Origin of the sequence: Pontivivens ytuae, from assembly GCF_015679265.1 — a bacterium.
GTDB lineage: Bacteria > Pseudomonadota > Alphaproteobacteria > Rhodobacterales > Rhodobacteraceae > Pontivivens > Pontivivens ytuae.
Genome location: NZ_CP064942.1, coordinates 224,890 through 278,461, shown reverse-complemented (window position 1 = coordinate 278,461; position 53,572 = coordinate 224,890). Strand labels below are relative to the sequence as shown.

62 protein-coding genes (2 of these 62 running past the window's edge) are annotated in these 53,572 nt (G+C 68.5%); 38 read left to right on the top strand and 24 right to left on the bottom strand.

Annotated elements, in window-relative coordinates:
* The 10 genes from I0K15_RS01210 to recO all read left to right on the top strand — a co-directional run.
* Window positions 1-41 carry the final stretch of a DUF2062 domain-containing protein gene (locus I0K15_RS01210; protein ID WP_196103640.1) on the top strand. Its footprint begins 628 nt before the window's first position, so 41 of the gene's 669 nt are visible here — the last part of the coding sequence; its start codon lies off the left edge, out of view; the stop codon is at window positions 39-41.
* On the top strand, window positions 41-790 hold the full coding sequence (locus I0K15_RS01205) for a pyridoxine 5'-phosphate synthase (protein WP_196103639.1): 750 nt from the start codon (window positions 41-43) through the stop codon (window positions 788-790). The genes I0K15_RS01210 and I0K15_RS01205 overlap by 1 nt, the downstream gene beginning before the upstream one ends.
* The gene (locus tag I0K15_RS01200) at window positions 787-1,407 is read left to right on the top strand and encodes a LysE family translocator (RefSeq protein WP_196103638.1); all 621 of its coding nucleotides are present in this window, start codon (window positions 787-789) and stop codon (window positions 1,405-1,407) included. The genes I0K15_RS01205 and I0K15_RS01200 overlap by 4 nt, the downstream gene beginning before the upstream one ends.
* Entirely contained in the window at window positions 1,404-1,838 is a 435-nt protein-coding gene (locus I0K15_RS01195) for a hypothetical protein (RefSeq protein WP_196103637.1), read from the top strand. Before I0K15_RS01200 ends, I0K15_RS01195 begins: the two co-directional genes overlap by 4 nt.
* A complete protein-coding gene (gene acpS / locus I0K15_RS01190; RefSeq protein WP_196103636.1) occupies window positions 1,835-2,278 on the top strand; it encodes a holo-ACP synthase in 444 nt (147 codons plus the stop codon). The genes I0K15_RS01195 and acpS overlap by 4 nt, the downstream gene beginning before the upstream one ends.
* Before the next feature lie 17 nt (window positions 2,279-2,295).
* Entirely contained in the window at window positions 2,296-3,126 is an 831-nt protein-coding gene (gene lepB / locus I0K15_RS01185; RefSeq protein ID WP_196103635.1) for a signal peptidase I, read from the top strand.
* Window positions 3,114-3,806 carry a ribonuclease III gene (gene rnc, locus I0K15_RS01180; RefSeq protein WP_230374223.1) on the top strand — a complete coding sequence of 231 codons (693 nt, stop codon included), beginning with the start codon at window positions 3,114-3,116 and terminating at the stop codon, window positions 3,804-3,806. The genes lepB and rnc overlap by 13 nt, the downstream gene beginning before the upstream one ends.
* Window positions 3,799-4,707 (top strand): GTPase Era, encoded by a 909-nt coding sequence (gene era, locus I0K15_RS01175; protein ID WP_196103634.1) that lies wholly within the window; start codon window positions 3,799-3,801, stop codon window positions 4,705-4,707. Before rnc ends, era begins: the two co-directional genes overlap by 8 nt.
* A gap of 342 nt (window positions 4,708-5,049) precedes the next feature.
* Complete coding sequence (locus tag I0K15_RS01170; protein WP_196103633.1) at window positions 5,050-5,382, top strand: DUF1491 family protein; 333 nt, start codon at window positions 5,050-5,052, stop codon at window positions 5,380-5,382.
* A 55-nt stretch (window positions 5,383-5,437) separates the two neighbouring features.
* Complete coding sequence (gene recO, locus I0K15_RS01165; RefSeq protein WP_196103632.1) at window positions 5,438-6,166, top strand: DNA repair protein RecO; 729 nt, start codon at window positions 5,438-5,440, stop codon at window positions 6,164-6,166.
* Here the strand turns inward: recO and I0K15_RS01160 are convergent.
* The gene (locus I0K15_RS01160) at window positions 6,138-6,830 is read right to left on the bottom strand and encodes an META domain-containing protein (RefSeq protein ID WP_196103631.1); all 693 of its coding nucleotides are present in this window, start codon (window positions 6,828-6,830) and stop codon (window positions 6,138-6,140) included. The genes recO and I0K15_RS01160 overlap by 29 nt on opposite strands.
* A gap of 159 nt (window positions 6,831-6,989) precedes the next feature.
* Here I0K15_RS01160 and I0K15_RS01155 point away from each other — a divergent pair, with 159 nt between their 5' ends.
* Window positions 6,990-7,247, top strand: coding sequence for a hypothetical protein (locus I0K15_RS01155; RefSeq protein ID WP_196103630.1), 258 nt, complete (start codon window positions 6,990-6,992; stop codon window positions 7,245-7,247).
* A 188-nt stretch (window positions 7,248-7,435) separates the two neighbouring features.
* Here I0K15_RS01155 and I0K15_RS01150 read toward each other — a convergent pair whose 3' ends face one another.
* Window positions 7,436-9,061, bottom strand: coding sequence for an acyl-CoA dehydrogenase family protein (locus I0K15_RS01150; protein ID WP_196103629.1), 1,626 nt, complete (start codon window positions 9,059-9,061; stop codon window positions 7,436-7,438).
* Window positions 9,062-9,234: 173 nt separating this feature from the next.
* On the opposite strand from I0K15_RS01150, the gene I0K15_RS01145 reads away from it, so the two are divergent.
* On the top strand, window positions 9,235-10,014 hold the full coding sequence (locus I0K15_RS01145) for a sulfite exporter TauE/SafE family protein (protein ID WP_196103628.1): 780 nt from the start codon (window positions 9,235-9,237) through the stop codon (window positions 10,012-10,014).
* Window positions 10,015-10,105: 91 nt separating this feature from the next.
* Here the strand turns inward: I0K15_RS01145 and I0K15_RS01140 are convergent, their stop codons facing one another.
* Complete coding sequence (locus I0K15_RS01140) at window positions 10,106-11,530, bottom strand: gamma-glutamyltransferase (RefSeq protein ID WP_196103627.1); 1,425 nt, start codon at window positions 11,528-11,530, stop codon at window positions 10,106-10,108.
* A 67-nt stretch (window positions 11,531-11,597) separates the two neighbouring features.
* Here I0K15_RS01140 and I0K15_RS01135 point away from each other — a divergent pair, with 67 nt between their 5' ends.
* Window positions 11,598-11,972 carry a VOC family protein gene (locus tag I0K15_RS01135; protein WP_196103626.1) on the top strand — a complete coding sequence of 125 codons (375 nt, stop codon included), beginning with the start codon at window positions 11,598-11,600 and terminating at the stop codon, window positions 11,970-11,972.
* Between the two features lie 88 nt (window positions 11,973-12,060).
* On the top strand, window positions 12,061-12,555 hold the full coding sequence (locus I0K15_RS01130; protein WP_230374420.1) for a GrpB family protein: 495 nt from the start codon (window positions 12,061-12,063) through the stop codon (window positions 12,553-12,555).
* Between the two features lie 123 nt (window positions 12,556-12,678).
* On the opposite strand, the gene I0K15_RS01125 is transcribed toward I0K15_RS01130, so the two are convergent.
* Window positions 12,679-14,280, bottom strand: coding sequence for a phosphoenolpyruvate carboxykinase (locus I0K15_RS01125; protein ID WP_196103624.1), 1,602 nt, complete (start codon window positions 14,278-14,280; stop codon window positions 12,679-12,681).
* A 292-nt stretch (window positions 14,281-14,572) separates the two neighbouring features.
* Here I0K15_RS01125 and I0K15_RS01120 point away from each other — a divergent pair, with 292 nt between their 5' ends.
* From I0K15_RS01120 to I0K15_RS01095, 6 genes are all read left to right on the top strand, one after another.
* Window positions 14,573-15,268, top strand: a complete 696-nt coding sequence (locus tag I0K15_RS01120) for a response regulator transcription factor (protein WP_196103623.1) — start codon at window positions 14,573-14,575, stop codon at window positions 15,266-15,268.
* 3 nt (window positions 15,269-15,271) lie between these two features.
* Window positions 15,272-16,993: an ATP-binding protein gene (locus I0K15_RS01115; RefSeq protein WP_196103622.1), complete on the top strand. Its 1,722-nt coding sequence runs from the start codon at window positions 15,272-15,274 to the stop codon at window positions 16,991-16,993.
* Between the two features lie 204 nt (window positions 16,994-17,197).
* A complete protein-coding gene (trhA, locus tag I0K15_RS01110) occupies window positions 17,198-17,869 on the top strand; it encodes a PAQR family membrane homeostasis protein TrhA (protein ID WP_196103621.1) in 672 nt (223 codons plus the stop codon).
* Between the two features lie 74 nt (window positions 17,870-17,943).
* Window positions 17,944-18,822 (top strand): RNase adapter RapZ, encoded by an 879-nt coding sequence (rapZ, locus tag I0K15_RS01105; RefSeq protein WP_196103620.1) that lies wholly within the window; start codon window positions 17,944-17,946, stop codon window positions 18,820-18,822.
* A gap of 36 nt (window positions 18,823-18,858) precedes the next feature.
* Window positions 18,859-19,284, top strand: a complete 426-nt coding sequence (locus I0K15_RS01100; RefSeq protein ID WP_196103619.1) for a PTS sugar transporter subunit IIA — start codon at window positions 18,859-18,861, stop codon at window positions 19,282-19,284.
* Complete coding sequence (locus I0K15_RS01095) at window positions 19,284-19,553, top strand: HPr family phosphocarrier protein (protein WP_196103618.1); 270 nt, start codon at window positions 19,284-19,286, stop codon at window positions 19,551-19,553. Before I0K15_RS01100 ends, I0K15_RS01095 begins: the two co-directional genes overlap by 1 nt.
* 247 nt (window positions 19,554-19,800) lie before the next feature.
* Here I0K15_RS01095 and I0K15_RS01090 read toward each other — a convergent pair whose 3' ends face one another.
* From I0K15_RS01090 to I0K15_RS01080, 3 genes are all read right to left on the bottom strand, one after another.
* The gene (locus I0K15_RS01090; RefSeq protein ID WP_196103617.1) at window positions 19,801-20,370 is read right to left on the bottom strand and encodes a cytochrome b; all 570 of its coding nucleotides are present in this window, start codon (window positions 20,368-20,370) and stop codon (window positions 19,801-19,803) included.
* Between the two features lie 52 nt (window positions 20,371-20,422).
* On the bottom strand, window positions 20,423-20,992 hold the full coding sequence (locus I0K15_RS01085; RefSeq protein ID WP_196103616.1) for a YceI family protein: 570 nt from the start codon (window positions 20,990-20,992) through the stop codon (window positions 20,423-20,425).
* Between the two features lie 123 nt (window positions 20,993-21,115).
* On the bottom strand, window positions 21,116-21,571 hold the full coding sequence (locus tag I0K15_RS01080) for a DUF4304 domain-containing protein (RefSeq protein ID WP_196103615.1): 456 nt from the start codon (window positions 21,569-21,571) through the stop codon (window positions 21,116-21,118).
* Between the two features lie 84 nt (window positions 21,572-21,655).
* Between I0K15_RS01080 and I0K15_RS21145 the strand changes: the two genes are divergently transcribed.
* Window positions 21,656-21,781 (top strand): hypothetical protein, encoded by a 126-nt coding sequence (locus tag I0K15_RS21145; protein ID WP_277882908.1) that lies wholly within the window; start codon window positions 21,656-21,658, stop codon window positions 21,779-21,781.
* Window positions 21,782-21,805: 24 nt separating this feature from the next.
* Here the strand turns inward: I0K15_RS21145 and I0K15_RS01075 are convergent, their stop codons facing one another.
* Both I0K15_RS01075 and I0K15_RS01070 read right to left on the bottom strand, forming a co-directional pair.
* Window positions 21,806-22,402, bottom strand: coding sequence for a hypothetical protein (locus I0K15_RS01075; protein ID WP_196103614.1), 597 nt, complete (start codon window positions 22,400-22,402; stop codon window positions 21,806-21,808).
* A gap of 109 nt (window positions 22,403-22,511) precedes the next feature.
* Window positions 22,512-23,171, bottom strand: a complete 660-nt coding sequence (locus I0K15_RS01070) for a J domain-containing protein (RefSeq protein ID WP_196103613.1) — start codon at window positions 23,169-23,171, stop codon at window positions 22,512-22,514.
* Between the two features lie 121 nt (window positions 23,172-23,292).
* Between I0K15_RS01070 and I0K15_RS01065 the strand changes: the two genes are divergently transcribed.
* The gene (locus I0K15_RS01065) at window positions 23,293-23,526 is read left to right on the top strand and encodes a BolA family protein (protein ID WP_196103612.1); all 234 of its coding nucleotides are present in this window, start codon (window positions 23,293-23,295) and stop codon (window positions 23,524-23,526) included.
* A gap of 2 nt (window positions 23,527-23,528) precedes the next feature.
* Entirely contained in the window at window positions 23,529-24,197 is a 669-nt protein-coding gene (locus I0K15_RS01060; RefSeq protein WP_196103611.1) for a DUF2461 domain-containing protein, read from the top strand.
* A gap of 125 nt (window positions 24,198-24,322) precedes the next feature.
* On the opposite strand, the gene I0K15_RS01055 is transcribed toward I0K15_RS01060, so the two are convergent.
* On the bottom strand, window positions 24,323-24,613 hold the full coding sequence (locus tag I0K15_RS01055; RefSeq protein ID WP_196103610.1) for a GIY-YIG nuclease family protein: 291 nt from the start codon (window positions 24,611-24,613) through the stop codon (window positions 24,323-24,325).
* Window positions 24,614-24,843: 230 nt separating this feature from the next.
* Window positions 24,844-26,004, bottom strand: coding sequence for an acetylornithine deacetylase (gene argE, locus I0K15_RS01050; protein ID WP_196103609.1), 1,161 nt, complete (start codon window positions 26,002-26,004; stop codon window positions 24,844-24,846).
* A gap of 503 nt (window positions 26,005-26,507) precedes the next feature.
* Here argE and I0K15_RS01045 point away from each other — a divergent pair.
* The 7 genes from I0K15_RS01045 (at window position 26,508) to I0K15_RS01015 (ending at window position 33,310) form a co-directional block, all read left to right on the top strand.
* Window positions 26,508-27,509: an ABC transporter ATP-binding protein gene (locus tag I0K15_RS01045; RefSeq protein WP_196103608.1), complete on the top strand. Its 1,002-nt coding sequence runs from the start codon at window positions 26,508-26,510 to the stop codon at window positions 27,507-27,509.
* Window positions 27,502-28,554: an ABC transporter ATP-binding protein gene (locus I0K15_RS01040; protein WP_196103607.1), complete on the top strand. Its 1,053-nt coding sequence runs from the start codon at window positions 27,502-27,504 to the stop codon at window positions 28,552-28,554. The genes I0K15_RS01045 and I0K15_RS01040 overlap by 8 nt, the downstream gene beginning before the upstream one ends.
* Window positions 28,551-30,245, top strand: a complete 1,695-nt coding sequence (locus I0K15_RS01035) for a peptide ABC transporter substrate-binding protein (RefSeq protein WP_196103606.1) — start codon at window positions 28,551-28,553, stop codon at window positions 30,243-30,245. The genes I0K15_RS01040 and I0K15_RS01035 overlap by 4 nt, the downstream gene beginning before the upstream one ends.
* A 144-nt stretch (window positions 30,246-30,389) precedes the next feature.
* Window positions 30,390-31,400, top strand: a complete 1,011-nt coding sequence (locus tag I0K15_RS01030) for an ABC transporter permease (protein ID WP_196103605.1) — start codon at window positions 30,390-30,392, stop codon at window positions 31,398-31,400.
* Entirely contained in the window at window positions 31,393-32,325 is a 933-nt protein-coding gene (locus I0K15_RS01025; RefSeq protein ID WP_422393999.1) for an ABC transporter permease, read from the top strand. The genes I0K15_RS01030 and I0K15_RS01025 overlap by 8 nt, the downstream gene beginning before the upstream one ends.
* Window positions 32,322-32,750 (top strand): copper chaperone PCu(A)C, encoded by a 429-nt coding sequence (locus I0K15_RS01020; RefSeq protein ID WP_196103604.1) that lies wholly within the window; start codon window positions 32,322-32,324, stop codon window positions 32,748-32,750. Before I0K15_RS01025 ends, I0K15_RS01020 begins: the two co-directional genes overlap by 4 nt.
* A 296-nt stretch (window positions 32,751-33,046) precedes the next feature.
* A complete protein-coding gene (locus tag I0K15_RS01015) occupies window positions 33,047-33,310 on the top strand; it encodes a hypothetical protein (RefSeq protein WP_196103603.1) in 264 nt (87 codons plus the stop codon).
* Window positions 33,311-33,388: 78 nt separating this feature from the next.
* On the opposite strand, the gene I0K15_RS01010 is transcribed toward I0K15_RS01015, so the two are convergent.
* The 4 genes from I0K15_RS01010 to I0K15_RS00995 all read right to left on the bottom strand — a co-directional run bounded on the left by I0K15_RS01010 (window position 33,389) and on the right by I0K15_RS00995 (window position 38,303).
* Window positions 33,389-35,491 (bottom strand): TRAP transporter permease, encoded by a 2,103-nt coding sequence (locus tag I0K15_RS01010; RefSeq protein WP_196103602.1) that lies wholly within the window; start codon window positions 35,489-35,491, stop codon window positions 33,389-33,391.
* Between the two features lie 211 nt (window positions 35,492-35,702).
* Window positions 35,703-36,305: an aspartyl/asparaginyl beta-hydroxylase domain-containing protein gene (locus tag I0K15_RS01005; protein ID WP_196103601.1), complete on the bottom strand. Its 603-nt coding sequence runs from the start codon at window positions 36,303-36,305 to the stop codon at window positions 35,703-35,705.
* A gap of 537 nt (window positions 36,306-36,842) precedes the next feature.
* The gene (locus I0K15_RS01000; protein WP_196103600.1) at window positions 36,843-37,850 is read right to left on the bottom strand and encodes a TAXI family TRAP transporter solute-binding subunit; all 1,008 of its coding nucleotides are present in this window, start codon (window positions 37,848-37,850) and stop codon (window positions 36,843-36,845) included.
* A 93-nt stretch (window positions 37,851-37,943) separates the two neighbouring features.
* Complete coding sequence (locus I0K15_RS00995) at window positions 37,944-38,303, bottom strand: hypothetical protein (protein ID WP_196103599.1); 360 nt, start codon at window positions 38,301-38,303, stop codon at window positions 37,944-37,946.
* A 47-nt stretch (window positions 38,304-38,350) separates the two neighbouring features.
* On the opposite strand from I0K15_RS00995, the gene I0K15_RS00990 reads away from it, so the two are divergent.
* On the top strand, window positions 38,351-38,908 hold the full coding sequence (locus tag I0K15_RS00990; protein WP_196103598.1) for a TetR/AcrR family transcriptional regulator: 558 nt from the start codon (window positions 38,351-38,353) through the stop codon (window positions 38,906-38,908).
* Here the strand turns inward: I0K15_RS00990 and I0K15_RS00985 are convergent.
* The 3 genes from I0K15_RS00985 to nadA are packed head-to-tail and all read right to left on the bottom strand — an operon-like array spanning window position 38,905 to window position 42,292.
* Window positions 38,905-40,473, bottom strand: a complete 1,569-nt coding sequence (locus I0K15_RS00985) for an L-aspartate oxidase (protein WP_196103597.1) — start codon at window positions 40,471-40,473, stop codon at window positions 38,905-38,907. The two genes, I0K15_RS00990 and I0K15_RS00985, sit on opposite strands and share 4 nt — an antisense overlap.
* A gap of 48 nt (window positions 40,474-40,521) precedes the next feature.
* A complete protein-coding gene (locus I0K15_RS00980; RefSeq protein WP_196103596.1) occupies window positions 40,522-41,190 on the bottom strand; it encodes a CAP domain-containing protein in 669 nt (222 codons plus the stop codon).
* A 46-nt stretch (window positions 41,191-41,236) separates the two neighbouring features.
* A complete protein-coding gene (gene nadA, locus I0K15_RS00975; RefSeq protein ID WP_196103595.1) occupies window positions 41,237-42,292 on the bottom strand; it encodes a quinolinate synthase NadA in 1,056 nt (351 codons plus the stop codon).
* Window positions 42,293-42,504: 212 nt separating this feature from the next.
* Here nadA and I0K15_RS00970 point away from each other — a divergent pair, with 212 nt between their 5' ends.
* Window positions 42,505-43,338, top strand: coding sequence for a dihydroneopterin aldolase (locus tag I0K15_RS00970; protein WP_196103594.1), 834 nt, complete (start codon window positions 42,505-42,507; stop codon window positions 43,336-43,338).
* Window positions 43,339-43,429: 91 nt separating this feature from the next.
* Here the strand turns inward: I0K15_RS00970 and I0K15_RS00965 are convergent, their stop codons facing one another.
* On the bottom strand, window positions 43,430-44,599 hold the full coding sequence (locus I0K15_RS00965; RefSeq protein WP_196103593.1) for an ABC transporter ATP-binding protein: 1,170 nt from the start codon (window positions 44,597-44,599) through the stop codon (window positions 43,430-43,432).
* A gap of 130 nt (window positions 44,600-44,729) precedes the next feature.
* On the opposite strand from I0K15_RS00965, the gene I0K15_RS00960 reads away from it, so the two are divergent.
* Window positions 44,730-45,833, top strand: a complete 1,104-nt coding sequence (locus I0K15_RS00960) for a glycine cleavage T C-terminal barrel domain-containing protein (protein WP_196103592.1) — start codon at window positions 44,730-44,732, stop codon at window positions 45,831-45,833.
* A gap of 211 nt (window positions 45,834-46,044) precedes the next feature.
* Here the strand turns inward: I0K15_RS00960 and I0K15_RS00955 are convergent, their stop codons facing one another.
* The 5 genes from I0K15_RS00955 to I0K15_RS00935 form a co-directional block, all read right to left on the bottom strand.
* Window positions 46,045-46,824 carry an SDR family oxidoreductase gene (locus I0K15_RS00955; RefSeq protein ID WP_196103591.1) on the bottom strand — a complete coding sequence of 260 codons (780 nt, stop codon included), beginning with the start codon at window positions 46,822-46,824 and terminating at the stop codon, window positions 46,045-46,047.
* A 332-nt stretch (window positions 46,825-47,156) separates the two neighbouring features.
* On the bottom strand, window positions 47,157-48,482 hold the full coding sequence (gene glmM / locus I0K15_RS00950; protein WP_196103590.1) for a phosphoglucosamine mutase: 1,326 nt from the start codon (window positions 48,480-48,482) through the stop codon (window positions 47,157-47,159).
* The gene (folP, locus tag I0K15_RS00945) at window positions 48,479-49,507 is read right to left on the bottom strand and encodes a dihydropteroate synthase (protein ID WP_196103589.1); all 1,029 of its coding nucleotides are present in this window, start codon (window positions 49,505-49,507) and stop codon (window positions 48,479-48,481) included. Before folP ends, glmM begins: the two co-directional genes overlap by 4 nt.
* On the bottom strand, window positions 49,504-50,163 hold the full coding sequence (locus I0K15_RS00940; RefSeq protein ID WP_196103588.1) for an HAD-IA family hydrolase: 660 nt from the start codon (window positions 50,161-50,163) through the stop codon (window positions 49,504-49,506). The genes folP and I0K15_RS00940 overlap by 4 nt, the downstream gene beginning before the upstream one ends.
* A complete protein-coding gene (locus I0K15_RS00935; protein WP_196103587.1) occupies window positions 50,160-50,717 on the bottom strand; it encodes a thioredoxin family protein in 558 nt (185 codons plus the stop codon). Before I0K15_RS00935 ends, I0K15_RS00940 begins: the two co-directional genes overlap by 4 nt.
* Window positions 50,718-51,001: 284 nt before the next feature.
* Between I0K15_RS00935 and tatA the strand changes: the two genes are divergently transcribed.
* The 5 genes from tatA to I0K15_RS00910 all read left to right on the top strand — a co-directional run.
* On the top strand, window positions 51,002-51,235 hold the full coding sequence (gene tatA, locus I0K15_RS00930) for a twin-arginine translocase TatA/TatE family subunit (protein WP_196103586.1): 234 nt from the start codon (window positions 51,002-51,004) through the stop codon (window positions 51,233-51,235).
* Window positions 51,236-51,256: 21 nt separating this feature from the next.
* The gene (gene tatB / locus I0K15_RS00925; protein WP_196103585.1) at window positions 51,257-51,688 is read left to right on the top strand and encodes a Sec-independent protein translocase protein TatB; all 432 of its coding nucleotides are present in this window, start codon (window positions 51,257-51,259) and stop codon (window positions 51,686-51,688) included.
* Between the two features lie 7 nt (window positions 51,689-51,695).
* Window positions 51,696-52,532, top strand: coding sequence for a twin-arginine translocase subunit TatC (gene tatC / locus I0K15_RS00920; protein ID WP_196103584.1), 837 nt, complete (start codon window positions 51,696-51,698; stop codon window positions 52,530-52,532).
* On the top strand, window positions 52,525-53,355 hold the full coding sequence (locus I0K15_RS00915) for an ATP-binding protein (protein WP_230374221.1): 831 nt from the start codon (window positions 52,525-52,527) through the stop codon (window positions 53,353-53,355). Before tatC ends, I0K15_RS00915 begins: the two co-directional genes overlap by 8 nt.
* A 71-nt stretch (window positions 53,356-53,426) precedes the next feature.
* A protein-coding gene (locus I0K15_RS00910) for a Hint domain-containing protein (RefSeq protein WP_196103582.1) crosses the window boundary here: on the top strand, window positions 53,427-53,572 show its beginning. The gene runs 910 nt beyond the window's last position; only the first 146 of its 1,056 coding nucleotides appear in the window; the start codon lies at window positions 53,427-53,429; the stop codon falls past the right edge of the window.

The following is a 53,572-nucleotide window of genomic DNA, read 5'->3' as shown; positions in this document are numbered from 1 at the left end:
CCGCGGCGGCGGAACGGCTGCACGAGGCAGGAGGCGGATGATGAGCGAGGACGAGAACCGGCTGCGGCTGGGGGTGAACATCGACCACGTAGCGACCGTGCGCAATGCGCGCGGCGGTTCGTGGCCCGATCCGGTGCGCGCGGCGAAGCTGGCCGAGCGGGCAGGGGCCGACGGCATCACCGCTCACCTGCGCGAGGATCGCCGCCACATCACCGACCCGGATATCGAGGCGCTGGCCGAAACGCTCACCGTGCCGCTCAACTTCGAGATGGCCGCCACCGACGAGATGCAGGCCATCGCCCTGCGCCACGTCCCCCACGCCGTCTGCATCGTGCCCGAGAAGCGGGAGGAGCGGACGACCGAGGGCGGGCTCGAAGTGGCGAAGGACGAGAACCGGCTCGCCCATTTCATCGCTCCGCTGCGCGATGCCGGGTGCCGCGTCTCCATCTTCATCGCCGCGGACCGCAAGCAGATCGAGGCGGCGCACCGCATCGGCGCACCCGTCATCGAGATCCACACCGGCGCCTATTGCGACGCCCATGCCGAAGGGCGCTTCGCCGACCGCGACGCGGAGCTGGAGCGCATCCGCGACATGGCCGCCTTCGCCGACAGCCTGGGGCTGGAGGTCCATGCGGGCCACGGCCTGGGCTTCGAGACGGTGGGCCCGATCGCGGCCATCCCGCAGGTCAAGGAGCTCAATATCGGGCACTTCCTGATCGGCGAGGCGATCTTCTCCGGCCTCGACAACGCCATCGCGCATATGCGCCGCCTGATGGACGCCGCCCGGTGAGCGGGGCGGAGCTCGCCGCGATCCTCGTCATCGCGCTGGTCGCGGCGGCGAGCCCCGGCCCCGCGACGCTCGCCATCTCGGCGACCTCGATGGCTCAGGGCCGGCGCGTGGGCCTCGCACTCGCGTCGGGCGTGCTGACCGGCTCGCTGATGTGGTCGAGCTCCGCCGCGCTGGGCCTCGCAGCGCTCATGGCCGCACATGGCTGGCTGATCGAGGCGTTCCGTTACGTGGCCGGCGCGTACCTGCTGTGGCTCGCCTGGCGCTCGGCCCGGTCGGCCATGCAGTCCCGCGCACCGCTGGCGGTCGAGACCCCGGCGGCGGTCAGGGCGGCCTATCTGCGCGGCCTCGGCCTGCACCTGACCAACCCGAAGGCGATCTTCTTCTTCGGAGCGCTCTACACGGTCGGCCTGCCGGTGGGTGCGACGGCGGCGGATGTGCTGACCATCTTCCTGTCCATCGCGTGCCTCAGCGCGACGGTCTTCCTCGGTTACGCCGTCCTCTTCTCCCTCGCGCCCGCCCGCCGGGTCTATGCCCGTGCGCGCCGCCTGTTCGAGGCGGTGGCCGCGACTCTCTTCGGCGTGGCGGGCCTCTCCCTCCTGCTGCGGAGAACGGCATGATCCGGGCCCTGGCGCTCGCCGCCCTGCTGCCTGCCACGGCGCAGGCGCAGGCGGTCGTGACGGCCTGCGATGTGGAGTGGGCCTCCGCCGCCAATGTCGCCGATCCGGTGGAATCGAGCTTTGCCTACTTCGCCAATGGCGAGGTGCGGCTGCTGCTCCTCGACACCATCGAGCCGGCGCTGGGCTACAACCACATCCTCTTGCAATGGCCCGACGACACGCTGCCGGGCGGGCGGTGCCGCGTGATCTCGGCCGTGGAGGGCGGCGGCGGTTTTGCCGGGGTCGATTTCGCGGCGCTCAGCGCACGCTACGACCCGCTGGTCGGCCTCGTCATTGAAGTGCCGGTGAACACCGCCGACGCGCCGGAGGTGACGCCGCGGATCCTCACCATCTCCCTCGACCGTCTCACCGACCGGGTGAGCGCGGAATGATCGTCGGGATCGGCACGGACCTCGCCAATATCGAGCGCATCGGACGGACCATCGAGCGCTTCGGCGACCGCTTCCTTGACCGCTGCTATACGGAGACCGAGCGCGCCCGCTCCGAGCGCATCGCCAACCGGGTGGAAAGCTACGCGAAACGCTGGGCGGCGAAGGAAGCCTGCTCCAAGGCGCTCGGCACCGGCCTGCGCATGGGCATCGCGTGGAAGGACATGGCGGTGCGCAACCTGCGTACGGGCCAGCCGGTGATGGAGGTGACGGGCTGGGCCGCGGACCGCCTCGCCAGCCTCACCCCGCCGGGGCACGAGGCCCTCATCCACGTCACACTGACGGACGACCATCCCTGGGCCAGTGCCTTCGTCGTGATCGAAGCCCGGCCCATCGCCATTGACAACGCCCCGCCCGCCGGGGAGAAGCGCGCGGGCACGTGATGAAGGGGCAGCAGGATATGGCCGATAACAAAGCGGACGGCGGTTTTTTCGAGACGATCAAGACGATCGTCTACGCATTGCTGCTCGCGGGGCTGATCCGGACGCTGCTCTTCCAGCCGTTCTACATTCCCTCGGGCTCGATGAAGCCGACGCTTCTGGTCGGCGACTTCCTCTTCGTGAACAAGTTCGCCTATGGCTACGCCGCCGTGTCCTGCCCCACGGCCGCCATGTGCCCGTTCGAGGGACGCCTCTTCGCCTCCGATCCGGACCGCGGCGACATCGTCGTCTTCCGCCACCCGGTGAACGGCACCGACTACATCAAGCGGCTCGTCGGCCTGCCGGGTGACAGCCTCCAGATGGTCGACGGGCGCCTCGTGGTGAACGGCGAGATGCTGCCGCTGGCCCCCGCCGGCCAGTTCGAGGAGATCTTCGAGCGGCAGCAGAACACCCGCCCGCGCTGCTCCAACGGCGCCGTGGCGCTGGGGGCCACCTGCCTCAAGGAGCAGTTCATCGAGACGCTGCCGGGCGGGCAGGATCACTTCGTGCTCAACATCGCCGATACGGCGGCCGATGATGCGGGTGTCTACCGCGTGCCGGACGACCATTTCTTCTTCATGGGCGACAACCGCGACAACTCCATCGACAGCCGCTACTTCACGACGCAGCAGTTCGAGCGCTTCCGCCCGCAGATCAGCGGCACGGCGCTGCGCGACCCGTCGGGCGTTGCTTTCGTCCACCGTGACCTCCTGATCGGCAAGGCGAATCTCGTGGTGCTGTCCGCGGCCGGTCCGTCGCTCTTCCTGCCGTGGAACTGGCGGGCCGACAGGTTCTTCGAATGGGTCGAGTGAGCGGGGAGGGGCCGCGCCGGGCGCTGATGGACGCGCTCGGCCACGACTTCGCCGACCCGAGCCTTCTGGAACGCGCGCTCACCCACTCCTCCATCGCCAACCGCGCCCGGCCCGACAACCAGCGGCTGGAATTCCTGGGCGACCGGGTGCTCGCCCTCGTGGTCGCCGAGGCGCTGCTCGCCGAGGACGCGAAGGCCAACGAGGGCCAGATCGCGCCGCGCTTCAACGCCCTCGTGCGCAAGGAGACCTGCGCCGAGATCGCGGCGGAGGTCGGCGTGGGCGAGGCGCTGATCCTCGGCCGGTCCGAGGCGATGACCGGCGGGCGGCGCAAGACCGCACTTCTCGGCGACGCCATGGAAGCGGTGATCGCCGCGATCTATCTGGATGCAGGGATGGAAGCTGCGCGCGGCGTGATCCTGCGGCTCTGGGGCCCGCGGGTGGCGGGTGCGGCGAAGGATGCGCGGGACGCGAAGACCCGGCTGCAGGAATGGGCGCAGGCCGAGGGGCTCGACCTGCCGCGCTACGCGGTGATCGACCGCCGCGGGCCGGACCACAAGCCGGTCTTCACCGTCGAGGTCCGGGTCGAGGGGCACGGGGCGGCCTCCGCCGAGGCCCGCTCCAAGCGCGATGCGGAGCAGGCGGCCGCGGCCGACCTGCTGGGAAAGGTGAGCGATGAGTGAGACGCGCGCGGGCTTCGTCGCCCTGATCGGAGAGCCCAATGCGGGCAAGTCGACCCTGACCAACGCGATGGTCGGGGCCAAGGTCTCCATCGTCACGCACAAGGTGCAGACGACGCGCGCCCGCATCCGCGGCGTCGCGATCGAGGGCGAGAGCCAGCTTGTGCTGGTGGACACGCCCGGCCTCTTCCGGCCCCGCCGGCATCTCGACCGCGCGATGGTCGCCGCGGCTTGGTCCGGTGCTGCGGATGCCGACGTCGTGGTGCTGCTGATCGAGGCGCATCGCGGGCTGACGGACGGCGTGCGCGCCATTCTCGGCGCGCTGAAGGAGCGCGCGGTGCCGGGCGAGAAGGTGGCCCTCGCCATCAACAAGATCGACCGGGTGCCGCGCGATCAGCTCCTCGCCCTGACGGCGGAGATGACGGCGGCCTTCGAGTTCGTCCAGGTCTTCATGATCTCCGCCGAGAAGGGCTACGGCGTGGACGACCTGCGCGCCTGGCTGGCCGCGAAGGTGCCCGTAGGCCCGTGGCTCTACCCCGAGGACCAGATCGCCGACCTGCCCATGCGCATGATCGCCGCCGAGATCACGCGGGAGAAGCTGACCCTCCGCCTGCATCAGGAGCTGCCTTACCAGCTCACGGTCGAGACCGAGAACTGGGAGGAGCGCAAGGACGGCTCGGTCCGCATCGACCAGGTGATCTACGTCGCCCGCGACGGCCACAAGGGCATCGCGCTGGGCCCGAAGGGCGAGACGATCAAGGCGATCTCCATGGCCGCGCGCGAGGAGCTGACGGAGTTCCTGGACCGCAAGGTCCACCTCTTCCTGCAGGTAAAGGTCCGCCCGAACTGGCTGGAGGAACCGGAGCGCTACTCCGAAATGGGCCTCGATTACTCTGATGGGTGAGCGGCGTCTGGGAAACGCTCCAGTGGAGCGTTTCAGCCGCGAACGGGCGGAGCCCCGGGGGAGAAAGGCTTCCCGGAAATCGTCCAGTGGACGATTTCGCCTGATCACGGGCGGAGCCCTGGGAGAGCGGGAATGCCCGGAAATCATTCAACCCGGCGCTACCACGACACTTGCACAGAGAAACGAGGGCCGCGCCCGACCTGGAGGGCGCTTGTGCGACCGTATTGATGGGTCTGCGCCCTCAAGCATCCATGTCGCTCGTTCGACGGATAACATCGCCATCGCGCCCTCCGGGTCGGGCGCGGCCGCGGCCCCCCCCCCCCCCCCCCCCCAGCCCACGCCATGACCGAACCACGCCTCGCCACCGAATTCTGGGTCCGCGCCTATCTCGCGCGCCTGCGCCTTTCCGACATCCCGGCCTTCCTGACCGCAAAAGGCGACGTCACGGCAGGAGCCGTCATCGTCAAGCTCTCCACCCTCGACGGCCAGGCCCGTGCCTTTCACCGCACCTATGACCGCGACTTCAACCGCGTCTGGGCCGAGCTCGCCGCTGGCCCCGATGCGGAGGTGGAGCAGGAGCTGACCCGCCAGCGCGCCTCCGACCCCGACCTCTGGATCATCGAAGTGGAGGACCGCGCCGGGCGGCATCTGCTGGACGAGGAGGGCTTGCGCTGAGCCCGCGGCCGGTGTCGGCTGCCTCCGGCGGGGATATTGGAAGAAGAGAGAGCCGATGATCGAATGGCGGGAGGAGGGTCTGCTGCTCGCCGTGCGGCCCCATGGCGAGGCCAACGCGATCCTCGAGGTGCTCACCCGCGGTCACGGCCGCCATGCCGGGGTGGTCCGTGGCGGGCAGTCGCGCAAGAAGGCGCCGGTGCTGCAACCGGGCGCCCAGCTCGACCTCACCTGGAAGGCCCGGCTAGACGATCATATCGGGGCGTTCACCGTGGAGCCCGTGCGCTCCCGCGCGGCCCAAGTGCTCGGCGACCGGGCGGCGCTCGCGGCCCTCGGCTCGGTCTGCGCGCTGGTCACCGCGGCCCTGCCGGAGCGGGAGCCGGTGCCCGCGCTTTACGATCACACGGTGGAGCTTGCCGACGCGCTCGGAACCGCGCCAAGCTGGGCGGAGCGCTATGCGGCGTGGGAGCTCTTCCTGCTCACCGATCTGGGCTTTGGGCTCGACCTCGGTTCCTGTGCCGCAACAGGCGCCACCGAGGATCTCTGCTTCGTCTCGCCGCGCACGGGCCGGGCGGTGAGCCGGGCGGGGGCGGGGGAATGGGCCGACCGGCTGCTGCCGCTGCCCGCCTTCCTGACCGGCGGCACGGGCGGCTCGGTCGAGGACGCCCTGCGCCTCACGGGCCATTTCCTGCACCAGTGGCTGGGACCCGAGCTCAGCCGCCCCCAAGCGCTGGAGGCGCGGGACAGGGCCGCGCGCGCTATACGGGGACGGGCAGGAACTCCATGAGCACGCGGCCGCGCTCGTCACGCATCACCAGCACTCCGTCCTCGATGAGGGCGGAGCGAGCGCTGAGCATCGCCGTCGCGATCTCCTCCTGGATCGTCGCGCGCTCGCAGCCCGGCAGGCGCGGCACGATGAAGGTCTCCACCACGAAAATATCGCCGGTGCCGAGGTAATTCCCGTCAATCCCCTGGCACGGCCCGTCGCCGGAGATGCGGCCGCCGCCCAGATTGACCTCCATCACGCGGCCGACGAGGCGGCCGTTGAGCACGGCGAGGGACCAGTCGACCTCGCCGATGGCCAGCGGCCGCGCGGCGGGGGGCGTGGCCTGCGGTTCGCTGGGGAGGGCGACAGGCGCGTCGGCGACGGTGGCCTCCGTGCTCTCTGCCTGCGCCGGAAAAGGCGTGGGCGGCGCGTTCACCGCCTCTGCGGTTGCCGCAGGCGCCGGGGCCTCTGCAACGGCAGGCTCCACCACCGGCTGCTCCGGATCGGTTTCGGCAACGACAGGCTCCGCTTCGACCGGCGCGTCCTCCGGCGATGCCTCGGGTGCTGCAACCTCCACCACCTCCGGCGCAGGACCGGCGCGGTTGAGGAAATCGGGCACCACCACCTCCTCCGTCACGCAGGCGGTGAGCAGAACGGGCAGGGCGAGCGGCAGGATGCGGATCATGGAGCACCACGTCAGGAGCCGGGAGCGGCGGAACAGCCGCAGAGCTAGCGCGCCGCGCCCCCCGCGGCAAGCGCGCAGCCCGCCAACGCTCCTGACAGAACCCTGTCAGCAGGGCTGTGCGACAACGGTTCTGCCGACATTCGTTTGAGGGATTGGACCATGCCACGCACCGAACTGACCCTGCACCTCGTCTCCCGCCAGGAGCCGGGCGACCCGCGCCCCGAGGTGGCCGTCGAAGTCGCGCGCCTGCGCCTCAATCCGGAGGAAGCGGCCCGGATGGCCTCGGCGATGCGCGCGGCCGCGAGCCTCTTCGGCGAGGAGGAGGCGGTGGGCCTCACGCTCTCCTTCACGCCGCGAGAGGAGGAAGGCTGGCGCCCGAGCGTCAGCGCCGATGTGGAGCACGTCCCGGCCGCGTGAGACCGTGCACCACCGTCCCGGCCGAAGCGCCGGGACCGCGTGTTCCAAGGTGGTATCGGGGTGCAAAAAGGTCCCGGCGCTTCGGCCGGGACGGTTTTAATCAAATAGAAACCGCTCCCCCATCACTCTCGTCAAATACGCCCTTGCCGGAGGCACCGCCGCACCCGCGGCGGTCCCCGGAGCGTGCCTCAGCCCTGCCGGGTGTCCAGCAGGCGGCGGGCGATCACATGGGCCTGGATCTCCGCCGCACCCTCGAAGATGCTGAGGATCCGTGCGTCGCAGAGCACGCGGGAGATCGGATACTCCATTGCGAAACCGTTGCCGCCGTGGATCTGTACGCCGTTATCGGCCGCGGCCCAGGCCACGCGAGCGCCCAGCAGCTTCGCCATCCCGGCCTCCAGGTCGCAGCGCCGCTCCGCGTCCTTCTCCCGCGCGGAGAAATAGGTGAGCTGGCGCGCCACCATGATCTCGACCGCCATCATGGCGAGCTTTGAATAGACCCGCGGTTTCTCGATCAGCGGTGCGCCGAAGGCGGTGCGGTCGAGCGCGTAGTCCATCGAGATCTCCAGCGCGTTCTGCGCCACCCCGATGGCGCGGGCCGCGGTCTGGATCCGCGCGCTCTCGAAGGTGCGCATAAGCTGGCGGAAGCCTTGACCTTCCTTGCCGCCGAGCAGCGCCTCGCCGCCCACCCGGTGATCGTCGAGGGCGAGCGTGTACTCCTTCATGCCGCGATAGCCCAGCACCTCGATCTCCCCGCCGGAGATGGTGGCATCGGGGAAGGGCTCGGCATCGGTCCCGCGCGTCTTGGGGGCGAGGAACATCGAAAGCCCCGCATAGTTGTCGGTGTCAGGCACCGTGCGCGCCAGCACCGTCATCAGATCCGTGCGCCCGCCATGCGTGATCCAGGTCTTGTTGCCGCGGATCACCCAGTCGTCGCCGTCCTGGAAGGCGCGGGTCTTGAGCGCACCGAGGTCGGAGCCGGTATTGGGCTCGGTGAAGACCGCCGTGGGCAGCGTCTCGCCGCTCGCGAGCTTCGGCAGCCATTCCGCCTTCTGCGCGTCGGTGCCGCCGCAGATGATGAGCTCCGCCGCGATCTCGGAACGCGTGCCCAGCGACCCCACGCCGATGTAGCCGCGGCTGAGCTCCTCGGAGACGACGCACATCGCCGTCTTGCTCATGCCGAAGCCGCCATGCTCCTCGGGGATCGTGAGGCCGAAGACGCCGAGTTCAGACATCTCCTCGATGATCTCCATCGGGATCAGCTCGTCCTTCAGGTGCCATTCGTGCGCGTAGGGCACGACCTTGTCGTCGGCGAAGCGACGGAACTGCTCGCGGATCATCTCGTATTCGTCGTCGAGGCCGGTGGCACCGAAGCTCGCGATGCCCTTCCGCTCGACCATCAGCTCGACGAGGCGCTTGCGCGCGGCATCGGTGTTGAGCCCGGTCAGCGCCGCGACCTCGCCGGGCAGCGTCAGCCCGAGATCGGAGAGCCGCGCCATCTCGCCCTGGCTCATCGGCAGGCCACCTGCGAGTTGTGCCGCGTATTCGCCCAGCGCGATGGCGAGGATCAGCTCCTCCATCTCGCCCATCATCCCGTCGCTGTCGAGCTTCGCGGCCCAGTCGGCCATCTGCACCAGCGCCTCGGTATAGGTGGCGATCCACGCGACGGAGTGGGCGGCGTACTGCTCCGCATCCACGTCGCTTTCCGCCACGCGACCGGCAAGAGCGGTCACGGCGTCAGCGCGCAGGGCGTTGAGCGCGGGCACCGCCGCGCGGGCGAGGGTCAGGGGGCTTTGGCTGGCCAGGTCTTTCATCGTCGTCCTCGCATCTTGTGGCGGTGCGGAATCTCCGCTGCATCTGCGAGCAGACACTAGGCTGCACGCGCGCGAGGGTCAAGTTTGCCTCGTAATTATCGTGCGTCTAATTTGCCGCAGAAGACCGTTTATTAGCATTGCGTTGCGAGATGTGGCCGTGCGACGAAACGCGCATGTCCTTCTTCGCGCCGCTCTTCGCCGAGTACGATCCTCTCAGCCTCGTCCTCGCCGCCCTCGTCATGTTCGTGGCGGGATTCGTGAAGGGCGCGGTGGGGTTCGCGCTGCCGATGGTGGCGGTCTCGGGCATCGGCTCGATCCTTCCGGCGGCGGTCGCGGTGGCGGCGCTGATGCTTCCCGCCCTGCTGACCAACGTCTGGCAAGCCCTGCGCGACGGCCTCGGCAAGGCGCTGGAGAGCCTGCGCACCTTCCGGGCCTATACCCTTGGCATCGTTGTGGTCATGGGGCTGGTGGCGCCCCTTGTGAGCATCCTGCCCGCGCCTACGCTCCTCCTGATCCTCGGCGTCGGCGTGACCTTCTTTGCCGCCATTCAGCTCGCAGGCTGGCGGCCGAGCGCGGAGATGGCGCGGCGCCCCGCGGCCGGTGCCGTCTCGGCCGGGATCGCAGGCGTTTTCGGCGGCCTCGCCGCGGTCACAGGCCCGCCGGTGGTGCTCTACATGCTCGCCCGCGGCGTGCCGAAGGTGGAGCAGGTGCGCATCCAGGGGGTCATCTTCCTCCTCGGCCTCATCGTGGTGACGAGCATCCACGGGGCGACCGGCGTGCTGAACGCGGTGACGCTGCCCCTCTCCGTCCTCCTGATCGCCCCGGCTTTCGCGGGCATGGCCGTCGGGCTCTGGGTGCAGGACCGCTTGGCGCAGGAGACGTTCCGGCGCGCCACGCTCGTGGTGCTGGTGATCGCCGGGCTCAACCTGCTGCGGCGCGGGCTCGCGGGCTGACCCCCTTCATCTTTCCGAAAAATACGCCCGTTGGCGGCGCATGTTTCTGGCGGTCCGTCTGGATATTTGGGCGAATCCGAAAGCCCGCGCCTTACATGAGTGCGGCCCCGTCCCGCCTGGCATCCGCGGCGGCTTCGAACGCGCCCCGGCGGGTGCGGCGGACCGCGTGGACCCCGCCGAAATAGGGGGAGGGGGCGGGCCATTCGGTCGCCTCCGGCCAGGAGGCGAGGAGGGCGTCGCGCGCCTCCTCCATCGGTTCAAAGGCCAGGCGGCCCTTCTCCACATGCAGGCGCGGTGCGGCGATCGCCTCCTCCAGCCGTGCGCCGTCGGTCAGCTGCAGCAGCACCTGCAAGAGCGCCGAGCGGATGCGGCTCGATCCGCCGGAGCCGAGCAGCGTCACCCCGCCCTCCGCATCGTGCAGCGCCAGCGGGCACATGGCCGAGCCCAGCCGCGTGTCGAGCGGCCAGCTTTCGGGACCGTCCGGCAGCAGATCCTCCTCGCCCAGCATGTTGTTCGGCATGATCCCGGTCCCCGGCAAGACGAGCCCCGCGCCCGCGCCGTTGGAGACAGTCAGCGCGGCGCCGTTCCCCTCGCGATCGATGGCCGAGATTTGCGTCGTGCCGGTCTGCCGCACCGCGTGGCGGGCGAGGGCAGTGCTCAGAGCCTCGGCCCGGGCGCTCTCGGGCAGGGTGGCGGCGTTCTCCAGTGCCTGAAGCGCGGCGGCGATGGTGAGCGCATCCGGCCGCCGGGGCAGGGCGTCGAGGGCGAGGGCCAGCGCCGCACCGGTGATCGAGGGGACGGGCGTCAGGTGCAGCCGCGTCCCGGCGCGCTCGGCCTCCAGCGGGTCGCGCCAGCGCGGCGTGTGGCGGCGCAGGTCGAGCGGCGTCAGAACCGCGCCGGGCAGGTCGCAGAGCGCCTGCGCGACCTCGCCCTCGGTGAATAGCCGCGACCCCTCGATCGCCAGCACCTCCAGCGCGTCGGCGAGGGCGGGGTTGCGGTGGTGCTTGGCCGCTGCGCCGTCGTCGAGATGCAGGGCCGCCGTCTCCGCCGTCGCGGCGAGGATCGGGGTGACGATGCGCGCGATGGAGGCCTGCATCTCCGACACCGCCACGCCCTCCCGCGCCGCGCGGACCGCGGGGGCGGCGAGCTCCGCCATCGGGATGCGGCCGAGCCGCTCGTGCGCCTCGAAGAGCATGGGGACGAGGCCCGGCACCGCGATCGTGCCCGCGCCGATGTGGAAGACCTGGGTCGAGGTGCCGAAATCCGCCTCGATGCTGCGGATATCCCCCTCCGCCCGCAGCCGCGGCGTCCGCACGAATCCGTCGAGCAGCCGCGGCGCGCGCCCGGCCGGAGCGGCCATCAGGAACCCACCGCCCAGCGGCTGGGCGAGCACCGGCTCCGCGACGAAGGCCATGAAGCAAGCCGCGATGCACGCATCCACGGCGCTGCCCCCGGCGCGCAGCACCTCGTGCCCGGCCCCGGCGGTCAGGGCATGTCCTGCGGCGATGGCGGTCATGGCGTCTCCCGTTTCTTCTGGCCTCGCGCATATCGCCCGGGGCAGGCTGGCGCGCAAGGAGGATGCCATGCCGCTCGTCACCGCCATCGACCACATCGTGCTCACCGTCCGCGATATCGAGGCGGCGGTGGCCTTCTACGAACAGGTGCTGGGGGTGGAGGCCGTGACCTTCGCCGGCGGGCGGCGGGCGCTGCAGGTGGGCGACCAGAAGATCAACCTGCAGGTGCTGGGGCAGGAGACGCGGAACCACGCGGCCATCGGCTGCGGCGATGTCTGCCTGGTGACCGAGGCTGCGCCGGAGGAGGTCGTGGCGCGGCTGGAGGCGGAAGGCGTGGCGATCGTCGAGGGGCCGGTGGCGAAGACGGGGGCGCGGGGGGCGATCACCTCGGTCTATTTCAACGATCCGGACGGGAACCTGATCGAGGTGTCCTCTTACGGTTGAGGGCGTAGGGGCTCCGCCCCGTTCAGGCCTTACGGCCCGAACTCCCCGGGATATTTCTACAAGGCAGAAGGAGGGGGCTTTGGTCGAGGTGGTGTCCTACGATGCGGAGTGGCCCGCGGCATTCGCGCGGGAGGTGGCGCGGATCGCGCCGGCGTTCGGGGAGGGGCTGGTTGCGATCCATCATATCGGCAGCACCTCGGTGCCGGGGCTCGCGGCGAAGCCGATCCTCGACATGCTGCCCGAGGTCACCGACATCGCGGTGGCCGATGCGGCGGCGGAGCGGCTGGAAGTGCTGGGATATGAAGGGCTTGGCGCCTACGGCATTCCGGGGCGCCGGTACTTCAGGCGGACCGTTGCGGGGCGCCGGACGCATCACATGCATGCCTTTGCCACCGGCTCCGACGGTCTGAAGCGGCATCTCGCGCTGCGGGACTACCTGCGGGCGCATCCCGACGAGGCCGCGGCTTATGGTGCGCTCAAGCTCCGGCTCGCGTCGGAGGTGCCGGATATGGAGGCCTTCATGGATGGGAAGGATGCCTTCGTGACGGCGTTGGAAGCCCGCGCACTCGCGTGGCTCGGATGATCGCGCCGCGGGCGCGCCCGGCCAAACGGGATGAGGCGCCGGAAGGCGTCGAAGACGGGCGGGAGTGTTTCGGGGATATGTGACAGGATCCGGGCCGGGCCGCGGATCCTGTCACATGTTGTATCAGGCGGCGGTGACCGCCGCGGCCTTCACCTCGGCGTCCACGTGACGCTCGTACTGCGCGAAGTTGTCCGCGAACATCGCGACCAGCTTCGCGGCCTGCGCGTCATACGCCGCCGGGTCGGCCCAGGTGGAGCGCGGGTCGAGCAGGTCGTCGCAGCCCGGCACGCTCACCGGCACCTCGAACCCGAAATTCGGGTCCTTGCGGAAGATCGTGTCGTTCAGCGAGCCGTCGAGAGCTGCCGTCAGCAATGCGCGAGTCGCCCGGATCGGCATCCGCGAGCCGGTGCCGTAGGCGCCGCCAGTCCAGCCGGTGTTGACCAGCCAGCAGGTCGCGCCGTGCTCCGCGATCTTGTCGCGCAGGAGCGATCCGTAGACCTCCGGCCGGCGCGGCATGAAGGGCGCGCCGAAGCAGGTGGAGAAGGTGGGCGACGGCTCGGTCACGCCCTTCTCGGTTCCCGCCACTTTCGAGGTGAAGCCCGACAGGAAGTGATACATCGCCTGCGCGGGCGTCAGCCGTGCGATCGGGGGCAGCACGCCGAAGGCGTCGCAGGTCAGCATCACGATGTTCTTGGGCGTCCCGCCACGCGCCGTCTCGGACGCGTTGGAGATGTAGTGGAGCGGGTAGGCGCAGCGCATATTCGGCGTCAGGCTGTCGTCCTGGAAGTCGAGCTCCTTGGTGTGCGGATCGAAGACCATGTTCTCGATCACCGTGCCGAACATGGAGGTGGTGCCGTAGATCTCGGGCTCCGCCTCCGGGTTCAGATCGATGGTCTTGGCATAGCAGCCGCCCTCGAAATTGAAGGTGCCGTTCTTCGACCAACCGTGCTCGTCATCTCCGATGAGCACGCGGGACGGATCGGCCGACAGCGTGGTCTTGCCGGTGCCCGAGAGGCCGAAGAAGACGGCGACGTCCTGGTCGTCGTCGGCCGCGTGGTTGGCCGAGCAGTGCATCGGCATCACGCCCTGCTCAGGCAGCAGGTAGTTCAGGAGTGTGAAGACGGACTTCTTGTTCTCGCCCGCATAGGAGGTGCCGCCGATCAGGATCAGCTTCTGCTCCATGCTGATGGCGATCACCGTCTCGGACCGGCAGCCGTGGCGTTCGGGATCGGCCGAGAAGGAGGGGCAGTTAAGGATCGTGAACTCGGGCACGAAGCTTGCGAGCTCCTCCACCTCGGGCCGCCGCAGCAGGTGGCGGATGAAGAGGTTGTGCCAGGCAAGCTCGGTCACCACGCGCACGTTGAGCCGGTAGGCGGGGTCCGCCCCGCCGTAGAGATCCTGCACGAAGAGCTCACCGCCCTTGATGTGCTCCAGCATGTCGGCATGCAGACGCGCGAAGGCGTCGGGCGCCATGGGGGCGTTGTTCTCCCACCAGATGGTGTCCTCGACCGACGGTTCGCGCACGACGAACTTGTCCTTGGGCGAGCGGCCCGTGTGCTTGCCGGTGGAGACGAGGAAGGCGCCACCGCGCCCCAGCGTGCCCTCGCCCCGGCAGCAGGCCGCCTCGATCAGGGCGGGCTCGAGGAGGTTGTAATGGGTTTTCGCGACGCCGGTCAGACCGGTGCGCTCGAGGGTGTGGTCTGGATTGACCTTGCCGATCTCCATGGGAAGAACGTGCTCCTGAAAACGAGTGCCGCGCATGTTCAATGGCGACGCGGCACAACGTCTCTCTCTGCCCGGATGCTGCGAAAGGGCCAGTTCCGCGGTGCATGTGTCACCTGCCCCGGACGGCGACGACCCTTGATACCTGTGAACTATTCGCAAATCCAGTGCGCAGAAATTGGTATTATCTTCCGCAACCGCTTTGGATGCACAATCGTGGGTTGTGCGCACCACCGCTTGCACGCGCCGACCGCAGGCGTGATAAAGTAAGACAAAGACGTGTCAGGGCGGAAACATGGCGAGCATTGCACTGGTTGACGACGACAGGAACATCCTGACCTCCGTGTCGATGGTCCTGGAATCGGAAGGATTTGAGGTCAGCACCTTCAGCGACGGGGCCGCGGCCCTGCCGGTGCTGTCGCGCGGCGAGGTCGATCTGGCCGTGCTCGACATCAAGATGCCGCGCATGGACGGCATGGAGCTGTTGCGCCGGCTGCGGCAGAAGAACGACCTGCCGGTGATCTTCCTCACCTCCAAGGATGAGGAGATCGACGAGGTTCTGGGCCTGCGGATGGGGGCGGACGACTACGTCCGCAAGCCCTTCTCCCAACGCCTGCTGCTGGAGCGGATCCGCGCGGTGCTGCGCCGCCGGGCCGCCAGGATGGAGGAGGCGGACCCCGACGCGGACACGATCATGACCCGCGGCAAGCTCGTCATGGACAGCCTGCGCCACACGGTGACGTGGGACGGGGCCTCGATCTCGCTGACGGTGACGGAGTTCCTGATTCTCCAGGCTTTGGCCCAGCGGCCGGGCTTCGTGAAGAATCGCGACCAGCTGATGGACGCGGCCTATGACGATCAGGTCTATGTGGACGACCGCACGATCGACAGCCACATCAAGCGGGTCCGCAAGAAGTTCAAGAAGGTGGACGAGGGGTTCACGTCCATCGAGACGCTCTATGGCGTCGGGTACCGCTACACCGAGGTCTGATCCGTGAACAAACCCACCCGGCCGGAGGAGGGCGCGGGGCGGCGGCTGTCCCTGCCGAAGCTGGAGCGGGGTGGCGGGCTGACCGTGCCGGTGGCGGATGTGCCCGATGCGGCGGAGGTGAAGCTCTACCGTACCTCGCCGATCGCGCGGCGAATCGTCTTCTTCAACCTGGTGGCGCAGGCGACGCTGGTCATCGGCATCCTGTTCCTCAGCCGCTTTGAAAGCTCGCTGATCGAGGAGCGGCAGAGCGCGCTGATCCGCGAGGCGGCGATCGTGGCGCGCACGCTCGACCAGTTCGCTGCGGCGGAGGAGGGGCCGGGGCTGGATCGGGAGGTCGCACGCGCGACGCTGCTGGATTTCGGTGACATGGTGGATGCGCGGATGCGCCTCTTCGACACCGGGGTGCGCCTGATCGGCGATACGGGTGCCGTAGCGCCTGACGAGATCGTGGAGCCACCGATCGCCGAGGAAACCGAAGGTGAGGCACCGGCTCCCGAAACGGTCGTCGAGGAGGTTCCTCGTCAGGCCAGCCGCCTGTTCGACACGGCCATTGCCCGCATGGCGCAGCTAATCCGCCAGGTCGAAGGTGACGTTCAGGTGCTGACTGCGCAGGACATCCGTCGTCTTGCCGAAGCGGGCTTGGCCGGACAGGCGCAGGCCGTGATCACACGGGATCGGACCGGCGATTACATCATGTCGGTGACGCTGCCGGTGGGCCCCGTCGAACAGCCGGCGGGTGCACTGCTGCTGTCCACGCGGGGCGGGGATATCGAGGAGCTGGTGTCGGCGGAGCGGCGGCAGCTCATGACCGTCTTCCTGCTTGCCCTCACCGTCTCCATCGCGCTGTCGATCGTGCTGGCCCGGTCCATCGCGCGGCCCTTGCGGGTGCTGGCGAGTGCGGCGGAGAAGGCGAGTGGATCGACGCGGGACATGGCGCCGGAGCGGATCCACTTCCCGGACCTCACGGCGCGGCCCGATGAGATTGGCTATCTGAGCCGCGCGCTGATTCTCATGACCCAGGCGCTCTACGAGCGAATCGAGGCGAACGAGGCCTTCGCCGCCGATGTGGCGCACGAGATCAAGAACCCGCTCACCTCGCTGAAATCCGCCGTCGACACGATGCACTACGCCAAGACCGACGAGCAGCGGCAGCGGCTGATGGACGTGATCGCGAGCGACGTGCAGCGTCTGGACCGGCTGGTGACCGACATCTCCAATGCCTCCCGCCTCGACAGCGAGCTGGTGCGGGAGGAGATGGAGCCCTTCGACCTCGGCCAGCTCGTCACCTCGCTGGTGGAGTACAACCAGGGCCAGGCGGAGGATCGGGGAGCGACGCTGGTGGCCGAGACGCCGGAGCGCCCGATCCGCGTGCAGGGGCTGGAGGGGCGGCTCGCGCAGGTCTTCGTCAACCTCATCACCAACGCGCTGAGCTTCACGCCAGAAGGCGGGCGCGTCACCGCGAAGGTCTTCGAGGAGGGCGGCAAGGCAGTGGTCACGGTCGAGGATACCGGGCCCGGCATCCCGCCCGACAACCTGCAGGACGTCTTCTCACGCTTCTATTCGGAGCGGCCGGGGCAGGAGTTCGGCAACCACTCGGGCCTCGGCCTCGCCATCTCCAAGCAGATCGTCGAGGCGCATCAGGGCACGATCAAGGCGGGCAACGTGCTGGCCGAGGACGGTGAGACGCGCCTCGGTGCCCGGTTCACGGTGCGGCTGCCGATCTGAGGGTCATCGGGCGACCGCGAAACCCATCGCTGTGCGGGGACCAGTTGAGCTTGTTCGGTCCGAGATTCGGGACGCGAAGCGCTGGTTCCAGAACTCCGCCCGACCGCCTTTCCGGTCCGTTATTCACGCTTTCGTAAGACGAATGCGCTTAGCTTTGACGGAGAAATCACTCGAACGTAACGGCTTTGGGGTTACCCTTGCTGCATGAATGACCAATCGACATACGTCCCGGTCTACCCGGCCTATGCCCGCTCGGAGCGGATCGCGGACGGGATCATCCATGTGCTCGGCATCGCGGGTGCGGCCATCGGGGTGCTCTTCCTGATGATCTGGGCCGCGACGCATCTGGGCGTCGGGCAGGTCACGGCACTGGCCGTCTACGGCAGCGCGATGATGGCGATGTTCGTCGCCTCCGCCTGCTACCACATGACCCCGTGGGAGGCGTGGCGCCCGTTCTTCCGCCGCATCGATCAGGCGGCGATCTACCTGAAGATCGCGGGCACCTACACGCCGCTGGTGGTGATCATCGGCAGCTTCACCTCCTATTTCGTGCTGGCGGTGGTCTGGGCGCTGGCCGCCATCGGCGTCTTCGGCAAGCTCTTCCTGCGGCACCGCCCCGGCCCGGCGCTGCCGTGGACCTACCTCGCCATGGGCTGGATGAGCGTGCTTCTGCTCTGGTCTCTGGTCAGCATTCTGCCCTGGGCCGCGAGCACGCTGATCGTGACGGGCGGGCTGCTCTACACGATCGGGGTGGTGTTCTACAGTTGGGAGAGCCTGAAGTTCTCCAACGCCATCTGGCACGGCTTCGTGGTGGCGGCGACGGTGTGCTTCTACGCGGCCATCGTGCTGGGCATGCGGGTCAGCGTCGTCGCCTGAGGCCGGCGCGACCTTTCCACCCTTTCGCGAATCCCCGCCCTGTGGCGTGATCCCGCCGGTGAGGGAGAGGGGCGATGAGCGATATCCGAAAGATGCAGAAGGACGTGGTCCTGGTGACCGGCCCCTCGGGCGCGGGCCGCTCCACGGCGATCCGGGTGCTGGAAGATCTGGGCTTCGAGGCCATCGACAACCTGCCGCTGGGCCTCGTGAAGGACGTGGTGCGCCATGTCGGCCCCGCCGCCCCGCTGGCCATCGGGGTGGACGTGCGCACGCGGGGCTTCTCCGCCTCCAACCTCATCGACATCGTGGACTGGCTGGTGGAGGCGGAGCATGTGCGCGGGCAGCTCCTCTACCTCGACTGCGCCCCCGACGTGCTGCTGCGCCGCTTCTCCGAGACGCGGCGGCGCCATCCCCTCGCCGATGTGCCGAGCCCGGAGCAGGCGATCGCCGCGGAGCTCGACCTGCTGATCCCGCTACGGGGGCGGGCGGACATCCTGATCGACACGTCGGACCTGTCGCCGCACGATCTCAAGTCGCATATCGGAGCCTGGTTCGTGCCCGAAAGCGATGCGGGCCTCTCGATCAGCCTTGAGTCGTTTTCCTACAAGCGGGGGCTGCCGCGAGGCCTCGACATGGTGCTCGACTGCCGCTTTCTGAGGAACCCGCATTGGGATGAAATGCTGCGCCCGCTCACTGGCCGGGACGCCGCCGTCGGTGAGTATATCAGCGGAGATCCGCGTTACGCGGCGTTTCTGGAGCAGACATTCAGCCTTCTGGACCTTCTGATCCCCGCCTATCGCGAGGAAGGCAAAGCGTATTTCGGCCTCGGCTTCGGGTGTACCGGTGGACGTCACAGGTCTGTCTGGATGTGTGAGACCGTTGCAAAACGGCTTGCGGAGCGTGACATCCGGGTGTCTATTCGACACAGGGAACTGGAACGGCGGGGGACCTGAAGGGCCGTTCCGGAAGAAAGCAAGGGTGAGACCGGGTTGTTCGGGATCGTCATCGTGGCCCATGGAGGCCTTGCCAAGGAATATCTTTCCGCGCTGCAGCATGTGGTCGGAGAACTGGACGGGGTGCGCGCCATCTCGGTCGGGCCGGAGGACAGCCTCACGTCTCGGCAGGATGAGATCTGCGCTGCGACCGAGGCGGTGAACACGGGCGACGGCGTCGTCCTGGTGACCGACCTGATCGGCTCGACTCCCTCTAATCTCGCGATGAAGGCCTGCACGCGGCGGGAGATGGACGTGATCTACGGTGCGAACATGCCGCTGCTCGTCCAACTCGCGAAGTCGCGGCACCGCGACCGGCGCGTGGCCGTGAACGCGGCGCTCGACACCGGGCGGCGCTGCCTCGATGCGCGGCGCAGCCCCGCGACGCCCCCGACGCCCAAGGCCCCCGCCCGCGTCGCCTGATGGTGCGCCTGACCCTCGACATCGTGAACGAAAAGGGCCTGCACGCCCGCGCCTCCGCCCGGTTCGTGGAGTGCGTGGAGGCGCGCGATGCCCAGGCCACCGTGGCGCGGAACGGCCAGGTGGTCGCGGGCGATTCGATCATGGACCTCCTGATGCTGGAGGCTGCGCCGGGCACCTCGATCGAGGTGGAGTGCCGCGGGCCCGAGGCCGAGGCGCTGGCTGAGGATCTGAAGGCGCTGGTGGCGGATCGGTTCGGGGAGCCGCGCTGAGCCCCGGGGGCTGGCGGCGCTGGGATGTTTGCGATCGTTTGGGTCTGTAGGGAACGGCCCCGGATCGGGTCCGGGGCGGTAGCTTTTCGAAGTGAATGTGCCGCGCGGGATGCCCCCCCTCCCTAACCCTCCCCCCGCGAGGGGGAGGGGACTAGGTTCGCCCGGTTGACAGGCCGGGCGGCGTTCGTCCGGGGCTCGGCCCGTAATCGGGCGAAATCGTCCGCTGGATGATTTCCCCGAAGCCCGATCACCCCACCGTCATGCGTTTCAGGACGTCGTCCTTCTCCTTGAAGTGGTGCTGTAGCGCGGCGCCGATATGGGCGACGAGAACCACGCCGAGCAGGATGCCGGACCAGAAGTGGACGAAATGGGCAACGTTCTCCACCCATTCCACGCCGGGCACCCAGGGGTCGGGCATCGCGAAGGCGCCGAAGACCATGTTCTCGATCGCGAGCAGGTCCTGCAGGGGCGAGGCGGCGCTCATCACCCAGCCCGACAGCGGCAGGATGAAGATCATCGAGTAAAGCACCGCGTGGCTCGCATGGGCCGCACGCTTCTGCCAGCGCGGGGTGTCCGCGGGCAGGCCGGGCCGGGGTCCCGAGACCAGCAGCCAGATGACGCGCGCCACCGCGAGGACGAAGACGACGAAGCCCCAGCTCTTGTGCACCTGGGTCGCCGCGAACTGGTCCAGCGGGTCGGCGAGGAAGTTGGTCATCCAGACGCCGTAGCCGAGCTGCCAGACGATCAGGATCGCCGTGATCCAGTGGATCGCCTTGCTCATCCAGCCCCAGCGGGCGGTCGTGTTCATGATCTGCATCGCGCGTCCCTCCATCAGGGGCGGGGGCCGCGACGGGCCCCCGCGGGATCGATCATTCCTGGTTGGTGAGCTCGATGTTCACCGTCACCGGGATCACGGCCGGGATCGCCGGCGCGCCGAAGCCCATGCCGAAGGCGGTGCGATCGACGTCAGCCGTCGCCGTGAAGCCCGCGATCTGCATCTCCGGGTTGAAGGGGAACGGGCCGAGCGCGTTGAGCGTCGCGTTGAACGTGACCTCCTGCGTCTGGCCGAGCATGGTCAGATCGCCGGTCACGTCGGCCGTGTTCTCACCGGTCTGCGTGACGGAGGTCGAGGTGAAGGTGATCTCCGGATACTCGCCGGTGTTCAGGAAGTCGGAGCGGTTCAGATGCTCGTCCCGCGCTTTCCAGCCGGTGTCGATCGAGGCCGCGTCGATCACGAAGCTGATCTCGGTCGCCTCGATGTCCTCGGGGTCGAAGGAGACCTCGGGCTCGAACTCGGTGAAGCGGCCGCTCATGGTGGAGAAGCCGAGATGGCTGACCTCGAACGTCACCTGGGTGTGGGACATGTCGACCTCCCACGCCTGTGCGGCGAAGGGGGCGGCGGTGAGCGCAGTGGCGAGAGCCAGGGAACGCAGGGACATCGGATAACTCCTGTTGGGTTCGTCGATGACCGGGAAGATGGGGCGAACCCCGCGGCCTGTCACCCGGTCAACAATCCAACAGATTGTCCACGGATCGTGGACCGATGCGGAAACGATCGCGGCTCAGTCGTAGGGGTGGATGTTCGGGCTGACCGTCCCGTCGCGCAGCCAGGCGTCGATCTGGGGGATGTGGCCGGCAACCTCGCGCATCAGCTCGTCGAGGGCGGCGCGATCGTCGGCGATGCGCGCATAGGCGTAGTGGTCGGGGGAGGGGCTGCGGTCCCGCTTCGGTTGCGCCTCGCCGGGGCCGAGGCGGGCGCGGCTGGGCAGCGGGAGGTAGTCGACCTCGAGCGTCTCGGGCGGGACGAGCTCGTCGTTCCCGTTGTGGAAGGGACCGCGCTGCACTCCGAACTCGATGGTGAAAGCGCCGCCATAGGTCCAGGGCTGCACCATGACGAGGTGCAGAACCTCGCCCTCCGCCCGACAGAAGTTCGGGTAGGCGACGTCGTAGCCGGCCTCCCTCATGGCAGGTTCGAAGATGGCCTTGAAGGCCGCGCGCAGCTTTCGGGACTTGGACATGGGAGGGCTCGGGAGATTTGGTGTCGGGCGGGGCGTGTGCCGCCACGCTAGCCATGGGGCGGCGGCCGGGCAATGGGGAGGCGGATGCGGTCGGTTTATGTGGACGGGCGGGCGGCGCCGGTCTGGATCGGGCTCCACGGCTCGGGCCGGGTCGAGGCGAACATCGGCCATCTGCCGTCCCGAGAGGAGATGGCGCGTATCCGGGCGTAGAGGCGGGCTGCCTTCGGAGTAGCGTTACCCTTGCGGGACCGGGCGGCCCTCGGCCTCGAGCTGGCGGATCCGTTCGGCGAAGACCTCCTGCCGCGGCACCCAGACATATTCGGGGTCCTCGGTGACCGGCGACCAGTGGAGCAGGCCGCCATTGCGCCAGGGGTCGAGGACGATGCCGTCGAAGAGGCCCTCGCCGCGGGCGCTGACGATCACCGTGCTGTGGTCGATCCGCCAGCGGCTGTCGGCATTGGCGATCGCGCGGTGGAGCGTGAGGGTGCGGAAGTTCTCTTCCTCCAGCCGGGCCTGCAGGTCATCGGCCCAGTGCCAGCAGAGGCCGCGGTCGCGCAGCCCCATGTTCACCAGCATGTTGTGGCGCAGCGGCGGGTCGGTGACCCCGTATTGCAGGGCGAGCTGGCGGGGGTACTGCAGCGAGATGCGGGCGGCCCGCGCGGCCTCGTCCGGGTCGACATCGGGGGCGAGGCTGCGGATCTCCTGCGTCAGCGCCGCGATCTCGGGCTCCTCGGCCGGGGGCAGTTCGGTGACCGGGCCGCTGGCACAGGCGGCGAGGAAGAGCAGCGAGACCAGCGCCAGCATGCGCGTCACGATCCGAAGCGGGTTCATGCGACCTCCACGTTTGAGCCCCGGTTTGAGCACCGGCTGGTCTAGCGCCCGCCGGCTCCGCGGTCGAGTAACGTCTTGAACAGGATGAAGGTTGCGCCCTGGCTGTCGCTCAGTCAGGGAAGGAGCGGGAGCCCTTGATCTGGTCCCAGGCCCAGACGACCTCCTGCAAGCGGTCCTCGTCGTCGCGCTTGCCGCCGTTCATGTCGGGGTGAAGATCCTTTACGAGGCTTTTGTAAACCTTGCGTAATTCCGACTTGGTAAGCGTGTCCTCTGCGCCCAGGATGTCGAGCGCGCGGCGCTCGGTCGGGGGCAGCTTGCGGCGGCGCGGCTTGTCGGGGGCGGCCGCGGGGTTGCGGGTCGCGTTCTCGCCCAGCACCTCATAGGGGTCGTCATAGCCGAAGCGCGCCCAGGCGCGGCCCTCGGCATGGGAGTGGGTCTTGGCCTTCTCCGCGCCCGTCTTGAAGGACCAGGTGGGACGCTCGCCGACGCGGTCGCGCTCGATCTGCTCCTCGAATTCCTCCTCGCTGTGATGCTCGAAGAAGTTCCATTTGAGGTTGTACTCGCGGATATGCTCCTTGCAGAACCAGAAGTACTCGTCGAGCCGCTCGGGGCTTTTCGGCGCGCGGTAGAGGCCCGGCTTCTCGCAGCCCGCGTGGTCGCATTGCTTGGTCGAGGAATTGACGGCCCCCGACTGCCCGCGCGACTTCGCCCGGCGCCGCTTGTCGGCGGAGACGGAGATGTCGAAATCGAACGGGTTCTTCCGTGCCATGGGGACCTCTCTCAGGCGGACGCTTCCGACTCAAGGTCGGTCAGTTTAGACCTATGAGCGGCAAGGTGAAGAGCCGCGAGGCGGCAGGAGGCCAATTTTGCGTGTGGCAGATCGCATCGATATGAAATTGCGGGAGAATTTTGCCCCGCGTGAGCTGGAGGTGGTCGACGAGTCGCATCTTCACGCCGGTCACGCGGGCGCGCCCGATGGCGGGCAGAGCCATTTCCGGGTCCGGATGCGGGCCGAGGCGCTGTCCGGGCTCAGCCGCGTGGCGGCCCAGCGGAAGATCTACGCGGTCCTCAAGGACGAGATGGCAGGCCCGGTCCACGCCCTCGCCCTCGACGTCGGCGCCTGAGTGTGGGGGAGGCGCCGGGCTTCACCGCAGAGAGCTTCGGGTTTCTCGAGGAGCTCGCCGCGAACAACAACCGCGAGTGGTACAAGGCGCACCGGGACCGGCACCGCGATGCGCTGGAGATGCCGTTCGCCCGGATGCTCGGCGCGGCCTCCGAGGCGCTGTCGGAGGACGGCGTGGAGCTGTCGGGCGGCAAGCGCACGATGTTCCGGCTGCAGCGCGACACCCGGTTCTCGGAGGATAAGACGCCCTACAAGACGAGCGTGTCGGGGATGCTGACGCCCTCGGGCGAGAAGCGGGAAGCCTACGGCGTGGTTTATGCCCAGATCGATGCGGCGGGCGGCTTCATGGCCGCGGGCTACCACGCGCTGACGCCCAAGCGGCTGGAGCCGATCCGGCGGCGGATCCTGGAGGAGGACGCGGCGTTTCGCGACATGCTGGGCGGGCTGGAGGCCGCGGGCTTTCCGCTGGACCGGACCAACGCGCTGACCGCGATGCCGCGCGGCTTCCAGGACGAGAAGGACCACCCGCTGGCGGACTACGTGAAGCTGAAGAGCTTCCTGATCCGAGAGGATCTTGAGCGGGAGGTATGGATGTCCGGCGAGGTCGTGGACCGGATGGTGCGGACGGCTAGAGCTGCGCTGCCGCTGCTTGCGTTTGGTTGGGTGCGGTAGGTGTTGTAGGGAGGGCGATCCCGGGTCGAGCTGGTGACGCTGGCGTTTTCTTGGAATCACCCCGGACTTGATCCGGGGTCTTTCAGAACGAAGCGGTCCCGGCTCTTCGGCCGGGACGGTTGTCATTACTCGAAAGGGATGTCGTGGGAGAGATCCCGCCAGTCGGGGTTCGTCTCCTCGATCAGGGCGTCTTTCCAGGCGCGGCGCCAACGCTTGAGGCGTTGTTCGCGGTGGAGGGCGTCGACCGCGTCCACATGCGCTTCGAACCAAACCAGCGTGCGGATGTTGTAGCGGCTGGTGTGGGCGCCGGCGTGGCTGGTGCGATGCTGTTCCATCCGCCGCTGCAGATCGGCGGCGGAGCCGATGTAGATCGGGCCGCGGGGGCGGGTGGCCAGGATGTAGACGTAGCGGGTCACGTGTTGAGGGTCGGCGACCGCGGTTAAGGGGCGGTGAACGGTCCCGGCTCTGGGGCCGGGACGGTTTCGATGTACCCTACCGTTCCGGCCGAAGAGCTGGGACCGCTTTGATGAGAACGGCCCCGGGTCGAGCCCGGGGCGGTTTCAAGATTGTCCTACCGTCCCGGCCGTAGAGCCGGGACCGCTTCGTTCAGAGCGGCTCCGGATCAGGTCCGGGTTGGTATCAACCCTCAGCGCGCCAGTTCGGCCACCAGCTTTTCCATGAAGGCCTCGCCCGCAGCGAGCTGTTCCACGGAGAGGTATTCGTCGGGCTGGTGGGCTTGTTCGATGGAGCCGGGGCCGCAGATCACGGTGGAGAAGCCGCCGTCCTGGAACTGGCCGCCCTCGGTGGCGTAGGCGACCTTGCCCGTCGCGTTCTCGCCCGTGAGGCGGCGGACGAGGGCTTCGGCGGCGCCGTCTTCCTCGGGGACGAGGCCCGGGGCGGTCGTGCGCTCGGTCACGGTGATCTTCGCCTCGGGGCGGATCGCCTGGATTTCGGCCTCGACCGTTGCGGCCTCGGCGCGGAAGCGGGCGACCCAGTCGGCGACGGGCTCGTTGGGCACCGCGCGGATGTCCACCGAGAAGCGGCAATCCTTCGCGGTGATGTTGTGGGCCGTCCCGCCGGAGATCATGCCGGAATGCAGCGTGGTGAAGGGCGGCTCGTAGGCCGCGTTCTCGGGCAGGGCGGTGGCGGCGTTGCGGGCCATCTGCTCATGCAGCCAGGTGATGAGGCGGGCGGCGGTCATGATGGCGGAGACGCCGGTATGGACCAGCGAGGAATGCACCTCGAACCCGCGGACGTCGACCTGGAGGCCGGCGATGCCCTTGTGGCCATCCACGATCTTCATCATCGAGGGTTCGCCCACGATGCAGGCGGCGGCTTGCGGGAGTTCGGAGGCGATGCGCGCTATCATCGGCGGGGCGCCGAGGCAGCCGACCTCCTCGTCATAGGAGAAGGCAAGGATCGCGGGGCGCTTCAGATCGCTCTCCAGCATTCGCGGCACGGCGGCGAGCGACAGAGCGAGCCAGCCCTTCATGTCGCAGGTGCCGCGGCCGTAGAGCTTGCCGTCGCGCTCGGTCAGGGTGAAGGGATCCGAGGACCAGTCCTGCCCGTCGATCGGGACCACGTCGGTGTGGCCTGAGAGGATGACGCCGCCCTCCACTTCGGGGCCGACGATGGCGTGCAGGCTGGCCTTCTGCCCGGTCTCGTCCGGGGTGCGCACGCTGGCGATGCCGAGATCCGCCAGATACTCCTCCACGAAGTCGATCAGCGGCAGGTTGGTGTCCCGGCTCACGGTCGGGAACGAGACCAGCCGTTCCAGCATGTCGCGCGCGCTGTAGCGTTGGGTCATGGCAGGGATCCGCAGTGGAGAAGGGGTGCCACACACTCGGGGCGAGCGGGGCGCATTGCAACAGAAAGTCACGTCCCCGCTGCAAATCGACGCAGGCGGGCAGCGGGCTCGTTTCAACTGGTTAACCGGTTTGCGTGACGGTTTGGGAACGATTGCGGTTGGGGTTTTGATGCTGAAGGGCGGCTAGGTTTTGCTGTCGCGATACGGTCACGTGGGCGGAGGAGCGTGCAAGGTCTTCCGGCTTCGGTTTAATCCGTGACGGGGCGCTTCGGGGCGTGTCGCCCTTATGAGATGGCGTCGTTTTCCGGCCGATGGGCATGAGAGGGGGGGCACAATGCCGCAACCGGCATCATTGCCCGCTTTGGCGCAACGCTCGCACGCCTCCTCGCGCAGAAGCTGTTTCATGCCTTGCGCGACGCGGGGAAACATCGTCTAGTTTTGTTAACGCCGACTGAAAGCCCGCCGCAGAGCTTGGGATGACCGGCAGCGGACAGGATTGATATATGCGCGATGGCCCCGCGCCGCTGCTCGATGTGGCGGATCTGAAGACCGTTTTCCACACCCGTTCCGGCGACGTCCATGCCGTGAACTCCGTCTCCTTCTCCGTCGCGCCGGGTGAGCTGGTGGGCGTGGTGGGGGAGAGCGGCTCCGGCAAGTCCGTGACCATGATGAGCCTGATGAACCTGCTGCCGGGTGCGGCGGAGGTCGTCTCGGGCGAAGTGCTGTTCGAAGGGCGCGACGTGCGCCGGATGAAGCGGCGGGAGCTTCTGACGCTGCGCGGGCGCGAGGTCGGCTTCGTCTTCCAGGACCCGATGACCTCGCTCAACCCGGTGTTCACCGTCGGGCGCCAGATCACCGAGCGGCTGCGCAAGCATATGGGGATGGGCAAGGGTGCGGCGCGGGGGCGTGCGGCGGAGCTCCTGAAGCTGGTGGGCATTCCGGATGCGGAGCGGCGGCTGGGCGATTATCCGCACCAGTTCTCCGGCGGGATGCGCCAGCGGGTGATGATCGCCATCGCACTTGCCTGCGATCCGAAGCTCCTGATCGCGGACGAGCCGACCACGGCGCTCGACGTCACGATCCAGGCGCAGATTTTGGAATTGATTAAGGATCTGCGCCGCAAGCTCGACATGGGGATCGTGTGGATCACGCATGATCTGGGTGTCGTTGCGGGGATCGCGGACCGGGTCATGGTGATGTATGGCGGCCAGATCGTGGAGCAGGCCCCGGTGGGCGAGCTCTTCGCCCGGCCGCAGCATCCCTATACCCGTGCGCTGTTGCAGACGCTGCCGAGTGTCGAGGGCACGCGGACCGAGCGGCTGACCACGATCGAGGGGCAGCCGCCGCAGCTCGACGCGCATCCCTCGAGCTGCGCCTTCGCGGAGCGGTGCCCCAATGCCTTCGGGCGCTGCATGACGGAAAATCCGGTGCGTCTCGATGTCGGACACCAGCACGACGTTGCCTGCTGGTGGGATCCTGCGACGGGGGAGCCGCGCAATGTCTGAGGCCAGCCCGCGCAAGCTCGTCGAGGTCCGCGACCTGAGGATGTATTTCGACATCCACAAGGGGATCCTGCGGCGCAAGGTGGGTGAGGTGAAGGCGGTCGACGGCCTCTCCTTCGACATCCACGAGGGCGAGACGCTGGGCCTGGTGGGCGAGAGCGGTTGCGGGAAGTCCACGACGGGCCGGGCGATCCTGCGGCTCTACGATCCCACGGACGGCTCCGTGGTCATCGACGGGGTGGACGTGGCGGCCCTCGATGCAGGTGCGCTGCGCAAGGCGCGACCGCAGATGCAGATGATCTTCCAGGATCCGCAGGCCTCGCTCAACCCGCGTATGACGGTGGCCGACATCATCTCCGAACCGTTGCGCGAGCATACGGATATGGATGCCAAGGCCCGGCTGGCGCGCGTGCGTGAGCTGATGGACGCGGTGGGGCTGAACCGCCGCTATGCCGATCGGTATCCGCACGAGTTTTCCGGCGGGCAGCGGCAGCGCATCGGGATCGCGCGGGCGCTCGCTCTCAACCCGAAATTCATCGTCTGTGACGAGCCGATCGCAGCGCTCGACGTGTCGATCCAGGCGCAGGTCGTGAACCTGCTGGAGGATCTGCAACGCAAGCTGGGGCTCACCTACCTCTTCATTTCGCACGACCTGAGCATGGTGCGTCACCTCGCGACGCGGGTGGCGGTTATGTATCTCGGCAAGATCGTGGAGCTCGCCCCGCGCGACGCGCTCTATGCGCGCCCGCGGCATCCCTACACGCAGGCGCTCCTGTCCGCCGTGCCGGTGCCCGACCCGCAGGTCGAGGCGACGCGGCGCCACATCATCCTCGAAGGCGACGTGCCGAGCCCTGCCAACCCGCCCAAGGGCTGCAACTTCTGCACGCGCTGCCCCAAGGTCATGGATATCTGCCGCGAGGTGGTCCCCGAGTTCCGAGAGCATACGAAGGGCCATGTCACGGCCTGCCACCTGGTTGATCAAGAACAAGACGCAAGCCCATTGCGCGATAACGATAAAATCGAAGTCCAACACGGAGAACAGCTATGAAGCTCACGACCCTCCTCGCTAGCGCCACGGCGCTGGTCGCCGCGACCGCGGCGCAGGCCGAGCGGGCCAGCGACGGCCAACTGAACATCATCTACTGGCAGGCGCCCTCCATCCTGAACCCCTACCTGTCCGGCGGGACCAAGGAGCTGGAGGCCGCCTCCCTCGTGATCGAGCCGCTCGCGCGCTACGACGAGGTCGGCAACATGGTGCCCTGGCTCGTCGACGAGATCCCGACGGTCGAGAACGGCGGCGTGTCCGAGGACCTGACGCAGATCACCTGGACGATCTCCGAAGGGATCACGTGGTCGGACGGCACCCCGCTGACGGCGGAGGACGCGGTCTTCAGCTGGCAGTACTGCACCGACCCCGCGGGCGGCTGTGCGCAGCTCTCCAACTACACCGACGTCGAGAGCGTGGAGGCGGTCGACGATCGCACGATCCGCATCACGTTCAGCGTCCCGAAGCCCTTCCCCTACGGTCCGTTCGTGGGCGCGCAGTCCCCGATCATCCAGAAGGCCCAGTTCGAGAACTGCCTCGGTGAGCGGGCGCCGACCTGCACCGACGAGAACTTCGCCCCGATCGGCACCGGCCCCTTCGTCGTGACCGACTTCAAGGCGAACGACGTCGCGACCTTCGAGGCGAACGCGAACTACCGCGATCCGGCAAAGCCCGCCTTTGCCACCGTGAACTTCAAGGGCGGCGGCGATGCGGCCTCCGCCGCGCGTTCCGTGCTGGAGACGGGCGAGTTCGATTACGCCTGGAACCTGCAGGTCGAGCCCGAGATCCTGCGCCAGATGGCGGCTGCGGGGCAGGGTGAGCTGGTCTCCGCCTTCGGCACCTCGGTCGAGCGGATCATGGTCAACTTCACCGATCCGGATCCGGCACTGGGTGAGGAGCGGGCGACGCTCGCCCATCCGCACCCCTTCCTGACGGATCCGGCCGTGACGCGGGCGCTGTCGCTCGCCATCGACCGCGAGATCTTGGTGGAAGCGGGCTACGGCGATGCGGGGCGTCCGACCTGCAACGTTCTGCCGGCGCCGGAGATCTATGCCTCCACCAACAACGACTGGTGCCTGGAGTACAACCCGGAGGAGGCGAACCGCCTGCTCGATGAGGCGGGTTGGGAGATGGGCTCCGACGGGGTGCGCACCAAGGATGGCGAGCGTCTGAGCGTGCTGTTCCAGACCTCCACCAACTCGGTGCGGCAGGGCACGCAGGCGTTCCTCAAGCAGATGTGGGAGCAGATCGGCGTGGAGACGGAGCTGCGCAACATCGACGCCTCCGTCTTCTTCGGCGGCGACCAGTCGAGCCCGGACACCTTCCAGAAGTTCTTCGCCGATCTGGAGATGTACACCAACAATTTCGACGGCACGGACCCGGAGCGGTACATGGCCAACTGGGCCTGTAACGAGATCCCGAGCCCGGAGAACCAGTGGCTCGGCTCCAACATGCCGCGCTTCTGCACGCCGGAATACGATGCGCTGGTCGAGCAGATGGGCGAGACCGCGGCGCTGGAGGATCGGGCCGCCCTCGCGATCCAGATGAACGACATGCTGATGGATGCGGGCGCGATCATCCCGCTGGTGCACCGTGGCGGCGTGTCGGCGAAGGCCGCGAGCCTCGAAGGCGTGCTGATGAACGAGTGGGACAGCGAGCTGTGGAACATCGCTGACTGGTCCCGCGCGGAGTGATCTGAGACCCGGCCGTCCCGGCCCTGCGCCGGGACCTCCCCGCTACGGGGAGGCCCCGGATCAGGTCCGGGGCGGTCGCAGCCAAGAACCGGAGCGGCGGTGCGCCGCCGCTTCCCTCACCCAAGCTCATGACCCGGAACGCCGATGTTTGCATATACCATCAGACGGTTGCTCTTCGCGATCCCGACGCTCCTGGCCATCAGCTTCATCATCTTTGCCATCCTCGACCTTGCGCCGTCCGATCCGACGGGCAACCTGCCGCTGACCATCCCGCCGGAGGTGCGGGAGCAGATCCGCGCCTCGATGGGCCTCGATGAACCGTTTGCGATCCGGTATCTCCTCTGGCTCAACCAGTTCTTCATCAACGAGCCGCTGAACCTGATCGAGGGCTGGACCGGCTGGCAGTTCGGCGACGGCGACCGGCTCAGGGTGACGTCCTGGGCAACGCGCTCGCCGGTCGTCGACCTCATCATCGAGCGGCTGCCGCAGACGCTGTGGGTGGTGGGCATGTCGCAGGTGATCGCGGTGATCATCGCGGTGCCGATCGGGGTGATCTCGGCCTACCGGCAGTATTCCTGGTTCGACCAGATCGGCACCTTCGTGAGCATGGTGGGCTTCTCGATCCCCACCTTCTTCACCGGGCTGGTGTTCATCGTGGTGTTCTCGGTCAACCTCGGCTGGTTCCCCTCGATCTACGACACGAACCACCGGGTGACGGACTGGGACAGCTTCGTGTTCCAGATCCAGCAGATGATCATGCCGACCATGGTGCTGGCGCTGGCCACGGCCGCGCAGCTCAGCCGCTACATGCGGGCCTCGATGCTCGACAACCTGAGTGCGGACTACGTGCGCACGGCGCGGGCGAAGGGGCTGGGCGAGCGGGTGGTGGTCTGGATCCACGTGCTGCGCAACTCGATGATCCCGGTGGTTACGGTGATCGCGCTCAACATCCCCACGATCTTCGGCGGGGCGATCATCACCGAGCAGATCTTCCGCGTGAACGGGATCGGGCAGCTCCTGATCATCGGCATCCAGGGGGCGGACATCCCGCTGGTGCAGACGCTGACCTTCATCTTCGCGATCCTCATCGTGCTCTTCAACCTGATCGCCGACATCCTCTACGGCATCCTGGACCCGAGGATCCGCTATGAGTGACCAGACCCGCATGACCGCCGAGGCTGCCGTCGAGGCGGTGGAGGATCGTCCGCGCACCCTGGCGCGGGATGTGTGGAGCCAGTTCACTGCCCACCGCGGGGCGATGGCGGGGCTCTTCGTCTTCACTTTCATCGTGCTGATGGTGACGGTGGGGCCCTACATCCACACGATCGATCCGACCTATCTCGATTTCCGGGCGCGCAACGCGCCGGTGTCCTGGACCCATCCTATGGGGACGGACAACCTGGGCCGCGACGTGCTCGCGCAGGTCATGCAGGGGGGCCGCGTCTCCCTCCTGGTGGGGGTGACCGCGATGGGCATCGCCATCGTGCTCGGAACGCTGATCGGGGTGATGGCGGGCTATTTCCGCCGACTCGACGGGCCGCTGATGCGCCTGACGGACCTGTTCCTCGCCCTGCCGATCCTGCCGCTGCTGCTGGTCATCATTCTGCTCTTCCGCGACACGCTGCGCACGATGTTCGGGCCGGAGGCGGGGATCTTCCTGCTCGTCGTCTTCATCATCGGGATCACGAGCTGGATGCAGACCGCGCGCATCGTGCGCGGCGACGTGCTCGCGCTGAAGGAGCGGGAGTTCGTGCTGGCCGCGAAGTCTATCGGGACGCCCGCCTATCGCATCATCCTGCGGCATATCCTGCCCAACGTGCTGAGCCCGATCATGGTGAGCGCCACGCTGGGCATCGCGACGGCGATCATCACGGAGAGCGCGCTGAGCTTCCTCGGCCTCGGCTTTCCGTCGGACTTCCCGACCTGGGGGCGGCTCCTCTTCGACGGGAAGGACTTCCTCGACCTCACGCCCGCGCGGGTGTTCTGGCCGGGGCTGGTGCTGTCGCTCACGGTTCTCAGCGTCAACTACATTGGCGACGGTCTGCGCGATGCGCTGGACCCGCATATCCGCGGGCGGTGAGGGCGGTTCTCCCCCTCCTCGTCTGCCTCCTGCTCGCCTCTCAGGTCGGTGCGCAGGAGCTGCAGATCGGCATCTCGGTGGTGAACGCCGAGCTGCATGCGGATGGGGACGAGGCGTGGAACCTCTACGGCATCATCTACAACGTGGGGGACGTGCCGATCACGCTCTACGGCATGGACGGGCCGGACGGCGAGGACGGCTTCGTCTACGGCACGGTGAACGAGCAGCCGGTGGAGGTGTTCGAGATCGCGATCCCGCCGGGCCATGCGCTGGACCTGGAGCCGGGCGGCCTGTTCCTGCGGTTCGAGGAGCTCGACACGCTGCCGGGTGAAGTCACGCCGATCTGGCTCTTCTTCGACAATTTCGAGATGCCGCTCGAGGTGGTGCTGGGCGGCGAGGGGCCGCCGCTGGCCTCCCAGGATTGAGCGTTGCCCCTGCGCGGGGCCTTGCCGAGCAGGTGAAACCGGCAGGCCGTTGCGTGTCGGGGCCTGGCCGGGCGTGACCCCGGCGGGCGGCAAATGGCCCAAATCGGCCGTTTTGCGCTTCACACCGCCGATCACATTTCAACTGCGCGCTACAACTTCAAGTTGAAATTGCGGGTGTGGTGCGCCGGGGCCACGTTCCACCTCGACACGAGAGGTGTCACCCGGGACGCGGGTTACAGGATGGGGCTGGGCCCCAAGCGCGCGCCTCGGCACTACGAACCGTTGGAGACTTCATCATGCGGACGATTTTCATCGCAATGATCGCGACCCTCGGCCTTGGCGCCACGGCTGCTCTCGCGCAGGAATGCACGCCCGAGCAGGCCGACGCGCTCGCCTCCGAGGCGACGCTGGCGCTGGAGGCGCTGGCCCAGACCGATCCGAACCGCGCCCAGGAACTGACCATCCAGATGCAGGAGCGTCAGGCGCAGATGACCGCCGAGGGCACGACGGAAGGGGCATGCGATTTCTACACGGCAGTGATCGAGGCGGCGAGCTCCTGACCCCTCGACAGGGGTGCGTCGTGGTGTGATGCACCCCGGACGCCCCCGGCCGGATCCTCCCGTCCCGGCCGGGGGTGGCTATGTGAGGGCCGCCACGCGCGCGCCCCGCGCATTGAGCGCCACCAGCGCCACCACGATCACCACTCCGATCAGATTGGCCGTGAGGTTCGCTGGCCAGAGGCAGGCGATGCCCGCCACGGCGCCGATCGCCCGGGCCGGCCAGCCCATCACCCGCTCGTAGCAGCCCTGGAAGGCACCGGCGAGCGCGTAGGTCCCGAACACCCCGAAGAGGAAGACCGTGAACGCGGCGAGCCAGTCGCCGGACAGGAACGGCGTGTAGGCGAAAAGCACCGGCACGATGTAGAGGCCTTTGGCGAGCTTCCAGCTCGCCACGCCGGTCGCCATCGGCTTCGACTTCGCGATGGCCGCGGCGGTGAAGGAGGCGAGGGCGACGGGCGGCGTCACGTTGGAATCCTGGCTGAGCCAGAAGATGATCATGTGGGCGCTGAGAAGGGCCGCGACGGCAACCTCCCGCTGGACCACGAGATCGCGCAGGGGGGCGGCGACCTCCAGCGGCAGGGCGCCCACGAGGGCCTGCGCCTCGGCCCTCGGCATCGCCTCGGCCAGCAGCGGGATCGCCTCGGGCGCCGACAGCATGAAGAGCGCCTGCGCCTCCATCGGCAGGTTGCCCGCGGCGATCATGTCGACCACGGCGCGGTCCTGGATCATGCCGGCAAGCGCGGGGGCGGAGAGGGTGGCCAGAACGATATAGGCCGCTGTCACCGGCAGCCCCATGCCGAGGATCAGGCTCGCCAGTGCCACGAGGATGATTGCGATCAGGATGTTCCCGTTGCTCCACTCCGCGATCATCAGGGAGAAGGTGTTGCCGATGCCTGCGGTGGTGATGACGTTGACCACGAGCCCCACGGCGCAGAGCAGCACGGCGGTCATGACCATGTTGCGCGCGCCCATGACGAGCGCCTCGAACACCGCTTTCGGCCCCATCGGGTTCTGCGTGAGCCAGGAGGAGGCGATGACGGCCACGATCCCGATCACCGCCGCATAGGTCGGCGTGAAGCCGGACACGAGGAGGAAGATCAGCACCGCGATGGGGATAATGAAGCTCGCTCCGCCGGATTTCACGGCGCTCCAGAGCGTGCGGCCCTGCGCCTCCATCGGTGGGAGCTGGTGACGCTTCGCCTCGATCCGCACGAAGAACGCGACGGTGAGGAAGTAGAGGAGCGCGGGCAGCGCCGCGACGGCCACGATGGTCTCGTAGGGGATCTGGGTGAAGCTCGCCATAACGAACGCGCCCGCCCCCATGATCGGTGGCATGAGCTGCCCACCGGTGGAGGACGCCGCCTCCACCCCGCCCGCGAATTTCGGCGGGAAGCCCGCGCGTTTCATCAGCGGGATGGTGATGACGCCGGTCGATGCGGTGTTCGCGATGGCGCTGCCCGAGATCGTGCCGGTCAGGCCCGAGGCGATGACGGCGACGAGGCCCGGGCCGCCCACCAGCTTGCCCGCGATGGCGCGGCTGAGGTCGATGACGAACTCCCCTGCGCCGGAGCGGATCAGGAAGCTGCCGAAGATGATGAAGAGGAAGACGTAGGTCGAGGAGATGCTGGCGATCGTGCCGAACAGCGCCTCGTCATTGAAGATCGAGCGCCAGAGGGCGGATTCCGCACTCAGCCCCCGGAAGCTGAAGATCCCGCCGATCATCGGGCCGAGGAAGGTCACGTAGGACAGCGAGATGACGATGAGCACCGGGATCACCAGCCCCGCGACGCGGCGCGTGAGCTCGGTCGCGATGATGACGAGCACCCCGCCGGCGATCCAGTCGAGCGTCCCGAAATCCCAGCCCGGCAGGGTCAGCCGGTCGTAGGAGATCACGAACCACAGGGCGGAGGCGACGGCGGCCAGCCCCAGCGCGATATCGGCGGTGAGAAAGACCGGGTTCGTCTTGCAGTACTCCCGTGGCAGGACGGGGTAGAGGATTGCGGCGAGGAAGGCGAAGCCCGCGAAGTGCAGCACGTTGCGTGTGTATTCCGACAGCTCGGGGAAGATCGCCACATAAAGGTGGCCCACCGACAGCGCGAGGCACACCGCGATGACGAGCACGTTCAGCGCCCCCTTGAGCTGGCGCGTCGGCGCGGAGGCGGCGTCTTCGGGGTCGATCATCGGGCTCCTCCCTCTCAGTCGAGCGAGATTGGCCCGGCTCAGGGCGCGGGATCAAGGGGAAGACGTGCGAACGCCCCGGACGGCGGCCCGGGGCGCTCTCGCCGGGGGAGGGGCGGTCAGGCGATCTCGGCAAGGCGGTCTTGTGTTGTGATGCGGCGTGCGGGCGCTGTGGGGAACGCCCGCACGCCGTGGAGGCGCAGTCGGATTGGGCTCACACCACCTCGCCGAGCTCGGCAAGGGCCTTCCGGGCTGCTTCCTCCGTCCGCGGGCGCAGTGCGACAGGCAGCAGATCGAAGATCATGTGGATCCGGTCCTCGTCACCGTCGTTGAAGGCTTCGTGCATCTCGTCGTTGTCGAACCACCAGAGCTCGCCCTCGCGCATCCGGACCTCCTCGTCACCGGCCTTCAGCCAGGACCCGGCGGAGGATTTCAGGACGAAGTGGTAGCGCCCGCGCAGGCGGTAGTACTCGCCGCGATCGATGTGGGGATAGACGCGGCGGCCCGCGGGCAGGCAGACGATCTTCGCCCGGCTGAGGTCGCAATCGAGCTCGGCGGCGACCTCCTCGATGAAGGCGCGGGCCTTGGGGAAGTTGACCGAGCCGCTGGTCCACCGGCTCTCATGCACGTCGCGGCGGGCGCGGCCGTGGATCATCGACTTGCGTAGGCCGCGCAGCGGAATGGCGAGGGCCTCGCGCTGCACGGCGATCTTCTCCTGCCGGCCGGTGGCATTGGCCCAGGCGTCGTCGACGCTGGCGATCTCGGCCAGGAACGGCTCGGTGGGCACGTCGGAGCGGATGCGTTTGAAGTGTTTCATGTCGTCTCTCCCATGCTGGACGCTTCGGGCCGGGCGCGGCTGCGCTTCCGACTGGTGCTCAAGATGGGAAGCGGGGGTGGAGGGGGCCTGACCTCGACATGAACGGGGCATGAAATGTGGTTTGGGAAGAGGCGAAAGGCCCCGGATCGGGTCCGGGCCGGTGGTCATGGGGCCGTCCCGGCCGAAGAGCCGGGACCGTTTGGAGCAGTGTGTGTCGGGGTTCGCGCGGCGTCGGGCCCGCGTCATCGAACTTTGCGCCTCTTGGTGAGCGGCCCCGGATCAAGTCCGGGGCGGTCGGGAAAGGAGCAACCGTCCCGGCCGAAGAGCCGGGACCTTCTACCAGCGATGTGCAGGTTTGTCGGAGACTGTATCTGCTTTCGGCGCCTTCCTGTTTTTCTCCGCAAGCCGACGGGAAAGGCACGCAGCGCAACGATTGTGGAGCGTTCCCCTGAAACGAGACGGCCCCGGCGCAGGGGCCGGGGCGGTACGTAGCTGTCGTCCCGGCCGCAGGGCCGGGACCTGTTGCGCGTGAAGAGATCAGGGACGCAGGCGGTCCGGGATCTCGACGCCCACTTCCTCGTAGTACTGGATCGCGCCCGGGTGCAGCGGCAGCGGCAGGCCCGCGATGGCCTGCTCGATTGCCATGGCCTGGGTCGCCGGGTGGATGGCCTGCAGGAAGGGCAGGTTCTCGTAGATCGTCTTGGTGATCAGGTAGACGTTCTCATCCGGCAAGTCGGCACGGGTGGCGAGGAAGTTGGGCTGCGCGATGGTCGTCACCGCCTCGTCCTGGCCGGGATAGGTGCCCGCCTCGATCACGTACTCCGTCCAGAGCTGGCGGCCGCCATCGGCCTGGGTCATCTGCTCGGGCGTGAAGTTGAGGAGCGTCACGCTGTCACCGACCGAGGCGAAGAGCTGGCTGACCGCGCCCACCGGCACGCCCGCGGGGGTGGAGATGCCCACCGACTGGCCGTTCTGCAGGCTCTCGGCGGACGGGCCGTAGCCCCCCTCGATGAGTTCGTAATCGGCGTAGATGTCCACGTCGAAGCCGCCGAGGATGGCCGCGTTCGACCCGATCGTGCCGGAGTTGCGGCGGCCGAGCGCCATGGGCTCTCCGGTGAGCCCGGCGAAGTCGGCGATGGTGCCCGTATCCACCCGGTCGCTGTCGAGGATGAAGTGCTCCACGTTCTGCCACAGCATGGTGACGGAGCGCAGCTCCTCCTGCGGGCCGTCGGCCTCGAGCGGGCCGGTGCCGGTCGCGGCGTAGTAGCCGAAGAGACCCTGGAGGATCGCGAACTGCGCCTCGTTCTCGCGCAGCAGGCGGATGTTCTCGCCCGATCCGGCGGAGGAGATGGCGGACATACCGATCTCCTCACCCGGCTGCAGCTTCACCTTGGTGAGCGTGGCAAGGGCCACGCCGACCGGGTAGTACGTCCCGCCGGTCGAGGCTGTGGCGAGGATGTAGTCCGCCGGTTCCGCGAAGGCGGGGGTGAGGGCGAGCGTGGCGGCCCCGGCCGCCAGAAGCGTCTTCATCCCGTGAAGCGTCATGTTGTGGTCTCCCTGTGTTTTTCCGTTGGGTCACATATAGGACCTGCGCCCCTACGGTGCAGGGATTGCGGCGCTTTTCAAGCCCGGCGGCCCTCAGCCGAGGGCGGAGAGGGTGCAGAGGACCGCCGCGGGCAGGAAGAAGACCCAGCCCGGATGCCGCCCGCGCGAGGCGATCAGGGAGAAGGGGCCCAAGATGGCGAAGAGGGCCGCGACCGCGATCGGTACCGCGCGGGTGCCGGGCGTCGCAGCGCTCCAGACGAGGAGGGCCGCGAGCGCCCACCAGCTCAGCGTCGTCGCGTGCCAGGCCGCGCGCAGGATGAGCCGCGTGGTCCGGTGTCCGACGGGGACGGGCAGTGCCGGATCGGCGATCAGCGGCGCGATGAGGCGGCGCTCACCGAGGATCGAGTGGGCGAAACCGACGAGCACGGTGAGGATGGCGGCGGCGATCAGCATGGGAGCCTCCTTTACACGAGGATTCGTTCTAGAATAATCTCTCTACTATGGGGCGGAGGTCAACGATAGACGAGGCGCGGGTGTTCGCGGTGGTGGGCCACGGCCTTGCCCGCCGCGGCACGCTTATCCTGCAGGACGTGGTGGGGGAGGCCGGCGTCTCGATCGGCTCGCTCTACCACCGCTACGAATCGCGGGAGGGGCTGCTGGCGCGCGCCTTCATCGATGCGGTGCGGGCGTTTCAGACGCAGGTGATGCCGGAGCTGGAGGGCGAGGGGGTGGAGGCCGTCATGGCCGCGGCCTGCGCCGTGCCCGCCTTCTGCCGGGCGGAGCCGGATCGCGCGGTGATCCTGTCCTGTTGCCGCCAGTCGGAGTTCCTGACGGAGGCAACGCCCGAGCCGTTGCGCTCGGAGATCGAGACGGTGAATGCCGGGGCCGCGCAGGCCATCGCGGAGTTCGCGGCGCGGAACGGCTTCGGGATGGAGGCGTTGCGGTTGGCGCTCGTGGGCCTGCCGCTGGGCGCGGTGCGGCTCTATCTGCCAGGCCGCCCGGTCCCGGAGGAGGTGGATGCCCGGATCGCCGCGGCGGTGCGGGCGATCCTCGCCTAGGCGGTCGCGCGGAGCTTCAGCGCCTCGGTCAGGGTGATCGGGCGACGGGTGCGCTGGGCCTCGACCGGCTCCGGGAAGTCCTCGCGGAAATGGCCGCCGCGGCTTTCTTCGCGCAGCAGAGCGGCGGCGGTGATCAGCGTGGCGGCGTCGGTCATGTTGAGGAGCGCGCGGGAGCCGCCGGCATGCGCGTCGGCGACCTTGCGGATCTGGCGCAGCGCGGTGCGCAGGCCCTTCGCACTGCGCAGCACTCCGACATGGTCGTTCATCGTCTTGCGCAGTGCCGCAATGGCGTTGGTCGGTTCGCGGCGCGGTGCAGGGCCGTGGACGGGATCCGGCAGGGTGACGGGGCCGCGCAGTGAACCGGCGGCGCGGCTGCTGATATCGGCTGCGATGCGGTTGCCGAAGACCACGGCTTCGAGCAGCGAGTTGGAGGCAAGGCGGTTCGCGCCGTGCAGACCCGTGGCCGCGACCTCACCGCAGGCCCAGAGGCCCGGCAGGCTGGCGCGGCCCCGCGCGTCGGTCTTTACACCGCCCATGTGGTAGTGCTGCGCGGGGCGGACCGGGATAGGCTGCTGGGCCGGGTCAATGCCAGCTTCCTTGCAGTACTGCGCGACGGTCGGGAACTCCTCGTGGATGGCCGCACCCACGGCCTCCCGTGTGTCGAGGAGTGCGGTGCCGCCTGCCATGATCTTCGCGTGGATCGCGCGGGCGACGATGTCGCGCGGGGCGAGTTCGCCGTCGGGATGGGTGTCTAAGACGAAGCGGTGGCCGTCCTCGTCGATCAGGGTGGCGCCGTGGCCGCGCAGCGCCTCGGTGGCGAGCGGGCAGGGGTCGCGGTCCACGGCGATGCCGGTGGGGTGGAACTGGACGAACTCCACGTCGATGCACTCGGCCCCCGCGCGGGCGGCGAGGCCGAGCCCCTGACCGCGCACCCGCGCCGGGTTGGTCGTCACGGCAAAGAGCCCGCCGACGCCGCCTGTGGCCAGAACCACTTCGGAGGCGCGGAAGAGGACGGGCGAGGCCATCGGATCGTCCGTGCGACGGGCCAGCGCCCCGACCACATGGCCATCGGCGACGGCGAGGTCGTCGACCACCACGTTCTCGATCAGCCGGATCGACGGGGTGGCGTGGGCGGTGCGGATCAGCGCATCCATGATCGCGCGCCCGGCCTGGTCGCCGGAGACGCGAACCACGCGGCTCGCCGAATGGGCGGCCTCGCGCGATTGCAGGAGCTTGCCCTCGCTGTCCTTGTCGAAGGGTGCGCCGTAATCGAGCAGGTCGAAGATGCGGGCCGCGGCCTCCTCCGTCACGAAGCGGGCGACGGTCTCGTCCACCAGCCCGGCCCCTGCCGCAATGGTGTCGAGCGCGTGGGCAGCCGCCGTGTCGCCGAGGCCCACGGCAGCCGCGATGCCGCCCTGCGCCCAGGCCGAGGAGGCACCGACGCCGATCGGTTCGGGCGAGAGGACCGTGCAGGGCCGCGGGGCGAGCTTCAAGGCGGTGAAGAGCCCCGCAAGGCCCGCGCCGACGATGAGCGTGCCTTCGGCCTCGAAGACGTTATCGGTCATCCGCCCCCTCCGGCGCGGCGAAACCCTCGAAGGGAGCTTGGCCTGGCGTCACTGAAGGAGCACCTGGGTGGCGATGAGGCGACCGCACAGCGTCTCCTCCTCCGTCACGGCGAAGCCTGCGCCGTGGCGGCTGAAGGCGGGGTCGAGCAGGTTGGAGCGGTGCTCGGAGCTTGCCAGCCAGCCCTCGACCAGCGAGCGGCCCGCACTCGCATAGGTCTGGCGCGGGATCTCGGCCGGGGTGCGGCCGACGAGGCCCTGTGCCCGGTCGGTCAGCCCGACGCCGCGCTCATAGGTGAAGCGGCACTCGGCGGCGCTGAGCACGCGGTAGTCGCGGCCCTGCTCGTACTGGACCATGTAGTCCTGCCCGATATTCTCCGCGACGCGGTTGGGCTGCAGCCCCTCGGCCTGGACCCGCGCGACCAGCGTCTCGCGCCCCGGCACCGGGGAGGCGTGGTCGAAGAAGCCGAGCCGGACCATATCGTCGGAATGCTTCTGCGCGGCATTGTTCAGCCCCGGTTCGACCGCGAGCAGCGGCAGGCCCGCATTGCAGCGCGCGGTGTTCACCGCATGCAGCACCGCGAGGTTGAAGAGCGCCGGGTTGTGGCTGCCGTCGCGCGGCAGCTCCACGTCGAATTGCGAGCCGAGCGGCAGCGGCTGGCAGGCAAGGGCGGCCCCCGGAAGGGCCAGGGCGAAGATGAGCGTGAAGATGCGAAGCATGGACTAGTCCCCAATCTGTCCAAGGATGCGGTGAACGCGGACCGCGTCAGGAATTCGTGACCTCGATCATCCGCTCGACCGCGCGGCGAGCGGGGGCGAGCAGCTCCTCGGGCACGGTCACCTCCTCCGTTCCGGAGTGCAGCGACCAGAGGATGTTCTCGAGGCTGATGCGTTTCATATGGGGACAGATGTTGCACGGGCGGACGAAATCCACGTCCGGTGTCTCTGCCGCCACATTGTCGCTCATCGAACACTCGGTGACCATGACGACCTTTTCGGGGCGGTTGGTCTTCACCCACTGGATCATGCCGGCGGTGGAGCCCGTGAAATCGGCCTCGGCGACCACTTCAGGCGGGCATTCGGGGTGCGCGATGATGGCCACACCCGGATAGCCCTCGCGGAAGGCGCGCAGCTCTTCGGCGGTGAATTGTTCGTGAACGATGCACGCGCCCTCCCAGTAGACCACGCGCTTGGTAGACTGGGCGGCGATGTTCTGCGCGAGGTATCCGTCGGGCGTCATGATGACGGTGTCGCCCGGCTGCGCCTCGACAATGGCCAGCGCGTTGGAGGAGGTGCAGCAGATGTCGGAGGCCGCTTTCACCGCGGCGGTGGTGTTTACGTAGCTGACCACCTGTGCGCCGGGGTAATCCGCCCGCATCTTCGCGATATCCGCGGCGGTAATCGAGGAGGCGAGCGAGCAGCCTGCACGGCTGTCGGGGATCAGGACGGTCTTCTGCGGGTTCAGGATCTTCGACGTCTCAGCCATGAAGTGCACGCCGCACTGGATAATCGTCTGCTGACGGACCTTCGTGGCCTCGATCGCCAGTTGCAGACTGTCACCGGCCACGTCCGCCACGCCGTGGAAGATCTCGGGCGTCATGTAGTTGTGCGCGAGGACGACGGCGTCCTTCTCCTTCTTGAGCCGATTGATCTCCCGCACGTAGGGGGCAAAGCCCATCCAGTCGGGCTCGGGGATCACGTCCTTGACGATGTCGTACTGCGCCGCGGTGGCGCGCATCGCGGCCTCGGAGGGTTCCAGGTCGTAATGCGCGGCAAGCTCGGCGCGCGCGGCCTCGGCCTTGGTATTGGCGTTCAGGAACATGGTGCCGCTCCTCCCGACATTGTTATGCTCACGTTGAGCATATGGGTGGTCTCAAAAAAGCGCGCAAGGGCGCGCCGGATTTGCAGCAACCTGAGCGTGCCTCCCGGTTTTGTCAAGCGAGGGCCGGAAAGCGGCGCTGCGGGTCGGTTCCGCGCTTGTGAGCAGGGGCGGCGCAGGCTAGGGCGACGGGGACAAATCTTCGGGGGACCGGCATGGCCGACGATCTTCTCACCGCGTTTTCTCCCTTGGCCGAGCGGGCCGCGGCGGAGGCCGAGTGGCCCGACCGCATCTCGGTGCGCGACTACGTCCGCGCGGTCGAGATCGGTGCGTTCGAGAGCGAGCGCGGCCAGACCCAGCGCCTGCGCTTCGACATCGTGCTGGAGGTCGCGGCGAGTGCCGAGGGCGACGACGTCGACAGCGTGCTGAGCTACGACACGCTGGTCGGTGCGGTGGAGGCGGAGCTGGCGGAGCGGCGGCTCAACCTCTTGGAAACGCTGGCCGAAGGGATCGCGGCGCGGTCGGTTTCTGACCGGCGGGCGCGGCGCGTCTTCGTCCGGGTCGAGAAGCTCGACCGCATCCCCGGCGCGCTGGGCGTGGAGATCGTGCGGCGGCGCGAGGATGTGTTGGCGCAGGCCCCCGACGGCCCCGCGCCGCGTGTGGTGCGGCTGGAGGCAGGGGCGGATCACCGGGCGCTGACCGGTCCCGCGGTCGTCGTTCTGCCGCCCGAGCAGGCGCCCGACGTGGCCGGTGAGGCGGGGCGGCGCCTGACGCTGCTCGCCATGGAGCAGGCCGCGTGGGAGCTGGCGGGGCGCGACCCGCGCTTTACCGTCGCCGCCAGCCGGACGGAGATCGACTGGGCGCTGGGGCAGGGCCTCGTCTGCCTCTGGGCGCCGTCGAAACTCGTGCTCGCCGCCGCCGTGCCGCCGGAAGCCGAGCCTATCGCCTTGGCGGACTGGCTCGCGCGGGAGCTTGGCGCGGGCGAGGTCGAGACGCTCGGGTCGGACGGCGGGATGCGAACGGCGGCAGCCTCCGGCGGGGATATTTGACGAAGAGAGAGGGCCTTAGCTGGCTCGCCGATGACCGCGAAGAGAGAGTGGCGCTCCGGCCCGGCACGGGCGGCCGTGGTCGGAGCGTGCCCTACTCCGCCGCCTGCTCCACATGCCGCTCCCAGGGATCGGCGACGCGGCTCTGGTTCACGCAGGGAAAGACGTGGGCGTGGTCGCGGCGCAGCGACAGCACCAGCGGCGTGCCCTCCCGCGGCATGAAGACGCCGGGGATCACAGCCTTCAGGATCGAGCCGTCATGGTCCATGGCGAGCTCCACGAGGCTCTGGTTGCCCATGAACCGCGCCCGCGCCACCCGCCCGCGGGCCGGCACGCCATGCTCCACGGTGGGGCGCACCGGCGCCTCCTGCCGGTCGAAATCGAGGCGGCAATGCTGCGGGCGGAAGACGATCTCCACATCCGCGCCGTCGACGAGGCCCGGCGTCAGGAAGAGGCCGAACGGCGTCTCCGTCTGCCGGTCCTTCACCACCCCGTGCACCACGTTCACGTCGGAGAAGAAGGCCGCCGCCTCCCGGTCCACCGGGTTGGTGTAGATCGTGTAGGGCGCGCCCACCTGCACGATCCGGCCGCGGCGCATCAGCGCGATCTTGTCGGCCATGCGCATCGCCTCGTCGGGCTCGTGGGTGACGAGAAGAACCGCCGTCCCCTCATCGCGCAGGATGTCGAGCGTCTCGTCCCGGATCTCGTCGCGCAGGCGGTTGTCGAGGCCGGAGAAGGGCTCGTCCATCAGCATGATCGCCGGCCGCGGCGCGAGCGCGCGGGCCAGCGCCACCCGCTGCTGCTCACCGCCCGAGAGCTGGTGCGGATACTTCGCATCGTAGCCGGCGAGGCCCACCCGGGCGAGCAGTTCGCTCACTCGCGCCGCCTTCTCCGCCTTGCCGCAGGTCAGCCCGAAGGCGACGTTGCCCGCCACATCGAGATGCGGAAACAGTGCGAAATCCTGGAACATCAGCCCGACCGAGCGCCCCTCCGGCGGCTCACTGCGCGACGGGTCCGCGACCTTCCGCCCCGCGATGCGCACCTCGCCGTGCGTCGGTGCCTCGACCCCCGCCGCAATGCGCAGCGTCGTCGACTTGCCGCAGCCGGAGGGGCCGAGCAGGCAGGTCACCTCCCCCGGCATCAGCGCCAGCGTGAGGTCGCTGACCACGCGCGCGCCTTCGTAATCGCGGCACACGTCGCGCAGCTCCAGCCGGGGGATCGTCTCGCTCAAGACCGCTTTTCCTAGCAAATCGCTCGGGTTCATCTCCGAAATAGCAATGCCCCGCGGCCGGAGCAAGGGCAGGCGAAAAGCGACGTCCCGCCCGTCGCCCATGGAGGCGAAATCCCCGCGACACCTCCCGCAGGATGGCCGGAAAAACGACGGGAGGACCTCGATGTACGGCATCTCGATGGGAACGCGGATCCGGCGCAGCCCCTACCATGCGGCGACGGTGGCCGCGGGCGTGACCAGTTTCACCACCTACAACCACATGCTGATGCCCACGAGCTATGGCGATCCGCAGGCGGAGTATCGGCGCCTCATCGATGGCGTCGCCATGTGGGACGTGGCGGTGGAGCGGCAGATCGCGCTGAAGGGACCCGATGCGCAGCGGCTCGCACAGGCGCTGTGCTGCCGGGAGCTCTCGAAGCTGAAGCCGGGCCAGGGCCGCTATGTCGCGCTCTGCGATCACCGCGGGGTGTTGATCAACGATCCGGTGCTGCTGCTCCACGAGGACGGGACGATCTGGCTCTTCATCGCCGACAGCGACGTGCTGCTCTGGGCGCGCGCGGTGGCGGCGGAGCGGCGGCTCGACGTCGAGGTGGAGGAGGAGGACATCGCCCCCCTCGCCGTGCAGGGCCCGAAGGCGGAGGACGTGATCGCCGATCTCTTCGGCGAGGACATCCGCGCGATCCGCCATTTCGGCTTTCGGGAGGAGCGGCTGGGCGACATCCCCCTCGTCCTCGCCCGCTCCGGCTGGTCGAAGCAGGGCGGGTTCGAGCTCTACCTGCGCGACTCGCGCCGGGCGACGGAGCTGTGGAACCGGGTGGCAGAGGCGGGCGCGCCCTACGACATCGGGCCCGGCGCCCCGAACCCGTCGGAGCGGATCGAGAGCGGGCTGCTTTCGGTCGGCGCGGACACCGACGATGCGACGACGCCCTTCGAGGTGCGGATGGAGCGGTTCGTGGACCTCGAGATCGACGCCGACGTGATCGGCCTGCCGGCGCTGCAGGCCGAGGCGGCGCGGGGTCCGAAGCGCCACCAGCTCGGCGTCGTGTTCCCCAAGGCCGCGCCCGACAGCCATGCGGAGCGGCTGACGCTGACCTCGGGCAACCGTCGCGTCGGCGAGATCACGGCGACGGCGCCCTCCCCCCGGATGGGCAAGACCATCGGCCTCGCGCTGGTCTCACGCGAGGTGGAGCCGGGCGCCGCGCTCGACACGATCCTGCCGGACGGCCGCTCCGCCCCCGTGGAGCTGCGGGAGCTGCCGTTTCTGTGAAGTGAGAGGGCGCCGAAGCCGATCGCAACCGTCCCGGCCTAGCGCCGGGACCGTTCAGTTCCTGTTGCTACGGTCTGTCCGAGTCACGACATCGAAAATCGAAAGGAGCGGCCCCGGATCAAGTCCGGGGCGGTACCCTTTGTGACCGTCCCGGCCGAAGAGCCGGGACCGCTCGTATCAAGACGCGGCAAGCTGAAAATCGCGAAGCCCCCTAAAGCGTCGCGTTCACCCCGCCACCGTCGTGCAGGATGTTCTGCCCCACGATGAAGCCCGCATGCTGCGAGCAAAGGAAGGCGCAGACCGCGCCGAACTCCTCCGACGTGCCGTAGCGGCGCGCGGGGATCGTCGCCTCGCGGCGGCGCTTGGCCTCCTCCATCGTGATGCCCTCCTTCTCGACCACGCCGCCGTCGAGCGCCACCGCGCGGTCCGTCGCGTGGATGCCGGGCAGGAGGTTGTTGATGTTCACCCCATGCTCGGCCACCTGTCGCGCGGTGCCTGCGACATAGCCCGTCAGCCCTGCCCGGGCGGAGTTCGACAGGCCCAGCACGGGAATCGGCGCCTTCACCGATTGGGAGGTGATGTTGACGACCCGGCCCCAGCCCTTGTCGATCATCTTCGGCAGCGTGTGCTTCATCAGCATGATCGGGGTCAGCATGTTGGCATGCAGCGCCGCCTCGAAATCCGCGATGTCCCAGTCGGACCAGAGACCCGGCGGCGGGCCGCCCGCGTTGTTCACCAGGATGTCCGGATCGGGCAACACGTCGAGCACTTCGGCGCGGCCCTCCTCCGTCGTGATGTCACAGGCGACGGTCTTCACCTCGACGCCGTGTGCGGCGCGGATCGCCTCCGCCGTTTCCTCCAGAGTCGATGCGGTCCGCGCGTTCAACACGAGATCCACGCCCGCCGCCGCCAGCGCCTCCGCACATCCGCGGCCAAGCCCCTTCGAGCTCGCACACACGATCGCCTTCTTGCCCCTGATGCCGAGATCCATGCCATTCCTCCCTTGTTTCAAAGCCATATGGCGGCCCATTCCGACTCATAAACCCCGCCCAGCAGCCATCATCCTAAAGTTTATGGCCGTGATCCGTGGTTCATAAACTCCGTTTTCGCGAACCGCTGACCCCTTCGGCAGATGCGAACTGGGGCGTCGGCGCGCATGGTCAATTCGTCGGTACCGTTCAGGCGAGCACGCCCGCCGCACGGAACGGTCCGGGGATGGGGTGGTCCGGATCTGAGGCATATTCGGACCGACCGGACCGACCGTCACTAGGGTCAGGCGGAGCGGGGTGAGGCCCGCCTGACCCACTACCCTCTCAGGCAAACTCAGTCAGCGGATGCGACGGCGGCAGCGATGTCGTCGACGACCTTTTCGAGGAGCTTCGGGTCCTCGCATTCGCCCATCACGCGGATCAGCGGCTCGGTCCCGCTCGCCCGGATCACCAGGCGGCCACGATCGGCGAAGCGCTTCTCCCCGTCGGCGATGGCGCTCTTCACGCTGGCCTGCTCCAGCGGCGCACCGCCGGAGAAGCGGACGTTCTTCAGAAGCTGTGGCACCGGCTCGAAGACATGCAGCAGGTCGCTCGCCTTCTTCCCGGTCTCGACCAGCGCCGCGAGCACCTGAAGGGCCGCGACGAGCCCGTCGCCGGTCGTCGCCACGTCGGTCAGCACGATGTGCCCCGATTGCTCGCCACCGAGACGCCAGCCGCCCGCGCGCATCTCCTCCACCACGTAGCGGTCGCCGACCTTGGTGCGCTTGAGGCCGACGCCGCGGCCCTTCAGGTACCGCTCCAGCCCCATATTCGACATCACCGTGGTCACGAGGCTGTCGCCCGGCTCCAGCCGGCGGCTCGCGATCAGCGCCATGATCTGGTCGCCATCGGCCTGCCGCCCGGTCTCGTCGAGCACGATGATCCGGTCCGCGTCCCCGTCGAGACAGAGGCCGATATCGGCGCGGTAATCCACCACCGCCTTCGCTGCGGCCCGCGTATCGGTGGAACCGCAATTGAGGTTGATGTTGTAGCCATCGGGCGCGACGCCGATCGGGATCACCTCGGCCCCGAGTTCCCACAACACCTGCGGCGCGACCTTGTAGGCGGCCCCGTTGGCGCAATCGAGCACCACCCGCAGACCGGACAGACGCAGGTTGCGCGGGATCGTCGTCTTCACGAATTCCGCGTAGCGCCCGACGCCGTCCTCGACCCGGCGGGAGCGTCCGATGCCCCGCGGCGGCGCCAGCGACGGCGTCTCGGCCACCAGCCGCTCGATCTCCGCCTCCGCCGCATCGTCGAGCTTGTAGCCATCGGGGCCGAAGAACTTGATGCCGTTATCCTCGAAGGAGTTGTGACTGGCCGAGATCATCACGCCCAGATCCGCCCGCATGGAGCGCGTCAGCATCCCCACCGCGGGCGTCGGCAGCGGACCGAACATCAGCGAGGACATACCCACGGCGTTGAAGCCCGCCGTCATCGCCGTCTCCAGCATGTAGCCCGACCGGCGCGTGTCCTTGCCGATCACCACCTGGTGCGCGTGGTCGCCGTTCCGGAAATACGCCCCCGCGGCCATGCCGAGCCGCATGGCCATCTCCGCGTTCATCGTCGCACCGTTCGCCCGGCCGCGCACACCGTCGGTGCCGAAGAGCTTGCGTGTCATGTCTGTCCCCCCTGTGCTCCGCCCCAGTTCGGGTCGTTGAGCGCGCGCCACAGGCGCAGCGTTTGCATGGCGCCGCCCGTATCATGGACGCGCACGACCTGCACCCCCTGCCCGAGCGCGGCCGCCAGCACCGCATGGCTGCCGGGATCGCGCGCCTTGGCGTCCTCCACCCCCGCGATGGTCCCGATGAAGCGCTTGCGGGAGGCGCCGACCAGCACCGGGCAGCCGAGCCCGTGGAACAGCGACAGCCCGCGCAACAGCGCGAGGTTGTGCTCCAGCGTCTTGCCGAAGCCGATGCCGGGATCGATCAGCATGCGGTCGCGGCGCACACCATGCGCCTCGATCATCAGCACCCGCCGCTCCAGCCAGTCGTAGACGTCGAGCAGCACATCCTTGTAGTGGGGCGCGTCCTGCATGGTCTGCGGATCGCCCTGCGCATGCATCAGGCAGACCGGGGCGCCGGTGCGCCGAACGACATCGAGGCTCTGACCGTCGAAGGTCAGCGCCGAGACGTCGTTGAAGATATCTGCCCCCGCTGCCAGGGCCGCGCGGGCCACCCGCGACTTGCGCGTGTCGATGGAGATCGGGGTCTGCAGCTCCTCGCGCACCGCCTCGATCACGGGCAGGACGCGGGTCACCTCCTCCGGCTCGGCGACGGTTTCGGCCCCGGGCCGCGTGCTCTCGCCCCCGATATCGAGGATGGAGACGCCCTCGCCCGCCATGCGCTCGGCCGCGGCCACCGCGACATCGACCTGCACGTGGTCGCCGCCGTCCGAAAAGCTGTCGGGCGTCGCGTTCAGGATGCCCATGACATGCGGGCGATCCATCGCGAGCCCCGCAACCGGCGCCCGCGGCGCACTCAGCCGCTCGGCGGTCTCATCGTCGAGGGTCTGCGCGGGGATGAAGCGCGGCGGCCGGCCGCGCACCAGCATTTCCACATCGCGAAACCAGAGCGGCCCGCCGGCGAGCGGCAGGGCGTCGGAGGGCCGGGGGCCGGACTGCACCAGCGGACGCGCCCGGATCATGCGGCCTGCGCCTCCAGCCGGGCGACCAGATCCGGCAGCTCGGACCACGCGGCGAAGCGGCCCTGCGCCGGGACGTCCGCGGATTTCGCCCGGCCCGCGGGTGCGAAGAGCAGGAACGGCACGCCCGCGTTCTGTGCCGTCTGCGCATCCACGGTGCTGTCGCCGATCATCACGACCGGCGCCTCGCCGGGAAGCTGTCCCGCCGCGTGGTGCAGCATCGCCGGATCGGGCTTCAGCACGTCGAGCGTCCCGGCCCCCGTCAGCCCGGTGATCGGCGGCACAAGGTCGAGCCGCTCCAGGATCTCGCGCGCCTGGGCCTCGGGCTTCTGGGTGCAGACGGCGAGCGCATGGCCGCGCTCCACCAGCAGCTCCAGCGCCGCGCGCGCACCCGGATAGGGCCGCGTCTCGCCCAGGGGATCGGCGGCATAGACCTCGATCATCCGCCGCAGGTAGGGCCCGACATCGCCGCCGGGCACACCGCCCGTCGCCTCCAGCACGCCCTTGATCTGCGCGCGCATGCCCCAGCCGACATGCGCGACGTAGTCCTCGGCACTCATCGGCGCGCGGCCGAGCTCGCCCAGCACCACGTTCGCCGCCGCCGCCAGCGTCGGCACGCTGTTCACCAGCGTCTCGTCGAGGTCGATGACGAGCCTCACGCGGCCTTCCACTTGATGGAGCAGCCGATGGAGGCGTGCTGAACCTCCGGCCCGTGCCCGGTCCGCTCGATCAGCGTCAGCGCGTCGAGCAGTTCGGGCACCGTCTCCGCCCCCGCCGCCGCCTTGCCCGCGGAGTCGAGCCGCCCGCGATAGCGCAGGGTCAGCATCGCGTCGAAGGCGAAGATGTCGGGCGTGCAGACCGCGCCGTAGGTGCGCGCGACCGCCTGGCTCTCGTCATGCAGATAGGGAAACGGGAATTCATGCTGCCGGGCGAAGGCCGCCATGTGCTCGAAATCGTCCTCCGGATAGGCCACCGGATCGTTGGAGCAGATGGCCGCGACCCCGTAGCCCCGCCGCTGCAGCTCCGCCCCGGTCAGCGCCAGCCGGTCCGCGACGGCCTTCACATAAGGGCAGTGGTTGCAGATGAAGAAGAGCACCAGCCCGCGCACCCCGCGCAGATCGCCCACCGACCAGTCGCGCCCGTCGACGCCGGGCAGGCCGAACTCCGCCGCGGGCCATCCCATCTCGCCCGCCGGTGTCTGGGTCAATGCCATCGCAACCTCCCTCGCTGTCATTCGGGTATAGGCGCGCAGGCCCGGCGCGACAACGCGGGGCAGCCTTCTCCGACGGAGTTTCCCTGCAAAAAACGGTCTGTCTCGATGACACGTGCCCTGTAGACGAAGAAGCAAGGCAAGAAGAAGCGGGGCCTGCTCGCGCTAATCTGAGCCTGGCGCGTCCACAATTGGGTTTGAAGGCCTCCGCGAAACCTCATACATAGGGAGCAACGGAACAGGACCGGGGCGCAACCCGGCGCAGACAGTCGCAGGAGGGTGCGCAAATGCTCAACAATATCGGGGTTCCCGGTCTTCTTCTCATCGCCGTCGTCGTGCTGGTGCTGTTCGGCCGCGGCAAGATTTCCCAGCTCATGGGCGATGTCGGCAAGGGCATCACCTCGTTCAAGCGCGGCATGGCCGAGGGCGCGGACGAGGACAAGAAGATCGAGGAGGCCAAGGACGTGACCCCGCGTACCGAGGCCGAGCAGGAGGCCGAGGTCCAGAAGGACCGCGCGTAAGCGCGGCCGGGGGCGGACCCCATGTTCGACATCGGTTTCTACGAGATGGTGATCGTGGGCGTCGTCGCCCTGATCGTCGTCGGCCCGAAGGACCTGCCGAAGATGTTCCGCACCGTGGGGCAGTATGTCGGCAAGGCCCGCGGCATGGCGCGCCAGTTCCAGAACGCCATGAACGACGCGGCCCGCCAGTCCGAGCTGCAGGACGTCAAGAAGGCGATGGACGGCGTGAGCCAGGGCGTGAAGGCCGCGACCGATCCGCTGGGCCAGGCCACGAAATCCGCGCGGGCCTACGCGAACTCGATGATGACCGAGCCCGACCCGATCGCCGAGGAAGAGGCCGCCAAGCGCGCCGAGGCCGCCGCGGCGAAGTCGGCCGCGACCGAGCCCCATTTCGACGAGATGCCCGATCCGGAGCCCGCCGCCGAGCCGGTTCCGGCCGAGCCCAAGAAGTGACCCGCCGATGAAGGACGAGGATATCGACGGCTCCGCCATGCCGCTGGTCGAGCATCTTGCGGAGCTGCGCACGCGCATCATCCGCTCGGTGCTCGCACTGCTGATCGGGATCGTGATCACGTTCTATTTCTCGGAAGCGGTGCTGAACTTCATCTCCGAGCCCATTGCCGACGTGCTGCGCGCGCGCGGCGAGGACCCGCGGCTGATCTTCACGGCACCGCAGGAGAAGTTCTTCGTCCTGATCCGGATCTCGCTGCTGACCGGGCTCGCCGTCAGCTTCCCGGTGATCGCCTACCAGATGTGGCGGTTCGTGGCGCCCGGGCTCTATCGCGAAGAGAAGGGGGCGTTCCTGCCCTTCATCGTCGCCTCGCCGATGCTGTTTCTCGCAGGTGCGGCGTTCGCGCATTACGTGGTCACGCCGCTCGCCATGAACTTCTTCATTGGATTCTCGGACGTGATCCCGGCGCTGACGACGCTGGTGACGGGGCAGGGGGCGGAAGACGTGGTCGCCGCCGATGACGAGCTGACGACGGTCTTCCTCGGCTCCGTGCGGGAGACGCTGGATATCTCGCTGAAGTTCATCTTCGCCTTCGGCATCTGCTTCCAGCTTCCGGTACTGCTGACGCTGATGGGCATGGCCGGGCTGGTAAGTGCCGAAGGGCTGAAGAACGTGCGCAAGTACGCCGTCGTCGGCATCCTCGTCGTTGCGGCCCTCGTGACGCCGCCCGATGTGATCACGCAGGTCATCCTCTTCGTCGTGGTCTATGCGCTCTACGAGATCTCGATCTGGCTGGTCATGGCCGTGGAGCGCAAGCGGGCGCGGGAGGAAGCCGAGCTTGGCTGATCCGCTGGAGCGGATCGCGGCGGCCCTCGAACGGATCAGCCCGCCCCCCGCACCTGCTCCGAATTGGAGCGCCTCCGCCTATGTCTGGCATGTGGAGCCCGACTGGTTGGAGCCGGTGGCGGAGGTGGCCCGTGTGCCGCTCGACCTGCTGGTCGGCATCTCGCGGGCGCGCGACACGCTCGTCGCCAACACCGCGCAATTCGCGCGCGGCCTGCCCGCCAACAACGTGCTGCTCTGGGGCGCGCGGGGCATGGGCAAGTCGAGCCTCGTCAAGGCCGCCCACGCGGAGGCGGGGCAGGGCACCGTCCTCGTTGAGATCCACCGGGAGGATCTGCCCTCCATCGGGCGGCTCCTGAACCTGCTGCGGTGTGTCGAGCGGCGCTTCCTGCTCTTCTGCGACGACCTGTCGTTTTCCCATGACGACGCCCATTACAAGAGCCTGAAGGCGGTGCTCGACGGCGGGATCGAAGGGCGGCCGGAGAACGTGATCTTCTACGCCACCTCCAACCGCCGCCACCTGATGCCCCGCGACATGATCGAGAACGAGCGCGGCTCGGCCATCAACCCCTCGGAAGCGGTGGAGGAGAAGGTGAGCCTCTCCGACCGGTTCGGCCTGTGGCTCGGCTTCCACGCCTGCTCGCAGGACGAATACCTCGCCATGATCCGCGGCTATTGCGACCGCTACGGGATCGAGATCGACGACGAGACCCTGCGGGCCGAGGCGATCGAGTGGCAGCAGACGCGCGGCGCCCGCTCGGGCCGCGTCGCCTGGCAATACGTGACGGATCTCGCGGGCCGACGTGAGGTTTCGTTAAGCCTCTGAACTTTAGTGCATGGACTCCGAAGGTGCGCTGACCGAGGAAAGGTCGTGTAACGCCATTCGGGGACAGGTGCGTGGCCGACTTCAATATCTTCGTGTTCAGCGCCTTCAACCTGACGGTCGGGGGCGACCAGGCCTTCGGCTCCGGCGACACCAACGGTGACGATACGCTGAGCGTCAACGACGACATCGCCGTGGGCAGTGAGAGCGGCCAGACGCT

Excerpts from the sequence above, each read along its gene's own strand:
- I0K15_RS01205 (WP_196103639.1), top strand. The coding sequence starts at position 41 with ATGAGCGAGGACGAGAACCGGCTGCGGCTGGGGGTGAACATCGACCAC.
- I0K15_RS01195 (WP_196103637.1), top strand. The coding sequence starts at position 1,404 with ATGATCCGGGCCCTGGCGCTCGCCGCCCTGCTGCCTGCCACGGCGCAG.
- acpS (WP_196103636.1), top strand. The coding sequence starts at position 1,835 with ATGATCGTCGGGATCGGCACGGACCTCGCCAATATCGAGCGCATCGGA.
- lepB (WP_196103635.1), top strand. The coding sequence starts at position 2,296 with ATGGCCGATAACAAAGCGGACGGCGGTTTTTTCGAGACGATCAAGACG.
- rnc (WP_230374223.1), top strand. The coding sequence starts at position 3,114 with ATGGGTCGAGTGAGCGGGGAGGGGCCGCGCCGGGCGCTGATGGACGCG.
- era (WP_196103634.1), top strand. The coding sequence starts at position 3,799 with ATGAGTGAGACGCGCGCGGGCTTCGTCGCCCTGATCGGAGAGCCCAAT.
- I0K15_RS01170 (WP_196103633.1), top strand. The coding sequence starts at position 5,050 with ATGACCGAACCACGCCTCGCCACCGAATTCTGGGTCCGCGCCTATCTC.
- recO (WP_196103632.1), top strand. The coding sequence starts at position 5,438 with ATGATCGAATGGCGGGAGGAGGGTCTGCTGCTCGCCGTGCGGCCCCAT.
- I0K15_RS01160 (WP_196103631.1), bottom strand. The coding sequence starts at position 6,830 with ATGATCCGCATCCTGCCGCTCGCCCTGCCCGTTCTGCTCACCGCCTGC.
- I0K15_RS01155 (WP_196103630.1), top strand. The coding sequence starts at position 6,990 with ATGCCACGCACCGAACTGACCCTGCACCTCGTCTCCCGCCAGGAGCCG.
- I0K15_RS01150 (WP_196103629.1), bottom strand. The coding sequence starts at position 9,061 with ATGAAAGACCTGGCCAGCCAAAGCCCCCTGACCCTCGCCCGCGCGGCG.
- I0K15_RS01145 (WP_196103628.1), top strand. The coding sequence starts at position 9,235 with ATGTCCTTCTTCGCGCCGCTCTTCGCCGAGTACGATCCTCTCAGCCTC.
- I0K15_RS01140 (WP_196103627.1), bottom strand. The coding sequence starts at position 11,530 with ATGACCGCCATCGCCGCAGGACATGCCCTGACCGCCGGGGCCGGGCAC.
- I0K15_RS01135 (WP_196103626.1), top strand. The coding sequence starts at position 11,598 with ATGCCGCTCGTCACCGCCATCGACCACATCGTGCTCACCGTCCGCGAT.
- I0K15_RS01125 (WP_196103624.1), bottom strand. The coding sequence starts at position 14,280 with ATGGAGATCGGCAAGGTCAATCCAGACCACACCCTCGAGCGCACCGGT.
- I0K15_RS01120 (WP_196103623.1), top strand. The coding sequence starts at position 14,573 with ATGGCGAGCATTGCACTGGTTGACGACGACAGGAACATCCTGACCTCC.
- trhA (WP_196103621.1), top strand. The coding sequence starts at position 17,198 with ATGAATGACCAATCGACATACGTCCCGGTCTACCCGGCCTATGCCCGC.
- rapZ (WP_196103620.1), top strand. The coding sequence starts at position 17,944 with ATGAGCGATATCCGAAAGATGCAGAAGGACGTGGTCCTGGTGACCGGC.
- I0K15_RS01095 (WP_196103618.1), top strand. The coding sequence starts at position 19,284 with ATGGTGCGCCTGACCCTCGACATCGTGAACGAAAAGGGCCTGCACGCC.
- I0K15_RS01090 (WP_196103617.1), bottom strand. The coding sequence starts at position 20,370 with ATGCAGATCATGAACACGACCGCCCGCTGGGGCTGGATGAGCAAGGCG.
- I0K15_RS01085 (WP_196103616.1), bottom strand. The coding sequence starts at position 20,992 with ATGTCCCTGCGTTCCCTGGCTCTCGCCACTGCGCTCACCGCCGCCCCC.
- I0K15_RS01080 (WP_196103615.1), bottom strand. The coding sequence starts at position 21,571 with ATGTCCAAGTCCCGAAAGCTGCGCGCGGCCTTCAAGGCCATCTTCGAA.
- I0K15_RS21145 (WP_277882908.1), top strand. The coding sequence starts at position 21,656 with ATGCGGTCGGTTTATGTGGACGGGCGGGCGGCGCCGGTCTGGATCGGG.
- I0K15_RS01075 (WP_196103614.1), bottom strand. The coding sequence starts at position 22,402 with ATGAACCCGCTTCGGATCGTGACGCGCATGCTGGCGCTGGTCTCGCTG.
- I0K15_RS01070 (WP_196103613.1), bottom strand. The coding sequence starts at position 23,171 with ATGGCACGGAAGAACCCGTTCGATTTCGACATCTCCGTCTCCGCCGAC.
- I0K15_RS01065 (WP_196103612.1), top strand. The coding sequence starts at position 23,293 with ATGAAATTGCGGGAGAATTTTGCCCCGCGTGAGCTGGAGGTGGTCGAC.
- argE (WP_196103609.1), bottom strand. The coding sequence starts at position 26,004 with ATGACCCAACGCTACAGCGCGCGCGACATGCTGGAACGGCTGGTCTCG.
- I0K15_RS01045 (WP_196103608.1), top strand. The coding sequence starts at position 26,508 with ATGCGCGATGGCCCCGCGCCGCTGCTCGATGTGGCGGATCTGAAGACC.
- I0K15_RS01040 (WP_196103607.1), top strand. The coding sequence starts at position 27,502 with ATGTCTGAGGCCAGCCCGCGCAAGCTCGTCGAGGTCCGCGACCTGAGG.
- I0K15_RS01035 (WP_196103606.1), top strand. The coding sequence starts at position 28,551 with ATGAAGCTCACGACCCTCCTCGCTAGCGCCACGGCGCTGGTCGCCGCG.
- I0K15_RS01030 (WP_196103605.1), top strand. The coding sequence starts at position 30,390 with ATGTTTGCATATACCATCAGACGGTTGCTCTTCGCGATCCCGACGCTC.
- I0K15_RS01025 (WP_422393999.1), top strand. The coding sequence starts at position 31,393 with ATGAGTGACCAGACCCGCATGACCGCCGAGGCTGCCGTCGAGGCGGTG.
- I0K15_RS01015 (WP_196103603.1), top strand. The coding sequence starts at position 33,047 with ATGCGGACGATTTTCATCGCAATGATCGCGACCCTCGGCCTTGGCGCC.
- I0K15_RS01010 (WP_196103602.1), bottom strand. The coding sequence starts at position 35,491 with ATGATCGACCCCGAAGACGCCGCCTCCGCGCCGACGCGCCAGCTCAAG.
- I0K15_RS01005 (WP_196103601.1), bottom strand. The coding sequence starts at position 36,305 with ATGAAACACTTCAAACGCATCCGCTCCGACGTGCCCACCGAGCCGTTC.
- I0K15_RS01000 (WP_196103600.1), bottom strand. The coding sequence starts at position 37,850 with ATGACGCTTCACGGGATGAAGACGCTTCTGGCGGCCGGGGCCGCCACG.
- I0K15_RS00995 (WP_196103599.1), bottom strand. The coding sequence starts at position 38,303 with ATGCTGATCGCCGCCGCCATCCTCACCGTGCTCGTCGGTTTCGCCCAC.
- I0K15_RS00990 (WP_196103598.1), top strand. The coding sequence starts at position 38,351 with ATGGGGCGGAGGTCAACGATAGACGAGGCGCGGGTGTTCGCGGTGGTG.
- I0K15_RS00985 (WP_196103597.1), bottom strand. The coding sequence starts at position 40,473 with ATGACCGATAACGTCTTCGAGGCCGAAGGCACGCTCATCGTCGGCGCG.
- I0K15_RS00980 (WP_196103596.1), bottom strand. The coding sequence starts at position 41,190 with ATGCTTCGCATCTTCACGCTCATCTTCGCCCTGGCCCTTCCGGGGGCC.
- nadA (WP_196103595.1), bottom strand. The coding sequence starts at position 42,292 with ATGTTCCTGAACGCCAATACCAAGGCCGAGGCCGCGCGCGCCGAGCTT.
- I0K15_RS00970 (WP_196103594.1), top strand. The coding sequence starts at position 42,505 with ATGGCCGACGATCTTCTCACCGCGTTTTCTCCCTTGGCCGAGCGGGCC.
- I0K15_RS00965 (WP_196103593.1), bottom strand. The coding sequence starts at position 44,599 with ATGAACCCGAGCGATTTGCTAGGAAAAGCGGTCTTGAGCGAGACGATC.
- I0K15_RS00960 (WP_196103592.1), top strand. The coding sequence starts at position 44,730 with ATGTACGGCATCTCGATGGGAACGCGGATCCGGCGCAGCCCCTACCAT.
- I0K15_RS00955 (WP_196103591.1), bottom strand. The coding sequence starts at position 46,824 with ATGGATCTCGGCATCAGGGGCAAGAAGGCGATCGTGTGTGCGAGCTCG.
- glmM (WP_196103590.1), bottom strand. The coding sequence starts at position 48,482 with ATGACACGCAAGCTCTTCGGCACCGACGGTGTGCGCGGCCGGGCGAAC.
- folP (WP_196103589.1), bottom strand. The coding sequence starts at position 49,507 with ATGATCCGGGCGCGTCCGCTGGTGCAGTCCGGCCCCCGGCCCTCCGAC.
- I0K15_RS00935 (WP_196103587.1), bottom strand. The coding sequence starts at position 50,717 with ATGGCATTGACCCAGACACCGGCGGGCGAGATGGGATGGCCCGCGGCG.
- tatA (WP_196103586.1), top strand. The coding sequence starts at position 51,002 with ATGCTCAACAATATCGGGGTTCCCGGTCTTCTTCTCATCGCCGTCGTC.
- tatB (WP_196103585.1), top strand. The coding sequence starts at position 51,257 with ATGTTCGACATCGGTTTCTACGAGATGGTGATCGTGGGCGTCGTCGCC.
- tatC (WP_196103584.1), top strand. The coding sequence starts at position 51,696 with ATGAAGGACGAGGATATCGACGGCTCCGCCATGCCGCTGGTCGAGCAT.